This is a genomic window from Azoarcus sp. DN11, assembly GCF_003628555.1.
Classification (GTDB): Bacteria; Pseudomonadota; Gammaproteobacteria; order Burkholderiales; family Rhodocyclaceae; genus Aromatoleum.
On sequence record NZ_CP021731.1, the window covers coordinates 622,364 to 678,579 of the forward strand.

Annotated in this window: 46 protein-coding genes, 3 tRNA genes and 3 rRNA genes (2 of these 52 running past the window's edge); 34 read left to right on the top strand and 18 right to left on the bottom strand. The window is 65.9% G+C overall.

Translation table 11 applies throughout. The features are described 5' to 3' along the window. From CDA09_RS02770 to CDA09_RS02785, 4 genes are all read right to left on the bottom strand, one after another. Positions 1–28, bottom strand: partial view of an ABC transporter permease gene (locus CDA09_RS02770; protein ID WP_121427226.1) — the 5' end (the start) only. It extends 1,181 nt beyond the left edge of the window; only the first 28 of its 1,209 coding nucleotides appear in the window; its start codon is at positions 26–28; the stop codon falls past the left edge of the window. Between the two features lie 80 nt (positions 29–108). Continuing rightward, positions 109–804 (bottom strand): ABC transporter ATP-binding protein, encoded by a 696-nt coding sequence (locus tag CDA09_RS02775; RefSeq protein ID WP_121427227.1) that lies wholly within the window; start codon positions 802–804, stop codon positions 109–111. Between the two features lie 7 nt (positions 805–811). Then, positions 812–1,975 carry an efflux RND transporter periplasmic adaptor subunit gene (locus CDA09_RS02780; RefSeq protein ID WP_121427228.1) on the bottom strand — a complete coding sequence of 388 codons (1,164 nt, stop codon included), beginning with the start codon at positions 1,973–1,975 and terminating at the stop codon, positions 812–814. 91 nt (positions 1,976–2,066) lie between these two features. After that, positions 2,067–3,803 (bottom strand): glutamine--tRNA ligase/YqeY domain fusion protein, encoded by a 1,737-nt coding sequence (locus tag CDA09_RS02785; protein ID WP_121427229.1) that lies wholly within the window; start codon positions 3,801–3,803, stop codon positions 2,067–2,069. Positions 3,804–4,022: 219 nt separating this feature from the next. On the opposite strand from CDA09_RS02785, the gene crcB reads away from it, so the two are divergent. Continuing rightward, on the top strand, positions 4,023–4,421 hold the full coding sequence (gene crcB, locus CDA09_RS02790; RefSeq protein ID WP_121427230.1) for a fluoride efflux transporter CrcB: 399 nt from the start codon (positions 4,023–4,025) through the stop codon (positions 4,419–4,421). Between the two features lie 19 nt (positions 4,422–4,440). Here crcB and CDA09_RS02795 read toward each other — a convergent pair whose 3' ends face one another. Then, positions 4,441–5,718 (bottom strand): TIGR03862 family flavoprotein, encoded by a 1,278-nt coding sequence (locus CDA09_RS02795; RefSeq protein ID WP_121427231.1) that lies wholly within the window; start codon positions 5,716–5,718, stop codon positions 4,441–4,443. Then, positions 5,715–6,209, bottom strand: coding sequence for a DNA-deoxyinosine glycosylase (locus CDA09_RS02800; protein ID WP_121427232.1), 495 nt, complete (start codon positions 6,207–6,209; stop codon positions 5,715–5,717). Before CDA09_RS02800 ends, CDA09_RS02795 begins: the two co-directional genes overlap by 4 nt. Before the next feature lie 132 nt (positions 6,210–6,341). On the opposite strand from CDA09_RS02800, the gene CDA09_RS02805 reads away from it, so the two are divergent. The 14 genes from CDA09_RS02805 (at position 6,342) to CDA09_RS02870 (ending at position 22,608) form a co-directional block, all read left to right on the top strand. Beyond that, positions 6,342–6,938 (top strand): Yip1 family protein, encoded by a 597-nt coding sequence (locus tag CDA09_RS02805; RefSeq protein ID WP_121427233.1) that lies wholly within the window; start codon positions 6,342–6,344, stop codon positions 6,936–6,938. Positions 6,939–7,220: 282 nt separating this feature from the next. Continuing rightward, complete coding sequence (gene hrpA, locus CDA09_RS02810) at positions 7,221–11,309, top strand: ATP-dependent RNA helicase HrpA (protein ID WP_121427234.1); 4,089 nt, start codon at positions 7,221–7,223, stop codon at positions 11,307–11,309. 360 nt (positions 11,310–11,669) lie between these two features. Next, entirely contained in the window at positions 11,670–12,053 is a 384-nt protein-coding gene (gene rpsF / locus CDA09_RS02815) for a 30S ribosomal protein S6 (protein WP_121427235.1), read from the top strand. 1 nt (position 12,054) lies between these two features. Beyond that, a complete protein-coding gene (gene priB, locus CDA09_RS02820) occupies positions 12,055–12,408 on the top strand; it encodes a primosomal replication protein N (RefSeq protein ID WP_121427236.1) in 354 nt (117 codons plus the stop codon). Then, on the top strand, positions 12,371–12,643 hold the full coding sequence (rpsR, locus tag CDA09_RS02825; RefSeq protein WP_018991787.1) for a 30S ribosomal protein S18: 273 nt from the start codon (positions 12,371–12,373) through the stop codon (positions 12,641–12,643). Before priB ends, rpsR begins: the two co-directional genes overlap by 38 nt. A 16-nt stretch (positions 12,644–12,659) precedes the next feature. Further along, positions 12,660–13,109: a 50S ribosomal protein L9 gene (gene rplI / locus CDA09_RS02830; RefSeq protein WP_121427237.1), complete on the top strand. Its 450-nt coding sequence runs from the start codon at positions 12,660–12,662 to the stop codon at positions 13,107–13,109. 113 nt (positions 13,110–13,222) lie between these two features. Further along, entirely contained in the window at positions 13,223–14,629 is a 1,407-nt protein-coding gene (gene dnaB, locus CDA09_RS02835; protein WP_121427238.1) for a replicative DNA helicase, read from the top strand. 345 nt (positions 14,630–14,974) lie between these two features. Further along, positions 14,975–16,510: ribosomal RNA gene (locus CDA09_RS02840) — 16S ribosomal RNA — on the top strand. A gap of 74 nt (positions 16,511–16,584) precedes the next feature. Then, positions 16,585–16,661, top strand: a tRNA-Ile gene (locus CDA09_RS02845). 11 nt (positions 16,662–16,672) lie between these two features. Continuing rightward, positions 16,673–16,748: transfer RNA gene (locus CDA09_RS02850), tRNA-Ala, on the top strand. A 269-nt stretch (positions 16,749–17,017) separates the two neighbouring features. After that, positions 17,018–19,900 (top strand): 23S ribosomal RNA (locus tag CDA09_RS02855). Positions 19,901–19,985: 85 nt separating this feature from the next. Next, positions 19,986–20,099: ribosomal RNA gene (gene rrf, locus CDA09_RS02860) — 5S ribosomal RNA — on the top strand. Together the 16S, 23S and 5S rRNA genes with 2 tRNA genes alongside form the textbook arrangement of a ribosomal RNA operon. Before the next feature lie 137 nt (positions 20,100–20,236). After that, positions 20,237–21,196 (top strand): alpha/beta hydrolase, encoded by a 960-nt coding sequence (locus CDA09_RS02865; RefSeq protein WP_121427239.1) that lies wholly within the window; start codon positions 20,237–20,239, stop codon positions 21,194–21,196. Positions 21,197–21,327: 131 nt separating this feature from the next. Continuing rightward, the gene (locus CDA09_RS02870; protein ID WP_121427240.1) at positions 21,328–22,608 is read left to right on the top strand and encodes a nucleotide sugar dehydrogenase; all 1,281 of its coding nucleotides are present in this window, start codon (positions 21,328–21,330) and stop codon (positions 22,606–22,608) included. A 154-nt stretch (positions 22,609–22,762) separates the two neighbouring features. On the opposite strand, the gene CDA09_RS02875 is transcribed toward CDA09_RS02870, so the two are convergent. Together CDA09_RS02875 and CDA09_RS02880 are read right to left on the bottom strand one after the other, a co-directional pair. Next, positions 22,763–22,837: transfer RNA gene (locus CDA09_RS02875), tRNA-Arg, on the bottom strand. 64 nt (positions 22,838–22,901) lie between these two features. After that, complete coding sequence (locus CDA09_RS02880; RefSeq protein ID WP_121427241.1) at positions 22,902–24,947, bottom strand: site-specific recombinase; 2,046 nt, start codon at positions 24,945–24,947, stop codon at positions 22,902–22,904. A 116-nt stretch (positions 24,948–25,063) separates the two neighbouring features. On the opposite strand from CDA09_RS02880, the gene CDA09_RS02885 reads away from it, so the two are divergent. After that, entirely contained in the window at positions 25,064–26,971 is a 1,908-nt protein-coding gene (locus CDA09_RS02885; protein ID WP_121427242.1) for an ATP-binding cassette domain-containing protein, read from the top strand. A 9-nt stretch (positions 26,972–26,980) separates the two neighbouring features. Here CDA09_RS02885 and CDA09_RS02890 read toward each other — a convergent pair whose 3' ends face one another. From CDA09_RS02890 to CDA09_RS02900, 3 genes are all read right to left on the bottom strand, one after another. After that, positions 26,981–27,889: a hypothetical protein gene (locus CDA09_RS02890; protein ID WP_121427243.1), complete on the bottom strand. Its 909-nt coding sequence runs from the start codon at positions 27,887–27,889 to the stop codon at positions 26,981–26,983. 37 nt (positions 27,890–27,926) lie between these two features. Continuing rightward, complete coding sequence (locus CDA09_RS02895; protein ID WP_121427244.1) at positions 27,927–28,502, bottom strand: LemA family protein; 576 nt, start codon at positions 28,500–28,502, stop codon at positions 27,927–27,929. Between the two features lie 71 nt (positions 28,503–28,573). Beyond that, positions 28,574–29,428: an HDOD domain-containing protein gene (locus CDA09_RS02900; protein WP_121427245.1), complete on the bottom strand. Its 855-nt coding sequence runs from the start codon at positions 29,426–29,428 to the stop codon at positions 28,574–28,576. A gap of 155 nt (positions 29,429–29,583) precedes the next feature. On the opposite strand from CDA09_RS02900, the gene CDA09_RS02905 reads away from it, so the two are divergent. The 3 genes from CDA09_RS02905 (at position 29,584) to CDA09_RS02915 (ending at position 33,827) form a co-directional block, all read left to right on the top strand. Next, on the top strand, positions 29,584–30,582 hold the full coding sequence (locus CDA09_RS02905; RefSeq protein WP_121427246.1) for an oxidoreductase: 999 nt from the start codon (positions 29,584–29,586) through the stop codon (positions 30,580–30,582). A gap of 23 nt (positions 30,583–30,605) precedes the next feature. After that, entirely contained in the window at positions 30,606–31,790 is a 1,185-nt protein-coding gene (locus CDA09_RS02910) for a GGDEF domain-containing response regulator (RefSeq protein WP_121427247.1), read from the top strand. A gap of 144 nt (positions 31,791–31,934) precedes the next feature. Continuing rightward, positions 31,935–33,827, top strand: coding sequence for a propionate--CoA ligase (locus CDA09_RS02915; protein ID WP_121427248.1), 1,893 nt, complete (start codon positions 31,935–31,937; stop codon positions 33,825–33,827). Positions 33,828–33,906: 79 nt separating this feature from the next. Here the strand turns inward: CDA09_RS02915 and CDA09_RS02920 are convergent, their stop codons facing one another. Beyond that, positions 33,907–34,662, bottom strand: coding sequence for a PEP-CTERM/exosortase system-associated acyltransferase (locus CDA09_RS02920; protein WP_121427249.1), 756 nt, complete (start codon positions 34,660–34,662; stop codon positions 33,907–33,909). Between the two features lie 164 nt (positions 34,663–34,826). Next, positions 34,827–35,528: a lytic transglycosylase domain-containing protein gene (locus tag CDA09_RS02925; protein WP_121427250.1), complete on the bottom strand. Its 702-nt coding sequence runs from the start codon at positions 35,526–35,528 to the stop codon at positions 34,827–34,829. A gap of 245 nt (positions 35,529–35,773) precedes the next feature. Between CDA09_RS02925 and CDA09_RS02930 the strand changes: the two genes are divergently transcribed. Genes CDA09_RS02930 through CDA09_RS02970 form a run of 9 tightly spaced genes read left to right on the top strand, consistent with a single transcriptional unit; the run spans position 35,774 to position 44,809 of the window. After that, entirely contained in the window at positions 35,774–36,949 is a 1,176-nt protein-coding gene (locus CDA09_RS02930) for a type II secretion system F family protein (protein ID WP_121427251.1), read from the top strand. Then, on the top strand, positions 36,946–38,619 hold the full coding sequence (locus CDA09_RS02935) for a GspE/PulE family protein (protein WP_121427252.1): 1,674 nt from the start codon (positions 36,946–36,948) through the stop codon (positions 38,617–38,619). Before CDA09_RS02930 ends, CDA09_RS02935 begins: the two co-directional genes overlap by 4 nt. Then, positions 38,600–39,868, top strand: a complete 1,269-nt coding sequence (locus CDA09_RS02940; RefSeq protein ID WP_121427253.1) for a PilN family protein — start codon at positions 38,600–38,602, stop codon at positions 39,866–39,868. Before CDA09_RS02935 ends, CDA09_RS02940 begins: the two co-directional genes overlap by 20 nt. Further along, positions 39,865–40,527: a hypothetical protein gene (locus tag CDA09_RS02945; protein ID WP_121427254.1), complete on the top strand. Its 663-nt coding sequence runs from the start codon at positions 39,865–39,867 to the stop codon at positions 40,525–40,527. Before CDA09_RS02940 ends, CDA09_RS02945 begins: the two co-directional genes overlap by 4 nt. Continuing rightward, entirely contained in the window at positions 40,524–41,033 is a 510-nt protein-coding gene (locus tag CDA09_RS02950; RefSeq protein WP_121427255.1) for a hypothetical protein, read from the top strand. Before CDA09_RS02945 ends, CDA09_RS02950 begins: the two co-directional genes overlap by 4 nt. Further along, positions 41,030–43,339 (top strand): secretin GspD/PilQ domain-containing protein, encoded by a 2,310-nt coding sequence (locus CDA09_RS02955; RefSeq protein WP_121427256.1) that lies wholly within the window; start codon positions 41,030–41,032, stop codon positions 43,337–43,339. The genes CDA09_RS02950 and CDA09_RS02955 overlap by 4 nt, the downstream gene beginning before the upstream one ends. 7 nt (positions 43,340–43,346) lie before the next feature. After that, complete coding sequence (locus CDA09_RS02960; protein WP_286164363.1) at positions 43,347–43,814, top strand: type II secretion system protein; 468 nt, start codon at positions 43,347–43,349, stop codon at positions 43,812–43,814. Positions 43,815–43,821: 7 nt separating this feature from the next. Beyond that, positions 43,822–44,211, top strand: a complete 390-nt coding sequence (locus tag CDA09_RS02965; RefSeq protein WP_121427258.1) for a type II secretion system protein — start codon at positions 43,822–43,824, stop codon at positions 44,209–44,211. Then, complete coding sequence (locus tag CDA09_RS02970; RefSeq protein ID WP_286164364.1) at positions 44,198–44,809, top strand: type II secretion system protein; 612 nt, start codon at positions 44,198–44,200, stop codon at positions 44,807–44,809. Before CDA09_RS02965 ends, CDA09_RS02970 begins: the two co-directional genes overlap by 14 nt. 13 nt (positions 44,810–44,822) lie before the next feature. Here the strand turns inward: CDA09_RS02970 and proB are convergent, their stop codons facing one another. The 4 genes from proB to rplU all read right to left on the bottom strand — a co-directional run bounded on the left by proB (position 44,823) and on the right by rplU (position 47,862). After that, positions 44,823–45,938 (bottom strand): glutamate 5-kinase, encoded by a 1,116-nt coding sequence (gene proB, locus CDA09_RS02975; RefSeq protein WP_121427259.1) that lies wholly within the window; start codon positions 45,936–45,938, stop codon positions 44,823–44,825. Positions 45,939–45,997: 59 nt separating this feature from the next. Next, entirely contained in the window at positions 45,998–47,185 is a 1,188-nt protein-coding gene (gene cgtA, locus CDA09_RS02980) for an Obg family GTPase CgtA (RefSeq protein WP_121427260.1), read from the bottom strand. A 79-nt stretch (positions 47,186–47,264) separates the two neighbouring features. Then, on the bottom strand, positions 47,265–47,528 hold the full coding sequence (gene rpmA, locus CDA09_RS02985; RefSeq protein ID WP_121427261.1) for a 50S ribosomal protein L27: 264 nt from the start codon (positions 47,526–47,528) through the stop codon (positions 47,265–47,267). A gap of 22 nt (positions 47,529–47,550) precedes the next feature. Continuing rightward, positions 47,551–47,862 carry a 50S ribosomal protein L21 gene (gene rplU / locus CDA09_RS02990; protein WP_121427262.1) on the bottom strand — a complete coding sequence of 104 codons (312 nt, stop codon included), beginning with the start codon at positions 47,860–47,862 and terminating at the stop codon, positions 47,551–47,553. Between the two features lie 205 nt (positions 47,863–48,067). Here rplU and CDA09_RS02995 point away from each other — a divergent pair, with 205 nt between their 5' ends. From CDA09_RS02995 to CDA09_RS03015, 5 genes are all read left to right on the top strand, one after another. Continuing rightward, on the top strand, positions 48,068–48,883 hold the full coding sequence (locus CDA09_RS02995) for a FadR/GntR family transcriptional regulator (protein WP_121427263.1): 816 nt from the start codon (positions 48,068–48,070) through the stop codon (positions 48,881–48,883). Beyond that, entirely contained in the window at positions 48,880–50,391 is a 1,512-nt protein-coding gene (locus CDA09_RS03000) for an FAD-linked oxidase C-terminal domain-containing protein (RefSeq protein ID WP_121427264.1), read from the top strand. Before CDA09_RS02995 ends, CDA09_RS03000 begins: the two co-directional genes overlap by 4 nt. A gap of 154 nt (positions 50,392–50,545) precedes the next feature. Further along, on the top strand, positions 50,546–51,619 hold the full coding sequence (gene glcE, locus CDA09_RS03005; protein ID WP_121427265.1) for a glycolate oxidase subunit GlcE: 1,074 nt from the start codon (positions 50,546–50,548) through the stop codon (positions 51,617–51,619). A gap of 2 nt (positions 51,620–51,621) precedes the next feature. Then, a complete protein-coding gene (glcF, locus tag CDA09_RS03010) occupies positions 51,622–52,866 on the top strand; it encodes a glycolate oxidase subunit GlcF (RefSeq protein ID WP_121427266.1) in 1,245 nt (414 codons plus the stop codon). A 166-nt stretch (positions 52,867–53,032) separates the two neighbouring features. Further along, positions 53,033–53,800, top strand: a complete 768-nt coding sequence (locus CDA09_RS03015; protein ID WP_121427267.1) for a PP2C family protein-serine/threonine phosphatase — start codon at positions 53,033–53,035, stop codon at positions 53,798–53,800. On the opposite strand, the gene corA is transcribed toward CDA09_RS03015, so the two are convergent. Further along, positions 53,789–54,886: a magnesium/cobalt transporter CorA gene (gene corA / locus CDA09_RS03020; RefSeq protein ID WP_121427268.1), complete on the bottom strand. Its 1,098-nt coding sequence runs from the start codon at positions 54,884–54,886 to the stop codon at positions 53,789–53,791. The genes CDA09_RS03015 and corA overlap by 12 nt on opposite strands. A 269-nt stretch (positions 54,887–55,155) precedes the next feature. Between corA and CDA09_RS03025 the strand changes: the two genes are divergently transcribed. Beyond that, positions 55,156–56,216 carry the 5' portion of an NAD(P) transhydrogenase subunit alpha gene (locus tag CDA09_RS03025; RefSeq protein ID WP_121427269.1) on the top strand. It continues 64 nt past the right edge of the window, so 1,061 of the gene's 1,125 nt are visible here — the first part of the coding sequence; the start codon lies at positions 55,156–55,158; its stop codon lies beyond the right edge, outside the window.

Genomic DNA, 56,216 nt, shown 5'->3' on the forward strand with positions numbered 1-56,216 from the left:
CGAAGCGAAGCGTGTCGGCGGGGGTCATCAGGCCTCCCGCCGGGCCGCCCCAAGGGGGGCCTGCGCCCCCCCCGGGGGGCAGCGAGTAACGCGAGCGTGGGGGTGGTTTCATGGCACGGGGGCGGGCTCGCGGACGTCGTGCAGCAGGCGGCCGTCTTCCATCATCAGGCGCCGGCGCGCGCGGCCGCCCATGACGGGGTCGTGAGTGACGACGATCAGGGTCACGCCGGCGGCGTTGAGTTCTTCGAGCAGATGCGTGACGTCCTGCCCGGTCGAGCGGTCGAGGTTGCCGGTCGGTTCGTCGGCGAGGATCACCGCCGGACGCATGATCGTCGCCCGCGCGATCGCGACGCGCTGGCGCTGGCCGCCGGAAAGTTCGTCGGGCCGGTGGTGCGCGCGCGTTTCCAGACCGAAATCCTTCAGCGCCTGCGCGACGTGTGCATGGCGTTCGGCAGGCGGGATGCCGGCGAGCATCAGCGGCAGCGCGACGTTCTCGGCGGCCGTGAGGCGCGGCACGAGATGGAAGCTCTGGAACACGAAGCCGATGCGGGTGCGCCGCACCTCGGCCTGTTCGTCGGGCGAGAGCGTCGTCACGTCGCGTCCTTCGAGGCGGTAGGTGCCGGCATTGGGGCGGTCGAGCAGGCCGAGGAGGTTCAGCAGCGTCGACTTGCCCGAGCCCGACGGGCCCATCACAGCGACATATTCCCCGCTGTCGATCGACACGCTCAGTTCGTGCAGCGCATGGACTTCGCTGTCGCCCAGCATGAAGACGCGCTCGATGCCGGTGAGTTCGATCTGCGCCATGATCGCCTCAGCGCGCGGGGCCGGCCCCGTCTTCCGGCCGCACCCGCGCGCCGGCCTTCACGCCCTCGCGTTCGAGCGAGGCGACGATGCGATCGCCTTCCGCGAGGCCGTCGAGCACTTCGGTGAACTCCCAGTTCGCGACGCCGGTCTTGATCACGCGCTCTTCCAGCCGCCCGTCGTCTGCGCGATACACCAGCACGTGATTGCCTTCGCGCAGCGTCGAGGTCGGCACGCGCAGCGTATTCTCCCGCACGGCCAGCACGATCTCGGCGTCGGCGCTGTAGCCGACGAGCAGGCCCCTGGCCTCTTCGGGACGGGCGAAATCGATGTCGACTTCCACCGTGCGCGCCTGCTTCTCGACGGCCGTGATGTAGGGCGCGACGCGCTTCACCCGCGCCTCGAAGATCTTGCCGGGCAGCGCATCGAGGGTGACACGCGTGGGCTGGCCGGGATGGATCTTCGGCGCGTCGATCTCGTCCATCGGCGCCTTCACGTACAGGCAGCTGTCGTCGATGAGGTCGACCGCGGGCGGCGTCGGCACGCCCGGCGGCGAGGGCGTCGAGAATTCGCCCAGTTCGCCGGTGATCTTGGCGACGGTGCCGGCAAAGGGCGCGACCAGCACCGTGCGCTGGCGGTCGGTCGAGGTGGCGGCGATCTGCGCCTCGGCCGTGCGCGTGTCGGCGCGCGCAGTGTCACAGGCGGCGCGGCGCGCGCGCGCTTCCGTGCGGGCCTGCTCGACGCGCGAGGTCGACACGAACTTGCGCTCGAACAGCTCTTCCTGCCGCACTGCTTCGCGCTCGGCGTTCTCGGCCTGCGAACAGGCTTCCTGCACGCGCTTGCGCGCGGTCTCCAGCTGTGCGCGATTCACCGCGAGACGCGCCTCCTGGTCCTCGTTCCACAAGCGCAGCAGCACCTGCCCGGCCTGCACGCGGTCGCCTTCCTTGACGCCGAGGTAGTCGATGCGCCCGCCGATGATCGTCGACAGTTTGGTGCGCTGACAGGCTTCGATCTCGCCCGCGCGCGTGTTCGACAGCGTCGCCTCGACGGTGCCGCGCGCGACCTCGACGAGCCGTACCGGGATGGGCTTCGGCCGCGTGAACCACCAGATCGTCCCGCCGGCCAGGGCGAGGACGACAAGGACGATCAGGCTGCGTCGGACGAAAGGTTTCATGAGGCTCCTGCGCGGTTTCCAAACGGCATGTCGGGATCGATGATCCGCCGTTCGCACGGCGCGTGCAACCGCGCAGGAGGGCGGTCGTGCGTCAGCCCTTGGCCTTCGCCCACGAGTCCTTCAGCGTCACGGTGCGGTTGAACACTGGCGCTCCGGCCCGCGAATCGACGCGGTCGGCGACGAAGTAGCCGTGGCGCTCGAACTGGAAGCGCTCCTCGGGCGCCGCGTTGCGCAGCGCCGGTTCGAGCACCGCGCGGAGCGTGCGCTTGGAATCGTAGTTGAGGTCGTCGAGGAAGCTGCGCTCGAAGCCTTCCGGGTCCCCTTCACGGCGGTTGCCGGGGTAGGCATGGGCGAAGAGGCGGTCGTAGAGACGCACTTCGGCCGCGTAACCGTGCTCGACCGACACCCAGTGCAGGTTGCCCTTGACCTTGACGCTGTCCGCGCCCGGCGTGCCCGACTTGGTGTCCGGCAGGTACTCGCACAGCACCGCCGTCACGTTGCCGTCGGCGTCCTTATCGCAGCCCGTGCATTTCACGACGTAGCCGTAGCGCAGCCGCGCCATGTTGCCGGGATAGAGGCGGTGGAAACCCTTGACCGGGGTCTCCATGAAGTCCTCGCGCTCGATCCACAGCTCGCGCGAGAAAGGCATCTCGCGCTTGCCGAGCTCGGGCTTGAGCGGGTGGTTCGGCGCCTCGCACAGCTCGCTCTGCCCTTCCGGGTAGTTCGTGATCACGAGCTTCAACGGGTCGAGCACGGCGACGCGGCGCTCGGCGGCCTCGTTGAGGTCCTCGCGCATGCATTCCTCGAGCACGCTGAAGTCGATCCAGGTGTCCGACTTGGTCACGCCGATGCGTTCCGCGAACAGGCGGAAACCCCCCGCCGTGAAGCCGCGGCGGCGCGCACCCATCAGCGTCGGCAGGCGCGGGTCGTCCCAGCCGGCGACGTGGCCTTCCTCGACGAGCTGGATCAGCTTGCGCTTCGACAGCACGACGTAGGTCAGGTTGAGGCGCGCGAACTCGATCTGCTGCGGCAGCGGGCGGGGGAAAAAGCCGCCGGTGGCGAGCGCGTCGAGCAGCCAGTCGTAGAAGGGGCGCTGGTCCTCGAACTCCAGCGTGCAGATGGAGTGCGTGATGCCTTCGATCGCGTCCTCGATCGGGTGCGCGAAGGTGTACATCGGGTAGATGCACCACGCGTCGCCCGCGCGGTGATGGTGGGCCTTGCGGATGCGGTAGATCGCCGGGTCGCGCAGGTTGATGTTGGGCGAGGCCATGTCGATCTTCGCGCGCAGCACGTGCTGGCCGTCGGCGAATTCCCCGGCGCGCATGCGGCGGAAGAGGTCGAGGTTCTCCTCGACGCTGCGGCTGCGGTAGGGGCTCTCGCGCCCGGCTTCCGTCAGGGTGCCGCGGTAGGCGCGCATCTCCTCGGCGGACAGCGACTCGACGTAGGCCTTGCCCGCGACGATCAGGTATTCCGCGCACGCGTACATCCGGTCGAAGTAGTCGGACGCGAAGTACTGGTGCTTGCCCCAGTCGAAGCCGAGCCAGCTCACCGCCTCAATGATCGAGTCGACGTACTCCTGCTCCTCCTTCTCGGGGTTGGTGTCGTCGAAGCGCAGGTGGCAGACGCCACCGTAGCTCTGCGCGAGGCCGAAATTCAGGCAGATCGACTTGGCGTGGCCGTAGTGCAGGTAGCCGTTCGGCTCGGGCGGGAAGCGGGTCTCGACCCGGCCGCCCCATTTGCTGCTCCGGATGTCCTCGTCGATGATGTTGCGGATGAAGTTGCTCGCGGGCGCGGCAGCGGCGGCACCGGATTTCGGAGTGTCGGACACGGGGGAAAGCCTCGATTCAAAGGGCAAGATTGCATGAACGCGCAATTTTAGCGCGTCGGCGCGGCGATTGAGCCTTCCGGGCGCCGCCGCGGGCGCGCCGCTCGGCTACAATTCCGGCCGACTGCCAACTTGCGGACGCTCCATGCATTCCCGTTCAAACCCTTGCGGCCCCGGCCGGCCTGACATCCCGCGTGCCTCCGTGCCCGTACAGGGGGCGCAATGAGCTCGCCTCTCGCCCCGCTGCCGGCCTTTGCGGCGATCGGTTTCGGTGCCGCGGTCGGCGCGTGGCTGCGCTGGGGCCTCGGCCTGCTGCTCAACCCGCTCTTCCTGGCGATCCCGCTCGGCACGCTGGCGGCGAACCTGCTGGGCGGCCTGATGATGGGCGGGGCGCTGGCATGGATCCATGCCGTGCCGGAAATGCCGCCGGCCCTGCGCCTGCTGCTCACGACCGGCTTCCTCGGCGGCCTCACGACGTTTTCGACCTTCTCCGCCGAAAGCCTGCACCTCGCGCAGCGCGGCGAATGGGCATGGTTCGCGCTGCATACCGTGGTGCACGTTGCAGGCTCGCTGCTGATGGCCTGGGCGGGCTATGTGGCGTTCAGCGCCTGGCGTGGTTGAGCGGATTCCTCCGCGGACTTCATTTCGCGCAATCGAGCCAGTCGGCCGCACCCAGTCCCGCCGCACGCCCGGTCGCGCAGCAGGCCGTGAGCAGGTAGCCGCCGGTCGGCGCTTCCCAGTCGAGCATTTCGCCGCAGCAGAAGAGGCCGGGCAGGGCGCGCACCATCAGGCGCTCGTCGAGATCCTCGAAGCGCACCCCGCCGGCCGTGCTGATCGCCTCGTCGAGCGGACGCGGCGCGGCGAGGCGAACGGGCAGGCCCTTGATGGCGGCGGCGAGCCGCGCCGGGTCGGCGAATGTCTCCTTCGTCGTGCATTCGCGCAGCAGGCCCGCCTTCACGCCCTCGATGCCGGCCTTGCTCTGCAGGTGGCTCGCCATCGAACGCGCGCCGCGCGGACGCGACAGATCCTCGCTGAGCCGTTCGAGGCTGCGGCCGGGGGCGAGGTCGAGGTGCAGCGTGGCCGAACCCGTCGCCATGATCGTGTCGCGCAGCGGGGCCGACAGCGCGTAGATCAGGCCACCCTCGATGCCGCTCGCGGAGATCATGCACTCGCCTGCGCGCATGGACGTTTTGCAGTGGGCGTCGGTGAAGTGCGCCGCGACCGATTTCACCGGCTGGCCGACGAAGCGGCCGCGGAAGTGCTCGCTCCATCCCGGCGTGCCGTTGCCCGCGAGCTGGCCGACGTCGAAGCCGCAGTTGGCCGGCTGCAAGGGCGCGACCGCGACGCCGCGACCAGTGAGCCACGGCAACCACGCCCCGTCCGAGCCCAGCTTCGCCCAACTCGCACCGCCCAGCGCGAGGATCACGGCATCGGCTGCGACGAGCTGCTCGCCGTCGGGCGTCGCGAAGCGCAGCCCCTCGGTCGGCGGCCGGCTGTCGTCCTGCCAGCCGAGCCAGCGGTGCCGTACATGCAGACGCACGCCCGCGGCGCGCAGGCGATGCAGCCACGCGCGCAGCAGCGGGGCGGCTTTCATTTCCGTGGGGAAGACGCGGCCGGAGCTGCCGACGAAGGTCTCGACGCCGAGTGCGTGCGCCCAGGCGCGCAGTTCCGCGGCACCGAAGTGCGCGAGCATCGGCGCGAGGGCGCTCTCCCGCTCGCGGTAGCGCGAGAGGAAGGCTGCGCAGGGCTCGGAATGCGTCAGGTTGAGCCCGCCGATGCCGGCCAGCAGGAACTTGCGCCCCGGCGAGGGCATGGCGTCATACACGTCGACGCCCACCCCGCGCTCCGCGAGCATTTCGGCAGCCATCAGGCCGGCGGGCCCGCCGCCGATCACCGCGACCTTCGCGCTGCGCGTCATCGCACGATCTCCCGCCATGTCGCGAGTTTGTCGGCGAGCGAGTACGACGCGTTGGCCGGGCTGGTCGAAGGCAGCCGCTGCCACGCGATGTGCGCAGCGAGCCGTGGTGCGACGTGCCGCTTGAAGAGCGTCGCCGCCGTCGTGCCGTTGAGGAACACGCGTGCGATGTCCGGATGGGTGCCGAAGAAGGCGTCGAAATCGTTCACTTCCATCGACTCCGGCTCGATGTCCGCGTCCAGGCTGCCCTTGCGCCGGCATGCGCCGAGGACGTCCCACAGCGCGTAGCCCCGCTCCGCGAGCAGCCGCGCACGCTCCGCGTAGGGCAGCGCCGGGTCGATGTCGAGCACTTCGCACACGATGCGCCAGAAGCCGTTGCGCGGATGGGCGTAGTACTGGCCGGCCGCGAGCGAAGCCGCTCCCGGCATGCTGCCGAGGATCAGGGTGTGCGCGTGCGGCAGGGCGATCGGCGGGAAACCTTCGAGTCGGGACATCGGAACGGGCGGCGACAGGTGACGGCACGCACGGTAGCGGTCCGCGCCGACGCGGGCAAGCCCGATGGCAGGGATCGTTTCCGCGTGTAACCGGTCGAACGGGTGTCTCAATGAGGGGACAAGGAGGCCGTCATGGACACGCACAACTTACCCAAGATGCTGTACTCGTATTCGGAAGGCTGGCAGGACCTGATCCAGGTGCATCCGACCGTCGCGAAGATCTTCACGATGTACGTGATGCCGATGTCGCTGATCCCGCCGGCAATGCTCCTGTACTCGATGCTCGTCACACCGGGCGCGGTGTTCCCGGAGCTGGTGCCGGAGGTCCGCCTCGGTGAGGCGCTTGCCGCGGCAGTCGCGTTCTACGTTGCAGAACTCGCGATGGTTGCGCTGATGGCGTCGATCATCCAGCAGATGGGTGACGTCGTGGACGCCAAGCCGCCGTACTCCGAGTCCTTCATCCTCGCGGCGGTCGCGCCCACGCCCTTGTGGCTCTCCGCGCTCGCGCTGTTCATCCCGTCCGCGTGGGCGGCCGGGATCATCGGTGCGATTGCGTGGGTGGCCTCGGCGGCGCTGATCTATCACGGCGTCTACCCGCTCTTCAAGCTCGAGGACCGGAGCAAGTCGCGCCTGATGGGCTCCTTCGTGCTGACCGCGGGCGTCATCGCCTGGGGCGCGCTGCTGGTCGTGCTGGCGCTCGCAATGAGCATGATCATCGGTCTGCGCTGAGCGCGGCGGGTCGGGACCCTTCCCCGTGGCGGGGAAGGGTCTCTCCTTCCGGCCGCCCGTGCCGAAAGTCGTTACTCGGTCCCGGATCGGGGGAGCGGCGTCGGTGCACGCGACCGGGAGACCGGTGAATAGGGACAGGAGCGCGGGCTCTCTCATGCGCCCAGTCGTCGTTCTGGCATAATCGCCGCATTCTCCGCGCGGTGAGTGACCTTCGCGGGGGCCTCGCCGTTCAACCGCCCGCCCGCGTCGCCGGATGCTGGCGCCTTCCGACGACCACAAAGATTGACTGCAACCGACTCTCGCCACGCCGACGCGCGCCGGCGCGGTGACGATTTTTCCGATTGCCTCACCGCCGACCGTCCGCGCCTGCGGCGTCTCGTGCGTGACCTCGGCCGCAACCAGGGCGCAAGGCGCGAGCGTCTGCAAGCGGATCTCGATGCCCTGCACGCCCGCTCGCGTGCCGCGCTCGCCGAACGCCGGGCGCGCCTGCCGCAGCCCGACTTCCCCGCCGAACTCCCCGTCACGCAAAGGCGCGACGAAATCGCCGAAGCGATCGCCGCCCATCAGGTCGTCATCGTCTGCGGCGAAACCGGCTCCGGCAAGACCACCCAGCTCCCCAAGATCTGCCTCGCGCTGGGCCGTGGAGCCGCCGGCCTCATCGGCCACACCCAGCCGCGGCGGCTTGCCGCCCGCGCGACCGCGACCCGCATCGCCCAGGAGCTGAAATCCGAACTTGGCCGGGCCGTCGGCTACAAGATTCGCTTCACCGACCGTCTCAGCGAATCGAGCTGCATCAAGCTGATGACCGACGGCATCCTGCTCGCCGAGACGCAGGGCGATCCCTCGCTCGCCGCCTACGACACACTGATCATCGACGAGGCCCACGAGCGCAGCCTCAACATCGACTTCCTGCTCGGCTACCTCCGGACGTTGCTGCCGCGCCGCCCCGACCTCAAAGTCATCGTCACCTCCGCGACGCTCGACGCCGACCGCTTCGCGCGCCACTTCGCCGGCGCCGACGGCAAGCCCGCGCCGGTGATCGAAGTCTCCGGTCGCCTCTACCCGATCGAGTTGCGCTACCGCCCGGTCGAAAGCGACGACGCGCCCACGCAGGAGTCCCGCCGTCCCGGCGCCGACCGCCGCAAGGACCGCGACCTCTACGATGCCCTCGTGGACGCTGTCGACGAAGCCCACCGCAGCGGCCCCGGCGACACCCTGGTGTTCCTCCCCGGCGAGCGCGAAATACGCGAAGCCGCCGAAGCGCTGCGCAAGGCCCACCACGCCTCCGGCACCGAGATCCTGCCGCTCTACGCTCGCCAGTCCGCGCAGGAGCAGGCGAGGGTGTTCGCCCCCGGCCGCGGCCGCCGCGTCGTCCTCGCGACCAACGTCGCCGAAACCTCGCTCACCGTCCCCGGCATCCGCTACGTCGTCGACACCGGCCTTGCGCGTGTAAAACGCTACTCGCACCGCAACAAGGTCGAGCAACTGCAGGTCGAGAAGATCGCCCAGTCCGCCGCGAAGCAGCGCGCTGGCCGCTGCGGCCGCGTCATGGATGGCGTCTGCTTCCGCCTCTACGACGAGGACGACCTCGGCAAGCGTCCCGCGCACACCGACCCCGAGATCCTGCGCTCCTCGCTCGCCGGCGTGATCCTGCGCATGAAGTCGCTGCGCCTCGGTGCCGTCGAAGACTTCCCCTTCATCGATGCGCCGCTGCCGCGCATGATCGCCGACGGCTACCAACTCCTCACCGAGCTCGGTGCCGTCACGGACGACGATGCGCGCGAACTCACGCCCTCCGGCGTTGAACTCGCGAAGCTCCCGGTCGACCCCAAGATCGGCCGCATGATCCTCGCCGCCCGCGACCGCGCCTGCCTCACCGAAGTACTGGTCATCGCCGCCGCCCTGTCGACCCAGGATCCACGCGAACGCAACCCCGAAAGCCCCGGCGCCGCCGACCAGGCGCACGCCAGGTTCCGCGGCGGCGAGAGCGACCAGCGCTCCGAATTCCTCTGGTACTGGAACCTCTGGAAAGCCTGGGGCGAAGTCCTTCGCCACGAGACCGGCAGCAAGCAGAAGGCGTGGGCGAAGCAACACCACCTTTCCTATATGCGCCTGCGCGAATGGCGCGACGTGCACACCCAGCTCCACACCCTGTGCACCGAACACGGCTGGAAGGAAAACCAGCAGCCCGCCCACTACGACGCGATCCACAAGGCGCTGCTCGCCGGACTCCTCGGCCACGTCGGCTGCAAGATCGAAGATGCCAGCGGCCCGCAGGCCGGCAGCTACCTCGGCGCCCGCGGCATCAAGTTCTGGCCGCATCCCGGCTCCGCGATTGCCAAGAAAGCCGGCAAATGGATCGTCAGCGCCGAACTCGTTGACACCTCGCGCCTCTTCGGCCGCTGTCTCGCGAAGATCGAGCCCGAATGGCTCGAAGAAGTCGGCGCCCACCTCGTCAAGCGCCAGGTCTTCGAGCCCCACTGGTCCAAAGCCTCCGGCGCCGTGCGCGCCTGGGAGCGCGGCACGCTGCACGGCCTCGTCCTCTACCCGAAGCGCGGCATCGGCTATCGCGATACCGACCCCGAGCTGTGCCGCGAACTCCTCATTCGCGAAGGCCTCGTCCAGGGTGAGATCGCCGAAGGCCCCGCGCGCGGCATGCCCTTCCTGCAACACAACCGCCGCCTCGTCGCCGAGATCGAACGCCTCGAACACAAATCGCGCCGCCCCGACGTGCTCGTCGACGAAGAACTGATCCACGCCTTCTACGACGCCAAGCTCCCCGCCGACATCGTCGATCTCGCGAGCTTCGACGCGTGGCGCAAACAAGCCGAAAAGGCCGAGCCCAAGCTGCTGTATCTGAGCCGCGACCAGCTCATGCGCCACGAGGCCGAAGGCATCACCACCGACCGCTTCCCCGCGAACTTCGAAGTCCTCGGCCAGAAGCTCAAACTCACCTACCTGCACCAACCCGGCGAAGCCGACGACGGCGTCACGCTCACCGTCCCGCTCGCGATGCTCAACCAGATCCCCGCGAACCGCTGCGAATGGCTCGTGCCCGGCCTGCTGGAAGAAAAGGTGGCGGCGCTGCTGCGCACCGTCCCCCAAAAGCACCGCCACCGCCTGCAACCCGTCGCCGAAAGCGCCACCGCCTTCATGGAACACCATGAGGCCGGCGAATGGGATGCCGACGAACCGCTCCTGCGCGCCCTGCAACGCTTCGTCGAGGATCGCGTCTCGCTCAAGCTCCCGATGGAGTCCTTCCGCGCGGAAAACCTCCATCCGCACTGCTACATGAACTTCCGCGTGATCGACGAGCACGGCCGCGTGCTCGGCCAGTCGCGCAACCTCGCCGAGCTGCGCACGCGACTCCGCGATCAGGTCGCCGAGCGATTCAGGGGCGCACGGATCACGATGCCGGAAACGGCCGCGCCGAAGACCGCAACGCCAACGCCGCCACCCGTGGCTACGAAAGGGCAGGGCGCTCCAGCGAAAACCGCTGTCGAACCTGCCTCCGCCCAACTTGCCGGCTTCACCGCCTGGACCTTCGGCCCTCTGCCCGAACTCCTCGAAGTCAAAGTCGCCGGCCGCGAAGTCATCGGTTTCCCCGCACTGCACGACGACGGCGACAGCGTCTCGCTGCGCCCCCACGACACCCCCGAAGAAGCCGCCAAGGTCCACCGCAAAGGCCTCACGCGCCTCTTCGTCCTGACCCTGAAGGACCAGGTCCGCGCCATCGAACGTCTGCCCGGCCTGCGTGACCTCGCGCTCGCCTTCATCCCCTTCGGCACCGAAGCCGAACTCAAGGCCCAACTCGTCGCCGCAACCCTCGAACGCACCTGCCTGCTCGACCCGCTGCCGACCGACGCCCCAAGCTTCGAGCAACGCTGCACCGAAGCCAAATCCCGCATCACCCTCATCGCGCAGGAATTCATGCGCCTCGCGACCACGCTGATCGCCGAGCACGCCGCGCTGCAGAAACGCCTCACTGGCATGAAGGGCTTCCCCGAAGCGGCCGCCGACCTCCAGAGCCAGGTCCGCGAACTCATGCCCAAGGACTTCCTCGTCGCCTACCCCTGGGAACGCCTCGCCCACTTCCCGCGCTACCTCAAGGCCGCCGGCGTACGCCTCGACAAGCTGCGCAACAATCCCGCACGCGACGCCCAGCTGCAGGCCGACTGGCGCAGCCTCGCCCAGCCCTTCGAGCGCGAACATCTCGCCAAGTGCAAGGCCGGCGTCAGCGACCCGAGTCTCGACGAGTTCCGCTGGCTCCTCGAAGAACTGCGCGTCGGCCTCTTCGCCCAGGAACTCAGGACTCCCATGCCGATGTCGGTCAAGCGCCTGCAAAAAATCTGGGACGCCCGCCCCCGCTAAACGCCAGTCGACATTCACCCACGCGAGGGTGTCCGGGCGGGGCTGGCCAGGGGCTGTCGAGAGCGCCGGATCGGAGTACGTCGCGGAGGAAAGAACGGCGCGGCATGTCTGAGCCGGCGCAGCCGGCGAGTTTGCCGCGACGCCTCCGCGACGTACTCCGATCCGGGAAGCCGCAGGCCGCGAACGCCTGCCCCTGGCCAGCCCCGCCCGGACGCCCGGATCAGCAGCACGGCGCCCGACAACCGCACGCCCTAAACATCGCACTTTGATCCGTCAAGCTTTTCCTGCTATCCTTCCCGGCTTTCCCTTGCTCCACCGGACCGCATGCCGGGGAGCTGCCATCAACCGCAAGGAGTCTCCATGCGACATTACGAAGTTGTATTCATCGTCCACCCGGACCAGTCGGAACAGGTCCCGGCGATGATCGAGCGCTACAAGTCGCTCGTCACCGCCCGCAATGGCCAGATCCATCGCCTCGAAGACTGGGGCCGCCGCCAGATGGCCTATCCGATCCAGAAGGTGCACAAGGCCCACTACGTCCTCATGAACATCGAGTGCGACGGCGAAGCGCTGAGCGAACTCGAGCACGCCTTCAAGTTCAACGACGCCGTCCTGCGTCACCTCGTCGTCAAGATGAAGGGCGCCGTGACCACCCCGTCGCCGATGATGAAGGAAGAAAAGTCCCGCTCGCTGACCGCCGCGCCCGCCGCGGAAGAAGCGAAGACCGAGACCGAATCCGCTTGAGGTGGCCGACTCGGGGAGCAACCAGCTGCACCTCGACGCCCGGATCGCTGAACTCCAGCCCCTGCGTCGAACCCCGGCAGGAGTGCCGATCGCCGCATGCGGCCTCGCGCACGAATCGAAACAGATCGAAGCGGGCCTCGTCCGCGACGTTTCGGTGGAACTGCAGGCGGTGGCAGTCGGTGATCTGGCCGGCGTTCTGGCCAGCGCATCCCCCGGCATGAGGATAAGGGTCGCCGGATTTCTCGCTGCGAAGAGTCTTCGCAGCCGGAGCCCGGTACTGCACCTGAGCAAGATCGAATTTCTGGAAGGAAACGAAAATGGCGTTCAACAAGAAGTTTGCAAAGAAAAAGGATGACCGCGGCAACCGCGGCCTGTTCAAGCGTCGCAAGTTCTGCCGCTTCACCGCGGAGAAGATCGAGGAAGTCGACTACAAGGACGTCGACATCCTGAAGGACTTTGTCACCGAAAACAGCAAGATCATGCCGGCCCGCATCACCGGCACCAAGGCCCACTACCAGCGTCAGCTGTCGACGGCGATCAAGCGTGCCCGCTTCCTCGCCCTGCTGCCCTACACCGATCTGCACAAGTAATCAGGAGAGATCGGACATGCAAATCATTCTGCTCGAAAAAGTCGCCAACCTCGGCACCCTCGGCGACGTGGTCAAGGTCAAGGATGGCTACGCCCGCAACTTCCTGATCCCGCAAGGCAAGGCCAAGCGCGCGACCCAGTCCAACATGGCCGAGTTCGAAGCCAAGCGCGCCGAACTCGAAAAGGCCCAGGCCGAGAAGCTCACCGCGGCCCAGGAAATCGCCACCAAGCTCGAAGGCCTGATGCTCCAGATCGCCCGCAAGGCTGGCATGGACGGCCGCCTGTTCGGCTCGGTCACCAACATCGACATCGCCGAAGCGCTGGAAGGCCAGGGCTTCAAGGTCGAGCGCAGCGCGATCCGCATGCCGGAAGGCCCGATCAAGGCCATCGGCGACGTGCAGATCGACGTCGCCCTGCACCACGACGTCGTCGTCCCGGTCACCGTTTCCGTGCTCGGCGAACAGTAATTCGCCCGCGATAACGCGACCCAAAGGGGCTGCCTCGGCAGCCCCTTTCCTTTTTCAGCGCCCCTGCCGCTTCGGTAGAATTCCGCACTCGCCTTCCACGAAGACTGCCCCCGATGGCCACTCAAAAGCGCCGCTTCGAAAACTCCGGTGATCCTGCGATCTCGGCAATCAAGCTCCCGCCGCACTCGCTCGAAGCCGAGCAATCCCTGATTGGCGGCATTCTGCTCGACAACCAGGCCTGGGAGCGCGTCGCCGATCTCGCCAGCGAAACCGATTTCTATCGCGACGACCATCGACGCATCTTCCGGCATATCAGCAAGCTGCTTGACCTCGGCAAGCCTGCCGACGTCGTCACCGTCTTCGAATCCCTCGAGAAAAACGGCGAATCCGAGCAGGCCGGCGGGCTCGCCTATCTTGCGGAGATCGCCAACGGCACGCCATCGGCCGCCAACATCCGCCGCTACGCCGAAATCGTCCGCGAGCGCGCGATCTTGCGCAAACTCGTGAGCGTCGGCGACGAGATCGCCGCGTCCGCGCTCAGCGCGACCGGCCGCGACGCCAAGACCCTGCTCGACGAAGCGGAAGCCAAGGTCTTCGAGATCGCCGAATCGAGTGCCCGCAGCACCACCGGCTTTGTCTCGATCCAGCCCATTCTCAAGCAGGTCGTCGACCGCGTGCAGGAGCTCTACGACCGCGACAACCCCTCGGAGGTCACGGGCGTGCCGACCGGTCTGGTTGACCTCGACGACAAGACGTCCGGCCTCCAGCCCTCGGACATGATCATCGTCGCCGGCCGTCCTGCGATGGGCAAGACCACCTTTGCGCTCAACATCGCCGAGCACGTTGCCATCGACTGCAAACTGCCCGTCGCGATCTTCTCGATGGAAATGCCCGGCACCCAGCTCGCGACCCGCTTCATCTCCTCGGTTGGCCGCATCGACCAGGGAAAGATCCGCACCGGCCGGCTCGGTGACGAGGACTGGCAGCGCCTCACGATGGCGATGGGCAAACTCTACGACGCCCCGCTCTTCATCGACGAGACGCCCGGCCTCAACCCCATCGACCTGCGTGCCCGAGCGCGGCGCCTTTCGCGCCAATGCGGCAAGCTCGGCCTCATCGTCATCGACTACCTGCAACTCATGGTCGGCACCAAGGAGAGCGACAACCGCGCCGCCGAGCTGTCCGAGATCTCGCGCTCGATCAAGTCGCTCGCCAAGGAACTGCACGTCCCCATCGTCGCCCTGTCCCAGCTCAACCGGAGCCTCGAGCAGCGCCCCAACAAGCGCCCGGTGATGTCGGACCTGCGCGAATCGGGCGCCATTGAGCAGGACGCGGACATCATCATGTTCATCTACCGGGACGAGGTCTATAACCCGGACTCGCCCGACAAGGGCACGGCCGAACTCATCATCGGCAAGCATCGTAACGGCCCGACTGGAACTGTGCGCATGACCTTTATCGGCGAATGCACGCGTTTCGAGAATTACGCGGGCGGGTCGGGTTTTTATCAGAGCGAATGAATTGCGGTTTTATTTCCGGGGGCGCTTGACGGTTTTTCTGAGGTGTATATAATTCGCGCCTCTTCAGCGCTGCGGCGGATTTCGGCGGCGGCGGTGGGGCAGGAAAGAGGTGGTCAGGGCGGCGGCGGGTTTAAAAAAGTTTGCTGCGATGCTTGACGAAGTTGAGGTAGTTTGTCAGAATCTCTTTCTCGCTGCTTCTGCAGCGGTTCTTTAAAAAATTGGACAACCGATAAGTGTGGGTGCTTGGTTGGCGCGGCTGAGAACTGCTTCGGCGGTTTTAATGTTGCAAAGATTGAGTGCTCAGATGTAAGTCAGTAATGATTTCTTTGAGTGCTTTGTTGGATTGAACTTAAGAGTTTGATCCTGGCTCAGATTGAACGCTGGCGGCATGCTTTACACATGCAAGTCGAACGGCAGCGGGGGCTTCGGCCTGCCGGCGAGTGGCGAACGGGTGAGTAATGCATCGGAACGTGCCCAGTCATGGGGGATAACTACGCGAAAGCGTAGCTAATACCGCATACGCCCTGAGGGGGAAAGCGGGGGATCGCAAGACCTCGCGTGATTGGAGCGGCCGATGTCGGATTAGCTAGTTGGTGGGGTAAAGGCCTACCAAGGCGACGATCCGTAGCGGGTCTGAGAGGATGATCCGCCACACTGGGACTGAGACACGGCCCAGACTCCTACGGGAGGCAGCAGTGGGGAATTTTGGACAATGGGGGCAACCCTGATCCAGCCATGCCGCGTGAGTGAAGAAGGCCTTCGGGTTGTAAAGCTCTTTCAGACGGAAAGAAAACGCTTCCCCTAATACGGGAGGTGGATGACGGTACTGTCAGAAGAAGCACCGGCTAACTACGTGCCAGCAGCCGCGGTAATACGTAGGGTGCGAGCGTTAATCGGAATTACTGGGCGTAAAGCGTGCGCAGGCGGTTGTGTAAGACAGGTGTGAAATCCCCGGGCTTAACCTGGGAACTGCGCTTGTGACTGCACGGCTAGAGTACGGCAGAGGGGGGTGGAATTCCACGTGTAGCAGTGAAATGCGTAGATATGTGGAGGAACACCGATGGCGAAGGCAGCCCCCTGGGCCGATACTGACGCTCATGCACGAAAGCGTGGGGAGCAAACAGGATTAGATACCCTGGTAGTCCACGCCCTAAACGATGTCGACTAGTCGTTCGGAGAGGTAACTCACTGAGTGACGCAGCTAACGCGTGAAGTCGACCGCCTGGGGAGTACGGCCGCAAGGTTAAAACTCAAAGGAATTGACGGGGACCCGCACAAGCGGTGGATGATGTGGATTAATTCGATGCAACGCGAAAAACCTTACCTACCCTTGACATGCCTGGAATCCTGCAGAGATGCGGGAGTGCCTTCGGGAGCCAGGACACAGGTGCTGCATGGCTGTCGTCAGCTCGTGTCGTGAGATGTTGGGTTAAGTCCCGCAACGAGCGCAACCCTTGTCGCTAATTGCCATCATTAAGTTGGGCACTTTAGCGAGACTGCCGGTGACAAACCGGAGGAAGGTGGGGATGACGTCAAGTCCTCATGGCCCTTATGGGTAGGGCTTCACACGTCATACAATGGTCGGTACAGAGGGCTGCCAAAGCGCGAGCTGGAGCCAATCCCTTAAAGCCGATCGTAGTCCGGATCGTAGTCTGCAACTCGACTACGTGAAGTCGGAATCGCTAGTAATCGCAGATCAGCATGCTGCGGTGAATACGTTCCCGGGTCTTGTACACACCGCCCGTCACACCATGGGAGTGGGTTTCACCAGAAGTAGGTAGCTTAACCTTCGGGAGGGCGCTTACCACGGTGAGATTCATGACTGGGGTGAAGTCGTAACAAGGTAGCCGTATCGGAAGGTGCGGCTGGATCACCTCCTTTCAAGAGACAGGCCGTGTTGGCCGAGTATCCACAACTTATCGGTTGTTCAGGCAAGAGCCTCGAGTTTGACGAGAGGGTCTGTAGCTCAGCTGGTTAGAGCACCGTCTTGATAAGGCGGGGGTCGTTGGTTCGAACCCAACCAGACCCACCACCGAGACGAGAGGGGGATTAGCTCAGCTGGGAGAGCACCTGCTTTGCAAGCAGGGGGTCGTCGGTTCGATCCCGTCATCCTCCACCACCCGTTGGATGGGCTCGGCTAGGTGGCTCGACGAAGGGTTAAGCCGTGTGCACGGGATGTGTGCAGGGCTTAGGCCTTGGTGCCAGTGTTCTTTAACAAAGTGGAAGAAGTAAAGTGTGCGGCAGCCGGTCGAAAGGCGGGTTGCTGCATGGGTTGGTGTGATTGCATTTTTGCGTTCATCGGCGCTTTGAACCAGCGGCCGGTGGATGCGCACAAGCGTGAGTTCGTCTGTAGCGGTTGAACCCTGGCGACAGGGTCCAGCGTTATAGGATCAAGCGACTAAGTGCATGTGGTGGATGCCTTGGCGATCACAGGCGATGAAGGACGTGCAAGCCTGCGAAAAGCGGGGGGGAGCTGGCAATGGAGCTTTGATCCCCCGATGTCCGAATGGGGAAACCCACTCCTTCGGGAGTATCCCGCGCTGAATACATAGGCGTGTGGAAGCGAACGCGGCGAACTGAAACATCTAAGTAGCCGCAGGAACAGAAATCAACCGAGATTCCCCAAGTAGTGGCGAGCGAACGGGGAAGAGCCTGCACGACTAAACCATCGATTTAGCAGAACGGTCTGGAAAGTCCGACAATACAGGGTGATAGTCCCGTATGCGAAAAATGGGTGGCGGGTCTGAGCGTGCGACAAGTAGGGCGGGACACGTGTAATCCTGTCTGAAGATGGGGGGACCATCCTCCAAGGCTAAATACTCGTGATCGACCGATAGTGAACCAGTACCGTGAGGGAAAGGCGAAAAGAACCCCGGGAGGGGAGTGAAATAGATCCTGAAACCGCATGCATACAAACAGTGGGAGCCTCGCAAGGGGTGACTGCGTACCTTTTGTATAATGGGTCAGCGACTTACGTTCAGTAGCGAGCTTAACCGAATAGGGGAGGCGTAGGGAAACCGAGTCTGATAAGGGCGACATAGTTGCTGGGCGTAGACCCGAAACCGGATGATCTATCCATGGCCAGGATGAAGGTGCCGTAACAGGTACTGGAGGTCCGAACCCACTAATGTTGAAAAATTAGGGGATGAGCTGTGGATAGGGGTGAAAGGCTAAACAAATCCGGAAATAGCTGGTTCTCCCCGAAAACTATTTAGGTAGTGCGTCGTACGGACACTTGCGGGGGTAGAGCACTGTAATCGTTGGGGGGGTCACTGCGATCTACCCCGCGATAGCAAACTCCGAATACCGCAAAGTGATATACGGCAGACAGTCCTGGGGTGCTAACGTCCTGGGACAAGAGGGAAACAACCCAGACCGCCAGCTAAGGTCCCAAATACATGGCTAAGTGGGAAACGAAGTGGGAAGGCATAGACAGCTAGGAGGTTGGCTTAGAAGCAGCCACCCTTTAAAGAAAGCGTAATAGCTCACTAGTCGAGTCGTCCTGCGCGGAAGATGTAACGGGGCTCAAGCCATGAACCGAAGCTGCGGATCTCGCAAGAGATGGTAGGGGAGCGTTCCGTAAGCCTGCGAAGGTGTCTCGAGAGGGATGCTGGAGGTATCGGAAGTGCGAATGCTGACATGAGTAGCGATAAAGGGTGTGAAAAGCACCCTCGCCGAAAGCCCAAGGTTTCCTGCGCAACGTTCATCGACGCAGGGTGAGTCGGCCCCTAAGGCGAGGCAGAAATGCGTAGTCGATGGGAAACAGGTCAATATTCCTGTACCGATTTTAGATGCGATGGGGGGACGGAGAAGGTTAGGTCAGCCGGGTGTTGGACGTCCCGGTTTAAGCGTGTAGGCGTGCCCCGTAGGCAAATCCGCGGGGCTGAGCCAAGGCGTGATGACGAGGTCTCTTTGAGACCGAAGTGATTGATACCATGCTTCCAGGAAAAGCCTCTAAGCTTCAGTCTAAGATCGACCGTACCGCAAACCGACACAGGTGGGCAGGATGAAAATTCTAAGGCGCTTGAGAGAACTCAGGAGAAGGAACTCGGCAAATTGATACCGTAACTTCGGGAGAAGGTATGCCCCAGTAGCTTGTAGGAGTACATCCGAAGGGCGAAGGGGCCGCAGAGAATCGGTGGCTGCGACTGTTTATTAAAAACACAGCACTCTGCAAACACGAAAGTGGACGTATAGGGTGTGACGCCTGCCCGGTGCCGGAAGGTTAAGTGATGGGGTGCAAGCTCTTGATCGAAGCCCCGGTAAACGGCGGCCGTAACTATAACGGTCCTAAGGTAGCGAAATTCCTTGTCGGGTAAGTTCCGACCTGCACGAATGGCGTAACGATGGCCACACTGTCTCCTCCTGAGACTCAGCGAAGTTGAAATGTTTGTGAAGATGCAATCTCCCCGCGGCTAGACGGAAAGACCCCATGAACCTTTACTGTAGCTTTGCATTGGACTTTGACGGGACTTGTGTAGGATAGGTGGGAGGCTTTGAAGCGGTGACGCCAGTCGCCGTGGAGCCAACCTTGAAATACCACCCTGGTGTCGTTGAGGTTCTAACCTGGGCCCGTGAATCCGGGTCGGGGACCGTGCATGGCAGGCAGTTTGACTGGGGCGGTCTCCTCCCAAAAGGTAACGGAGGAGTACGAAGGTCGCCTAGGTACGGTCGGACATCGTACTGATAGTGCAATGGCAAAAGGCGGCTTGACTGCGAGACCAACATGTCGAGCAGGTGCGAAAGCAGGTCATAGTGATCCGGTGGTTCTGTATGGAAGGGCCATCGCTCAACGGATAAAAGGTACTCTGGGGATAACAGGCTGATTCCGCCCAAGAGTTCACATCGACGGCGGAGTTTGGCACCTCGATGTCGGCTCATCACATCCTGGGGCTGTAGCCGGTCCCAAGGGTATGGCTGTTCGCCATTTAAAGTGGTACGTGAGCTGGGTTTAAAACGTCGTGAGACAGTTTGGTCCCTATCTGCCGTGGGCGCTGGAAGTTTGAGAGGACCTGCTCCTAGTACGAGAGGACCGGAGTGGACGTACCCCTGGTGTACCGGTTGTGACGCCAGTCGCATCGCCGGGTAGCTAAGTACGGAAGAGATAACCGCTGAAAGCATCTAAGCGGGAAACTCGCCTCAAGATGAGACTTCCCCGGGGCCTCGAGCCCCCTGAAGGGTCGTTGAAGACCACAACGTTGATAGGTCGGGTGTGGAAGCGCAGTAATGCGTTAAGCTAACCGATACTAATTGCCCGTGAGGCTTGATCCTATAACCCTGGATCGCTCAACAAACTCACACAACGCATCACACCAACCAACAACACTTTACTTCCCCCCTTTGTTACCCCTTACAGTCTGACGACCATAGCGTCCCGGAACCACTCCTTCCCATCCCGAACAGGACAGTGAAACAGGATCGCGCCGATGATAGTGCTCTACGTGAGTGCGAAAGTAGGTCATCGTCAGACTACCCCACTCAAAAAAGCCGCTCTCCTGCCTACAGGATGGGCGGCTTTTTTACGTCAACGCGCCGGTTTTCCCCTCTGATACGATGCTGCAGTCGGCGTGCAGCCGAATAACAACTCTGTGGGCGGATACAAGTTCAATGGCTCTTACTGCTCAAGCTCAGGCTTTGCTGGAAATGGTTTATCGCGTCGGGGCGCCGCGCTTTCATGAACTCAGCGTGGCTCAGGCGAGGCATTCGTTCGACAAATTGCAGTTTGTATTCGGCGGCGAACCAGAGGCGGTTGCGTCCACAATGGAGGTGCCTATGGCGCGACCTGACGGGACCGCACTTTTGGCACGGTTGTATCGGCCGATAGCGGCCGACCCGAGCCAGGTCCTACCGGTGGTGATTTACTTTCACGGTGGCGGATGGTGCGTGGGGAGCGTGCAGAGCCATGATGTGCTTTGCCGGCAACTCGCCAACCGCTCGGGTTGCGCTGTGCTATCGGTGGATTATAGATTGGCTCCCGAACATCCCTTTCCTGCGGCTGTCGAGGACGCCGTGTTTGCCGTCGAATGGGCGCGGGAAAACGCGTCACGGCTGAGGGTGGATCCTCTCCGTATGGCTTTGGCTGGGGATAGCGCAGGAGGGACTCTTTCGATTGTTGCGGCACTGATGCAGCGTGATCGCGGCGCGGACCCGCTGCGTTTCCTGTGCCTGATCTACCCGTGCACGGAAATCGTGAGTAGCCGCCTCTCGCGCGAGATTTACGGGTCGGGTTATTTTCTCGATCGCGAGAGTTTGGTTTGGTTTTTCGAGCGCTATCTGCCTGGTGGGAACACGGATGACTGGCAGGCCTCCCCCCTGAAGGCGGAATCTTTCAGGAATCTCCCGCCGATGCTGGTGGTTACCGCGGAGTGCGATCCGCTTCATGATGATGGTGTGGCGCTGGTTGAGCGTGTGCGCTCCGATGGGGGCAGGGTCGAACATCTCGAGGTTGAGGGGATGGTGCATGGTTTCCTTGCCTTGGGAACGTGGTTCCCCGAAGCACATGACGCGGTCGAACGTATTTCCGGGCGGCTGCGTCAGGGACTGGGTGAGGGGACGGATGCGGTATAAGGAGACCGCTCGCAGTTGAAGGTGATGCTGCAGAACATGGCTTCCGGCGGGGCGAGGTGACTGCGTTGAGTGAAGGGTGGTGATCTCGCTGATTGGCCGGTTTATGTAAGTGTTTTTCAAGGGTGATATTCATGACGACGGTCGCCGTTATTGGCCTGGGCTATGTCGGCCTGCCGCTTGCCGTGGAGTTCGGCAGAAAATTCAAGACCTTGGGCTTTGATCTTTCGGCCTCCAAGATCGCAGCATATCGCGAGCACAACGATCCAACCGGAGAGGTATCCCGCGAGGATTTACGCACGGCGACCATGCTTTCGTGCCATACGGATCCGCGCGTGATCGCGCAGGCGGATTTTGTTGTTGTCGCGGTTCCGACGCCGGTGGATCAGGCGCATCAGCCCGATTTTTCACCCCTGGTCGGCGCGTCGCGGACGGTTGGGCAGAATCTGAAGCGCGGGGCAATCGTCGTGTTCGAATCGACGGTGTACCCCGGTGCGACCGAGGATGTCTGCATTCCGATCATCGAACGCGAATCCGGCCTGAAATGGAAGGAGGGCTTTTTCGTCGGGTACTCCCCCGAACGCATCAACCCGGGCGACAAGGAGCGTACGGTCACGAAGATCACCAAGGTGGTTTCGGGCGATACCCCCGCCACGCTGGCAAAGGTCAGCGAAATGTACGGGGCCATTATCACTGCGGGGGTCTATCCGGCGAGTTCGATCAAGGTCGCGGAGGCGGCGAAGGTCATCGAAAACACGCAGCGGGACCTCAACATCGCATTGATGAATGAGTTGGCAGTGATTTTCCACAAGATGGATATCGACACGCTCGAGGTGCTTCAGGCCGCCGGGACGAAATGGAACTTCCTGCCGTTCCGCCCGGGCCTCGTCGGTGGGCACTGCATCGGCGTCGACCCCTATTATCTGACGCACAAGGCGGAAATGCTCGGGTACCACCCGGACGTGATCCTGGCGGGGCGGCGCATCAATGACGGGATGGGAAAATATATCGCCGAGCAGACGGTCAAGCAACTGATTCAGGCGGGGCACTCGGTGCGTGGTTGCGACGTCATTGTCATGGGGCTGACATTCAAGGAGAACTGCCCGGATCTTCGCAACAGCAAGGTCATCGACGTCATTCGCGAACTGCGCAGCTTCGGCTGCAGGGTGCATGTCCATGACGCGGTTGCAGTATCGACAGAGGCCGAGCACGAGTATGGCGAGGCGCTCGTGCCGTGGGAGCAACTGCCACGCGCGACGGCAATAGTCGCAGCCGTTTCCCACAAGGCTTATCTGGAAATGCCGCTCACGAAGATTTCCGAGAAATTGCTGCCGGACGGCATCTTCGTGGATGTGAAGTCGGCGTACGACCGGGATGCAATGGCGATGGCTGGTGTAACCGTGTGGCGACTCTAGCGGGATTTGCCGCGTTCCATCTGCACTCCCGTGCAGAAGTCCGTGATGGGGTGCGGAGTGCTGTGCCCGCCGCCTCCATTTGCAGGAAGGCGCACTGTCCGCGGTCACGGTCGTGTGCCCGTGTCGCATCCGCTATTGATGGGTGTCCGCCGATTGGTCCCCCCGACAGGAATCGAACCTGTATCTAGCGCTTAGGAGGCGCTCGTTCTATCCATTGAACTACAGGGAGAAGCGTGCAATTCTATCCGGTTGCGCGCCGAGCACCAAGCCTGCCGATTGGGCGGGACGACGATTCAGGAGCCGAGTGTGCCGATCTCCTTTGCGGTGTCGCGTTGCTCCGGGGTGAGTTGGTTGCGGGGCGGGAAGAAGAAATCCTGCGGGCGGGCAAGAAAGCGTCGGAGGGTCATCCACACGAGCGTTCGGCCCTGTGCAAAGGTGATGCGGCGCGCGCGCATCGCCACATAGAGCGTCAGGGAGAAGCTTACGGCAAGGTTTGTCAGGCCGATGAGCGCGATGCCGCCGGCGGCGAGGGCTGCCGCTTTCCACCCGAGGGCGAAGTCCAGGCCGACGCTGGCGTAGCCGACATAGGCCGAGGAGAAGGCGATGTGGCGGATGTCGAGGGGAAGGCCCAGGAGTACGCCGAGGGCGGTGACGCCGCCGAGGAGGAAGCCGAAGAAGAAGTTGCCCGCGAGGACTCCGAGGTTGTTCTCCACATAGGCAGCGATGCGCTCCATGCGCCTGGCGCCGAGGAGGAGACGAGGCCAGCGCAGCTGCAGGAGGCGATCCGGAATCCGCCCGTAGGCGCAAAGATTGTCGTAGTAGCCAGAGATGAGTCCGGACAGGAAGAGGCACACCCCGGCAAGTGCCGCAAAGAAGACGGCTCCGCCGACGGGATCGATCTCGTCGAGCAGCACGCGGGCCTTCTCCGGGGAGACGAAATGCGCCCCGGTGGTGGCATGAACGATCACGCCGAGCACGGTCGCCACGGGAATCGCGATGCCGATGTTGCCGACGATGGCGGCCAGTTGGCTGCGAATCGTGCGCGCAATCAGTTCGACCAGATTGTCGAGATCGCGCGTCTTGCCACGGGTTTCGCCGATCGAGGCGGCGATCGCGTTGGCCGTCATCGCCGGCTGCTTGGTGGCGACGGTGCCGCCGATGACGTGGATGATGACGAATCCGATGCCGTAGTTCAGGCAGAAGGTCAGCGCAGCGGTGAGCGGCGCATTGCCCTGTTTGGCGAGCACCAGCTTGAATGCGGCCATCAGTGCGATGATGAATCCGCCGAGTGCGGCCGAACCCAGGATGCCGAAATATTCGCGGCGCGTCGCGGTGATGTAGTGCTCGCCGGTCTTGCTGGCGCTTTCGGTCATGCGCCGCGACAGCAGTTCGACGTTCTTGCCGAGATAGTCGGAAAGCCGGTGCTTGCGGCATTCTGCGCGCACCAGTTCCTTGAACAGGGCGACGATCTGCGGGGCGACATCCGCGAGCATGCGGCGTTTGCGCAGGCCGGCCAGCAGATGTACCAGGCGGCCCATGCGGCGCAGGTGCTGTTGAAGGCGTTCGAGTTTGAATGTCAGGGTGAGGCTGGTGCCGAGCTTGGCGGCGCGGCGCCGGATGCGCTGCAGGACCTCGTCGCACTGGTCGAGCATGACCTGGACGTGTTTCTCGTCTTCCACGAGCGTCGACGAGGTTGCCCACCACTGCGCGTAGTGCCTGATGTAAGCGACCAGTTCGGCGTTCTGCGCAAGGAAGACGGACTCGTGTTCTTCGAGGTCGGGATCGATGCGGATGAACTCGGGGTCGAGGCCGATCGCGCTGGCGTGGTAGGACAGTACGCGCAGCGCCTCCAGGATTTCGGCGATGGCGCCGGGCAGTTCACGGCCATCGATTTCCGATACGGGCGTTTCGTTGCCGAGGACCGTGCAGATGAGTTCGCACCACAGTTCGTCGGAAACGGCATTGACCCACACTTCGTCGTCGGGCCGCCAGAACAGGACGGCGAGCACGTCCTTCATGTAGGCGGTGTCGATGTAGTCGGGCAGGAGCCGGCCGGAGATGCGCCGCGCCGTTTCGGAGAAAAATCCCGTCGATGGCAGCAGGCCGGACGACGCGTACAGCGAGACCTGTTTGCGCTCGCGGAACATCCGGCGGAACGCGTCCGACAGGCGTTGCCGCAGCGCCGGACGCGATTTGAGCATATCGATCAGCCGCAGCAGCCGGGTTTCCGCGCCCGCCGTGTCGTTCGCCCGGGGCGGGCGCAAGTGTCCGATGAGGGCTTTCCACTGCGCGAGTTCGTCGTATTCCGGGTTCCCCAGCTGTTCTAGCAGTCGATCCATGCAGTTTCGTTTTCCTGTCGCCTTCGTCATGTCATGCTGCGCTGCGCAAAAATCAGCGCGCCCGCCATCTTATCAGCCCGCTAAAATGCGGATCCCGCTTCGCGAGTAACAATCCAATGCCGCTTCTGTCTGTCGAAAATGCCTGCCTTGCGTTCGGCCACGTCGATCTGCTCGATCACGCCGAATTCCAGCTCGATGGCGGGGAGCGGGTCGCCTTGATCGGACGCAACGGCTCGGGCAAGTCCAGCCTGCTGAAGGCGCTGGCCGGGCAGGCTGCGCTCGATGACGGGTCGGTGTGGCGCCAGTCCGGCCTCAAGGTGGCGTATGTGCCGCAGGAGGCGGATTTTCCGCTCGATCGCGACGTCTTCGCGACGATTGCCGATGGTCTGGGAGACGCTGCACGCCTGCTCGTCGAGTATCACGACGCGATGCATGCGGTGGCCGAGTCCGCGAGCGCGGAGGCGCTGGCACGGCTGGACGCCTTGCAGCATGCGGTGGATGCGGCCGACGCGTGGCGGCTCAATCAGCGCGTGGACGAGGTCATCGTCCGCCTCGCGCTGCCGGGCGAGGCGCTGGTTTCGAGCCTGTCGGGCGGCGGGGTGAAGCGCGTGGCGCTCGCGCGGGCGCTCGTCTCGGAACCCGATCTGCTGCTGGTCGACGAACCGACGAACCATCTCGACCTCGATGGCATCCTCTGGCTCGAATCGCTGATCCGCGACTTTCGCGGTGCGGTGATCGTGATCACGCACGACCGGGTGTTTCTCGACAACGTCGCGACGCGCATCGTCGAGCTCGACCGCGGCCGCCTGAGCAGCTACCCCGGTCGATTCAGCGATTACCAGCGCCGCAAGGCGGAGGAGCTCGATGCCGAGGCCAAGGCCAACGCACGCTTCGACAAGGTTCTCGCGCAGGAGGAGGTGTGGATCCGCAAGGGCGTCGAGGCGCGCCGGACCCGCAACGAGGGGCGCGTCCGGCGACTCGAGGCGTTGCGGCGCGATCGTGCCGCCCGGCGCGATCGCCTGGGCAACGTGAAGCTCGCGGTGGACAAGGGCGAGCAGAGCGGCCAGATGGTTGCCGAGCTGACCGACGTCACCAAGCGTTTCGGCGACCGCGCGGTGGTGCGCGATTTTTCCACCCGCATCATGCGCGGCGACCGCGTCGGCCTGATCGGGCCGAACGGTGCGGGCAAGACCACGCTGCTCAAGCTCATCCTCGGCGAGATCGCGCCCGACGGCGGCACCGTGCGCCGCGGCACACGCCAGACCGTCGCCTATTTCGACCAGTTGCGTGCCCAACTCGACCCCGAACTGCCGCTGACCGAAGTCATCAGCCCGGGCTCGGATTTCGTCGAGATCGGCGGCGAACGCAAGCATGTCATCGGCTACCTGGGCGATTTCCTGTTCGCGCCGCAGCGCGCCCGCTCGCCGGTGAAGTCCCTGTCGGGCGGCGAGCGCAACCGACTCCTGCTCGCGCGCCTGTTTGCACGGCCGGCGAACGTCATGGTGCTCGACGAGCCGACCAACGACCTCGATATCGAAACGCTCGACCTGCTCGAAGAGCTGCTTGCGGGTTACGACGGCACGCTTTTCCTCGTCAGCCACGATCGCGCCTTCCTCGACAACGTCGTGACCCAGGTGATCGCGGCCGAGGGCGACGGACGCTGGGGCGAGTATGCCGGTGGCTATGCGGACTGGCAGCGGGTGAGGCATGCCGCCGCCGAGCGCGAGGCCGAGGAAGCAAAGGCCGCTACGCCGAAGCCTGCCGCTCCGGCCGCGGCCAAACCCGCGGCAGCGAAAAGCGGGAAACTCACGTTCAACGAGAAGCGCGAACTCGATGCCCTGCCCGATCGCATTGCCGCGCTCGAGGCCGAGCAGACCGCATTGCATGTACGCATGGCGGATCCCGCGTTGTATCAGCAGGCGCCGCAGGAAGTTGCCCGCATCAAGGCGCGGCTCGATGAGCTCGACGGCGAGATCGAAGCAGCGCTCGCCCGCTGGGAGGCACTGGAAAGTCGCGCCGGCTGACGCGACCGTTCAGCGTGTGACGCCGACGATGCCGCTGAGCCAGGACGCCGCGGCGGCGCAGGCGAAGAATACGGCGACGTGATAGGCCGACCACCAGCGGTAGCGCGCCGCGAGGCGGTCGGGATCGAGGTCGGAGATCAGGAACAGCGACTTCGACGCGGGTTTGCGCACGACATGCGCCTCGGGGGCGGACAGGATCTCGTCCCGCAGCTTCGTGACTTCCCGCCGGGCCTGGCTGCGCGCGAGTTCCCATTCGCGCAGGTCGATTTCGCCGTCGCCGTCGAGGTCGAAGCGTTCCAGCAGGGCCTTGCGGTCCGATTTCCAGTGGTCGAGCAGTTCGCGCGTCTGTCGCCCGATGTCGAACTCGGGTGCGACGCTGCCGAGCGTCGCAAAGTCGCCCAGCACATAGATGCGGTCCCGGTCGATCAGGCACCACTGGGTGTGGCGCGTGTCGCCCCGGGTGCAGGTTTCCTGCCGGCGCACCATCATGTCCGCGCCTTCGGGATCCACCGCGCACGCGCCGCTGCCGTCGTCGAGGAGGAAGGAGGCGTCGCTCTCGTCCGTCGACACGTGGCGCCACTTGCCGTCGCTCTCGCGACGTTCGGTGCGCACGCGGTACCACAGCACGGGCAGGCCATTGACCGGTGACAGCAGCGGGGTGCCGTCGAGCGGACGACCGCGTCCGCGCAGCTCGACGTAGCCCTGCGCGGCGGACGCAATGCGCGATGTCGGCGTATCGGCGATCACGCGTGCCGTCCGGATCGAGCGCAACCAGCCGTAGAGGCTGCTGGCGGCCAGAAGACCGATGCCAAACCCCCATCCCTTGCCGGGGGCAGTCTTGGCGATGAGGGCAACGGTCAGGAGCTGCAGCGTCGGCAGCGTGACGTTCGCGACGTCCCGGCGCAGGCGGGTCAGCATGCGGCGGTCGGGGGCGCGCCGTGGGACGACGGTGCGATCACGTGCCGAACAGGGCCTTCAGGTCGACGTCGGATTTTTCCGCGTTCGCGAAGACGAGGAGCGGCTTCGATTCGAACTGGAACATCTGTGCGACGAAGGCATCGGGGAACTGCTCGATGCGGACGTTGTGCAGATTGACCGATTCGTTGTACCACTCGCGGCGATCCGCGATGCCGTTTTCCAGCGCCGTGATGCGCGTTTGCAACTGCATGAAGTGCTCGTTGGCACGCAGCTCCGGATACGCCTCGGCAACGGCGAAAATCTGTCCGAGCCCGGTCCGCAGCATGCCTTCCGCCTTGCCCAGCGCGGCGACGTCCTGCTGCGCGCGCGCACTGGCAATCCGTGCGCGTGCTTCCGTCACCCGCTGCAGGGTTTCCTGTTCGAACTGCTTGTATTGCCGGCACACTTCGACCAGCTTGGGCAATTCGTCGTGGCGCTGCTTGAGCAGAACGTCGATGTTCGCCCACGCCTTGGCGATGTTGTGCTTGAGCCGGACCAGACCGTTATAGACGACGATCGCATACAGCAGGGCGAGGACCAGTGCCCCGAGCGCGATGGCTGCGGACATGCTCATTGTGATTTCTCCCCTTGTTGCGACGGCATGATATACGCAATCCGGGTCCGTCGAGGACGGACCCTCGGGACTCAGGTTGCGGGCGGGAAGAAGCGGTGGAGGTCTTCGGCCGGGGCGCCGAGCCGTGCGAGCAGCAGTTCCGGGCTCAGGTGCACCAGTTCGCTCAGTTCGGCGATGTCGTCGGGAAGGGCGTCGTTGTCCCAGCCCGATTGCAGGTGACGTGCAACGGCGTTTGCGAGCAGCACGTTGCGCACGCGCGGATTGCCCGCCTGGCCTGCATCCATCAGCGTGACGAGCAATTCCGGCAGTTTCCACGCGCGTACCAGCCCTTCCTGGATCTGGTGGGCCGTGACGCCGAAGACCGACCGCTGCGCGTCGGAACGGCGCAGCCAGCGGTTCGCGCGCTGCATTTCGAACACCCGCTGCGTCATCGCCGGTGCAAACGTCCAGCACATGATCTCGACGGCGTCCATCAACAGGGCCGCGACGGTGATCTCGTCCACGTCGAGGTCATGGCGCAGGATCGCCCAGTCGCGCGCAAGATGGGCGGCGCGTCGCGCACGGCCTATCGTTCTCAACACCCCGACCAGCGCCTGGGGGTGAGCGGCCAGGCGCTCTTCCACCGTGCCCAGTCTGGAAAAGGCCTCGAAGAACGGGGTGACGCCCATCATCATGATGGCCCGTTCTATCGTCGTGATGTCGTGATTCTGCTTCGGCCCGCGTCGGGCCTGGAGGGTGGTCAGCACCTTCAGGGTCATCAGCGGGTCCGCAATCACGACGGCCGCGACCTGCCTGCCGCCGGTCGAGTCGTGGGCCGCAAGCGCCCCGAATTCCTGCACGGTCCGGTGCAGCACGGGCACATCCTGTGCCGACAGGAAATCCACATACGCGTCGGCCGATGCGAACGGGGTATCGATGAAGGTCATGGGTGTCCCCGGGGGGCAGGTATGTCCATTATCGGCAGGAGAAAGGGGGAAATGAAGGGCAGGCAGCGATTGCCGCGGGCGCCTTCGGCTAATTGGCTATAATCGGCGCGAAAAACGCGGCATCGTGCTGCGGACCGGAGAGGAGTAGAGCGCAAGTGAATACACCCTTCAAGGCTTTCCTGATCGACCAGGACGAGAACAGGAAGATCGTCAGCCGCCTGACCACCCTCGATGCGGCACAACTGGATGCAGGCGAGGTCCTCATCCGCGTTCATTACTCCAGCATCAACTACAAGGACGCTCTCGCGGCGACCGGTGCCGGCAAGATCATCCGCCGCTTCCCGTGTGTCGGCGGCATCGACATGAGCGGCGAGGTCGTCGAGAGCGCCGATGCGCGCTTCAAGCCCGGCGACCAGGTCATCGCGACCAGTTTCGACATCGGCGTGGCGCATCACGGCGGTTATGCCGAGTATGCGCGCGTGCCCGCGGGCTGGGTCGTGCCCTTGCCGCAGGGGCTGGACCTGTTCGAAGCGATGGCCCTGGGCACCGCCGGCTTCACCGCGGCGCTGGGCATCGTGCGCATGGAAGACAACGGCCTCGCGCCCGCGAACGGGCCGGTCGTCGTGACCGGCGCCACCGGCGGCGTCGGCGGCCTGGCGATCGACATGCTCGCGCGCCTCGGTTATCACGTGGTGGCCCTGACCGGCAAGGAGGCGGAAGGCGACTACCTCAGGATGCTCGGGGCGGCGGAAATCAAGCTGCGCAGCACGATCGACCTCGACAAGGTGCGCCCGCTCGAGGCCGCGCAGTGGGCCGGCGCGGTCGATAACGTCGGCGGGCCGATCCTCCACTGGGTCCTCGCCACGATGAAGCAGGCCGGCACTGTCGCCAGCATCGGCAATGCCGCGAGCTTCAAGCTCGACACCACGGTGTTCCCGTTCATCCTGCGTGGCGTCAGCCTGCTGGGCATCGATTCCGGCTACATGGAGTTCCCCACCCGCCAGCGGGTGTGGGACCGCCTCGCCTCCGACCTCAAGCCGCGCCACCTCGCTGCCGTTACCCGGACCATTGCGTTCGATGACCTGCCTGCAGCGTTCGACGCCTACATCAAGGGCGCGGTCAAGGGGCGAACGGTCGTTCGGATCGCTGGCTGAGGCGGGAACGAAAGGACTTCATTATGAGCGAGCAGGGTAATCAGCCGCTGCCCAAGGTATTGATCGTCGACGATTCGCGCATGGTGCGTGCCTCCATCGTCAAGCTGATCCGGGGACGCTTCGAGTTTCGCGAGGAGGTCGACGGCGAGGCCGGGTGGCAGGCCCTGCTCGTCGATCCGTCGATCCATCTGGTGCTGACCGACATCGGCATGCCCCAGCTCGACGGTTACGGCTTGCTGGAGCGCATTCGCGCCTCGAAGCTGTCGCGCGTCCAGGAGCTCCCCGTCATCGTCATCTCCGGCGAGGAGGACGACGCGGTGCGCGAGCGCGCCCGCCAGCTCGGGGCCAACGATTTCATCACCAAGGGTATCGGCGCGGCCGAACTGCTGGCGCGCCTCGACTCGCTGACGCGGCTGGCCCAGACGCGTCGCGAGCTCGAGGAGAGCCGGGCCGCGCTCGCGAAGCAGAGCCCCGTCGATCCCGTCTCGGGTCTCGCGACCGAGTCCTACATGACCTGGCGCGGCGAGCAGGAGTTGGCGCTGGCCCGTCGCCATCAGGCCGACTTCAGCACGATGGTCGTCGAGATCGATCGCTACGACCAGCTCATCACCGCCTACGGCGCGCACGTCGCGCAGCTCGTCACCCGCAAGCTGTCCGGCATCCTGGCGACCAAGGTGCGCAAGGAAGACACCGTCACGCAGATCGCGCCGTCGCAATTCGTGGTCCTGGCGCCCGGCACCGATCTCGGCGGCGTAAGTGCGTTCGCGCTGCGCATGCAGCAGGCGCTGGAAAAGCTCGTGATGACCTATCGCGAGGACCGCATCCGCATCAGCGTGACCATCGGTGTCGCAAGCTCGTCCGTCGATGGTGCGCAAAGCGTCAGCGAACTGATCGGTGTGGCGATGAAGCGCATCCAGGCAGGCCGGCAGGCCGGCGGGAACCGCGTCGTGGGCGATCAGGGTGAAATCACGCAGGAGCTGGTTGATCGCCTGGTCAAACGGACCGTCAGCATCGACCAGGTGCTCGGCCAGATCCGGGACGGAGCGGGTGCCGCCGAACTCGAGGCCCGCCTCCCGGCCGTGGTTGCCGCGCTGATGCCGCTGCTCCAGTTGATGGAAGCGCGGCTCGGCTGCGGGATTCCGCTGGACCGTCTTAATAACTACAATTTCGGCCCTGGGGCTGGCGCGGAAGGCACGAAGAAGGCCTGAATCGCTACCCCGGCAAACAATAACAACAAATAACAACAAAGCAGTGCAAGGTGGTGCCGCCGTTCCCGTGAGGAAGGGGCGGCGGTGCCGGAACGCTTATTAAAAAGCCGGAAGTACAGGGATCCTAGAAGGGAGAGGAAGCTTATGACGACGTACAAGGAGTTTCACCGCCGTTCCATCGAAAAGCGCGACGAGTTCTGGGCCGAGCAGGCCGGGCTCATCGACTGGAACAAGCCCGCGGAGCAGATCTGCGACTTTTCCAATCCGCCTTTCGTGAAGTGGTTCAAGGGCGGCGAAACCAACCTTTGCTTCAACGCGGTGGACCGTCACGCCGCGCAGCGGCCGAACGACCGCGCGCTGGTCTACATCTCGACCGAAACCGACGAAGAGAAGGTCTATACGTTCGCCGAACTGCAGCGCGAAGTGGAGCGCATGGCGGCGATTTACCAGGACCTCGGCGTCAGGAAGGGCGACCGCGTCCTGATCTACATGCCGATGATCGCCGAGGCGGCGTTCGCGATGCTCGCCTGCGCGCGCATCGGCGCCATCCACTCGGTGGTGTTCGGCGGTTTTGCCGCCGGCTCGCTGGCCACCCGTATCGACGACGCCAAGCCCGTCCTGATGGTGAGCTCCGACGCCGGCATGCGCAACGGCAAGCCGGTGCCCTACAAGCACCTCGTCGACGAAGCCTGCAAGCTGGCGGAATTCCCGCCGCAGAAGGTGCTGATCGTCGATCGCGGCCTCGACCAGGGTTTCCCGAAGGTCGCAGGCCGTGACATCGACTACGCCGAGCTGCGCGCGAAGCACATGGACGCCAAGGTGCCGGTGACCTGGCTCGAGTCGTCCGAACCCAGCTACATCCTGTACACGTCGGGCACCACCGGCAAGCCGAAGGGCGTGCAGCGCGACACCGGCGGCTACGCCGTCGCGCTCGCCTCGTCGATGAAGCACATCTTCACCGGCGACGCGGGCGAGACGATGTTCTCGACTTCCGACATCGGCTGGGTGGTCGGCCACAGCTACATCATCTACGGCCCGCTGCTCGCCGGCATGGCGACGGTGATGTACGAAGGCACGCCGCTGCGCCCGGATGCCGGCATCTGGTGGCAGATCGTCGAGAAGTACAAGGTCACGGTGATGTTCTCGGCGCCGACTGCGGTGCGCGTGCTGAAGAAGCAGGATCCGGCCTTCCTCAAGAAGTACGACCTGTCCTCGCTCAAGCACCTGTTCCTCGCCGGCGAGCCGCTCGACGAGACCACGCACAAGTGGATCATGGACGAACTGGGCATCCCGGTCATCGACAACTACTGGCAGACCGAAACGGGCTGGCCGATGCTCTCCGCGATCCGCGGCATCGAGAAGACGCCGATCAAGTACGGTTCGCCGAGCTTCCCGGTGTATGGCTACGACCTGCGCATCTTCCGCGAGGACGGCACCGAGTGCGGCCCCGACGAGAAGGGCATTGTCGGCGTCGTGCCGCCGCTGCCGCCGGGCTGCCTGTCCACGGTGTGGGGCCAGGACGACCGCTTCGTCAGCACGTATTTCACGCTGTTCAAGGATCCGGTGATCTTCTCGTCGTCCGACTGGGGCATCAAGGATGCGGACGGGTTCCACACGATCCTCGGGCGCATGGACGACGTCATCAACGTCGCCGGCCACCGCCTCGGCACGCGTGAAATCGAGGAAGCAATCCAGGCGCACGCGGCGATCGCCGAAGTCGCCGTCGTCGGCGTCGCCGACCAGCTCAAGGGCCAGATGCCGATGGCTTTCGCGGTGGTCAAGGACGCCTCGCGCGTCGACAGCGCCGAGAAGCGCAGCGAACTCGAGAAGGAAGTCATGAAGACCGTCGACAACCTCCTCGGCGCGATCGCCCGCCCGGCGCGCGTGCATTTCATCTCGGGCCTGCCGAAGACGCGTTCGGGCAAGATGCTGCGCCGCTCGATCCAGGCGCTGGCGGAAGGCCGCGATGCAGGCGACCTGACGACGATCGACGATCCGAGCACGCTGGAGCAGATCCGCAGCGCGCTTGCGAGCTGACGAGACGACTCAGGGAAGAAAAACCGCGCCACGGCGCGGTTTTTTTTGGGGCGCGGCGAGGGGCTCTCCCTGGGGGGCCTCAGGCGCCGGCCACGCACTCGCAGGCGGCCTCCATGTCTTCCTGGATCGCCCGCCACATCGGCCTCAGCAGAAAGCGCATGTTCTTGATGATGCCCTGCACGTCCATCATCGACGGAATACGGGTTCCGCGGTGTTCGACAGGACCGCCGATCTGCCTCACATCGACCCCCAGTTTTGCGAAATGCGAGGCGAGGCGGGGTTCGGTCAGCACGAAGAGCGTTTCGATGCCGGCGCGTTCGGCAAGGGCGATCGCCCCCAGATACAGTCCTATGGGAATGTACGGAAAGCGCGGCTGGATCGTCGTGCCGAAATCCTCGTCGCGGATCGGCGCACTGGCAAGCGACTCGCCACGGCGACGCCTGTAGGCGGCGCGCACGGCCAGTCGGGACACCTCGGCGATCCGGTCGCGCGGCAGGCGCGACGGGTCGACGATCGAGCGGTCGAGGGTGGTGGCGCAGGTCCGCTCGAAGGGAAGTGGGGCGTGGGGCTCGTCCGCTCTCGTGAGCACGACGCGTGTGCATCCGACCGGTCCTGGAGGAGCGGAATTCGTGCGCAGCAGGCAATGCAGGCTGTGCGCGTCGTATTCGTCGGTTTCCCGTCGATCCGGACGCACCGGCTCGAACCCCAGGTCCTCGCAATACACCTCGTGCCGGATACGGAAAACGGCCTCCCGCAGCGGGTCGTCGATCGCCGGATGGATCTGGAAATACTTCCTGAAACCGTGGCCGAGATTGAACCGGTCAAACAGAAGCATCTTGCCTCCTGGAGTTCGTTGTCCTTGAAACAAGTAGCTTCGGCATTCTATGCAAGCGTCGCCGTTCGTGAAGTGAAGAACTTCCTGTCTGCGTGGTCGAGCGTTTGCGAGGGGAGACGGGGCGAGCGGGCGGTGCGTGTTGCCGCGGCGCCCCCGGCGGGGCGTCAGGGGGTGCCCTGGCGGCGAAATGCGGTGTAATGATCGAGCACCTTCGGCACGTAGGTGACGGTCTCGGTGAATGGCGGAATGGCGTTGCCGTAGCGTTCGACGGCGCCCTCGCCCGCGTTGTAGGCAGCGAGTGCGAGCGGTAGCGAGTCGAAGCGATCCAGGAGTTCGCGCAGGTAGCGGGCGCCGCCGAACAGGTTCTGGCGTGGATCGAGCGGGTTGTCGACGCCGAATCGTGCGGCGGTTGCGGGCATCAGCTGCATCAGGCCCACGGCGCCCTTGGGCGAGCGGGCGTGTTCGACGAATCCGCTTTCGACGTAGGCGACGGCCTCGATCAGTGATGGGTCGAGGCGGCTGTGGCGTGCCGCGTCAAGGACGTGAGGCGTAAGGGAGGGAGGCAGTCGCCGCGCACGGGTGGCGACGAGGCCCGGGCGCTTGCCGGGGACCGCCGGGCGTGCCGCGCGGGTTTCCAGGATCAGCCGATGGCGCGGGTCGCTCGGCGCATCGCTGAAGTTGAACACGCCGCGCTCGTCCGCGTAGCCATAGAGCCGGTCGGCGCGGCATTCGGCGCCGAGTCCCGTGACGACGAGCGTCGCTGCCAGCAGGACCGCGGCAGGCAGGCGCGCGGTCGGGGGCGGGAGGCCGTCTTGCTCGTGCGGTGCGTCACCTGGGTGCCGTGGTGATGCCGTTGGTCTTTGCATCGGGTCTTCCTCCGATTGGCCGGCTCGCGTCGAGCATGGGCGCCGCGAGAGCAAAGGTTCCACAGGTGCATACGGGATGTCGAATTTCGCCCGCACTGACTATGCTAATGTTAGTTCGGGTCTTCAACGACGGAGTTCCCATGCGGACACGAAGCATGCGGCGGGTTCGGTCGGGGGTTTCCGGGGTTTGGCGCCACGGTAGTCCTTGCACGGTTTCCGTGCGGTCCACGGGCGGACGGTGAGTCATGCGCTATCGCGTCAGGGCAGTGGGCTCCGCCGGATCGGTTGTCGAAACCGAGCTCGAGGGGGGATGCGAGGCGGACGTGCGGGCGCTGGCCGAGGCGCGGGGCCTGTCCGTTCTCTCGCTGAAGGCGCTGGAGCGCAGCGGGGGGCGCAGCCGTTTTCCGCTGCTTCTCTTCAATCAGCAGTTGCTGGCGCTGCTGCATGCCGGTATTCCCCTGGCCGAGGCGATTTCCGCGCTGGTCGAGAAGGAGCGCTGGCCGGCGATCCGGTCCGTGCTGCAGGGTTTGCGCGACGCATTGCGCGAGGGGCGCAGCCTGTCGAGCGCGCTGGAGGCGGCGCCGCAGGTGTTTCCGAACCTTTATGTCGCGCTGATCCGTGCAGCCGAGCGCACCAGCGACCTGGAGCGTGCGGTTGCGCGCTACATCGCCTACCAGGAGGACGGCGAGCGCCTGCGCGACAAGCTGCTGAGCGCAGCCATCTACCCCTTGCTGCTGGTCTGCGTCGGCGGCCTGGTGGTGCTGTTCCTGCTCGGCTACGTCGTGCCGCGCTTTTCGCACATCTACCAGAACGTGGGCAGCAATCTGCCCTGGATGTCCCTGCTCCTGCTCGAGTGGGGGCAGTTCGTGGAGCGGCACGCCTTGCTGCTGGGCGTGATCATGCTGGCAGTCCTGGGGGGAGGGGCGCTGGTGGTGCGCAGTCCGGCCTTGTGGGCGACGGTGGGACGCTACATGTGGATGATGCCTTTCGTCGGCGAGCGCATGCGGGTGTTCCAGCTCGCGCGTTTCTACCGGACCGTGGGGATGCTGCTGTCGGGAGGCATCCCGGTGGTGACGGCGCTCGGGATGGTGTCGGGGCTGCTTTCACCGTCGCTGCAGGTGAGTCTGGGGGCGGCGATCGCGGCGATCCGCGAGGGACGCAGCTTCTCGTCCACGCTGGCGGCGCGCGGGCTGACGACGCCGGTGGCGCTGCGCATGCTGGAAGTCGGCGAACATGCGGGAAATCTGGGAGAAATGCTGACGCGTGCGGCGGAATTTCACGAAGAGGACACGGCGCGGCAGGTAGAGTGGCTCACACGCCTGTTCGGGCCCTTGCTGATGCTGGTGATCGGTTGTGCGATCGGCCTGATCGTGGTGCTCATGTACATTCCAATCTTCCTGCTGGCAGAGAGCATTCGATGAGCGAATCGCTGACGGCCAAGCTTGCGCCCGCTCCCTTTACCGCGACGGAACTGGCAGCCGCGTCGGCGGGGGGCGAGCGTGTGATCGACGGGTTGGTGAAGCTCGAACCCGATCCCGCGTTGCGCGCCGTGCGGCTGGCGTGCGCACTCGGGCTGACGTCGATCGGGCATGGGCGCCTGATGGCGCTCGAGCCGGATTTTTCGGCGATTCCGTTCGAGATGGCGCTGAGTCGCGAGTGCGTCGCGCTGCGTGGCGAGGACGGCGGCTTGCTCGTCGCGATCGCGGATCCCTTCAACTCCGACCTGCTCGATGGCCTGGGTGCCCGCCTCGGCGAGCCCTACGAGCTGGTTCTGGCGGATCGCGACGATCTCGCGGCCTGCCTCGCGCGGCACGAGGACGAGGTTCGCCGCGCGGCCGGCGTGATCGAAGCGCAGGACGAGGGGCGCGAGGGCGACGGCGTCGAGGACCTTTCGCTCAAGCGCATCAGCGCCGACGCGAGTCCGGTCGTCAAGCTCGTCAATTCGACGCTTTACGATGCGCTGAAGCAGCTCGCGAGCGACATCCATCTCGAATCGGTGCCGGGCGGATTGGTGATCAAGTACCGCCTCGACGGCGTGTTGGTGCGGGTCGGCGGTGCGCAGGGCGCCGAGCTTGCGGAGCAGGTGGTTTCCCGCATCAAGGTCATGGCGGAACTCGACATCGCCGAGCGCCGGGTGCCGCAGGACGGGCGCTTCAAGGTGCGTTCGGGGGGGCGTGAGGTCGATTTCCGTGTGTCGATCATGCCGAGCATCCACGGCGAGGATGCGGTGCTGCGGATTCTCGACAAGGAGCATCTGAGCCGCGAGATGAGCGGATTGACGCTCGAGACACTCGGTTTCGACGACGAGGCGCGGGCGGCGCTGCGCCACCTCGCGAGCGAACCCTACGGGATGCTGCTGGTCACGGGGCCGACCGGATCGGGCAAGACCACGACGCTGTACGCCACGCTTGCGGAGACCAACCAGGGGCTGGACAAGATCGTGACCATCGAGGATCCGGTCGAGTACCAGTTGAACGGCGTGCTGCAGATCCCGGTGAACGAGAAGAAGGGGCTGACGTTTGCGCGCGGGTTGAGGTCGATCCTGCGCCACGACCCGGACAAGATCATGGTGGGCGAGATCCGCGACGGCGAAACGGCCGAAATCGCAGTGCAGGCCGCACTCACCGGGCACCTGGTGTTCACCACCGTCCATGCGAACAACGTCTTCGATGTCATGGGGCGCTTCACGCACATGGGCATCGATCCGTTCAACCTCGTCGCCGCGCTGAACGGCATCGTGGCCCAGCGCCTGCTGCGCATCAACTGCCCGTACTGCACGGAGGACGTGCGGCCGGATGCGCAGTCGATCGCCCGGTCGCGCATCGGCGACGTGAGCGGATACCGGTTCCGTGCGGGGCATGGCTGCGGTCAGTGTCGCGGATCGGGGTTCCGCGGACGGCGGGCGGTGGCCGAAGTGCTGCTCCTCGATGACGAAATCCGCGAGCTGATCGTCGCGCGGGCGTCGATCCGCATGGTCAAGGAGGCGGCCCGCCAGAGCGGTTTCCGGGGGCTGCGGGAGGCGGCGCTCGCGCTGGTGGCCGCCGGGGAGACGACGCTGCAGGAGGTGAACCGTGTCACGCTTCTCGGCTGAGCCGCCCCGGGTGTTGATCGAGAAGGACGAGATCCGCGTCGGGCACGGCGCGGCGCAGAAACGCTTCGCCTACGAGTGGTCGCCGGATGTCGCGCTGGCGGCTCTGGCGTCGGACCCGCACGGGGGCGTGCAGCGCGGATCGCGCTGGGACGTGGTGTTCGCCGACGCGCTGGTGCGTTACCTGGTCGTCCAGTGGCCGGCGGGCCTGCGCGGCGGGGCGGAGCGCGAGGCTTACCTCGCTCACCGCTTCCGCGAAGTGCATGGGGTGGCGGCGCCTGAGTGGCGCATCGCCGCCGAGCGCAGCGTGACCGCGGTCCCGGCGATTGCGTGTGCCGTCCCGGCCGCACACGTCGAGGCCGTCGCGGCGTGGGGGCGGGAGCGCGGTCTGCGGCTCGGCAGCGTTACCGGCGAGTTTCCCGCCGTCTATAACCGCGTCCGTCAGGCGCTGGAGCATCCCTTCGGCGCACTCGCGGCGCAGCGCAATGGGCGCATCACGCTGGGGCTGTGGGGGGATGCGCGGTGGCGGGCCTTGCGCAGTCAGCCACTCGGCCCGGCGGGGGATGCGTCGCTTGCCCTGTATCTCGAATCGTTGGCCCCGAGCGCAGAGCGGCAGGGCCAGCCGGGGGTGCTCTACTGCGTGGGCGAGGGGCCGGCGGTGCCGGGCGGATGGCGGAAAGTGGTTCTGGATGCCGAGGGGGGGGGCGTGATGAAGCGGGTTCCCCTTCCGGTCGATCTCGACCTGCTGCGGACGCGCCGTCGCGTGAGCGCGGCGGGCTGGGGTTTGCTCGCGGCCGGGCTCGTGGCATGTGCGGTCGGGATTACGGATTTCCGTCGGACGAGTGCCGAAATCGAGGAACGCGAGGCTGCGATGGCGCATGCCCGCGATGCGGCCCGACGTGCCGCTCCCGCGGCGGCGGGCGCGAAGGACCAGGTCGGGGATGACGAGATCAAGTCCGCCCTGGGTGTCGCGGCACGCCTGAATGCCGATTGGGGGGGGATGATCGGGGGAGTTGCGGCGGCGCAGGGCGACGGCGTAACGTGGGTGAGCCTGCAGGCCGATCAGGCGCGCGGCGGACTCAATGTCAGCGGAGTGGCGCGTTCGCTGGCGGAAGTGTTCGAGTTCCTTGCCCGGCTCGGCGAGGTGCCGGGTGTTCGCGATGCGCGACTCGCGAACTACGAATGGGTACAGGTCGGCAGCCGGAATGCCGTGCAGTTCACCGCGAACGCGAAATGGAGTGCTCGTCCATGATCGGCGTGACAGGGCTGTTTGCGCGCTTTCGTCTTGCGGGGCCGTCTGCCGTCGTGCCGACAGCGGGCGGGATGTTTGCCACTGACGAGGCTTCGCGTGCCGGAGGCCGGGACCGATCGGCCGTCGTGCTCGTGAAGGAGCTCCTGGGGCGCTTCGCGATGAATGCGGGCGTCCCCGGCGCGCTGGGCGTATTCCTGCTGGTGGTCGCGGTGCTCGGGGCCTACGCCGGGCGGGTGGTGAACGATGGCCGTGCGGCGGCGCTTCGCGAGGAGCAGCTTCGACTGGCCCGCAGCGCGAGCACCCCCGTCGTCGGGCCGGACGAGCGGGTGCAACTGAGCGCGTTCCTCGAGCGGTTCCCGCCTGCGACCGCGCTGCCCGAGAGCCTGCGTCGCCTGAACGAGCACGCCGCTGCGCGCGGGATCAACGTGCAGCGCACCGATTACAGCAGTAGCGCCGTTGCCGGTACGTCGCTGACGCTGGTCAGTCTCGCCATTCCGGTGCAGGCCGACGCGGACGCCATTTACGCGTGGCTGGGGGCACTGCTGCGCGAGATGCCGGAGATTGCGCTGGATTCGGTGAGCCTCAAGCGCGGATCGACCGAGACCGCGCGCGTCGAGGCCGATATCCGCCTGCAGCTCTACCTGCGGGGGCGTTCATGAACATGCGCCAGGCGCTGCTCGCCGTCACGCTCGTGGCAACGCTGGCCGCCAGCTGGTGGGCGCTCGACGAGGATGGGGGGGGCGTGGCCGTCGTGCAGCCTGTCGCACGCACCCGACCGCCGGGCGGGACGGCGCAGGGAGAGGGCCCCGATGCGCAGTCCGCAGCCACGGGAAATCGGCTGGCGCCCCTCGAGCGCGGGCGGGCGCCGTGGCCGGAACTGGCCGATCGGCTTGCGCGCATCGTCAGCTTTGCGCCACCGCCTTCGCCGGTGGCGACGGCGCGGGCCGAACCGCAGGCCCCGCCCTTGCCGTTCCGCTATGTCGGGATCATCGAGGACGCGCAGGGCACGGCCGTGTTTCTTCTCGACGGCACGCAAGTCCGCATGGCGCGCCCCGGGGAGGAGGTCGCCAGTCGTTACAGGCTCGAGCGCATCACCCCCGCTGCCGTCGAATTCACGTATCTACCGCTCAAGAAGCGGCAGACCCTCAACCGCCTGAGCCCATGATCCCCATGACCTCGACCTTATCGCGATCCCTGCTGCCCGCGTTCGTGGCGGTGCTGCTGGCCGGTTGTGCGACGAACGCCGCGCTCGACGAGAGCCGCCGCGATTTTGCGGCGGGCGATCGCGTGGGCGCCCTGCTGCGGCTTGAGCAGGCGGTGAAGAAGGACCCCGAGAACCTCGAATTGCGCAGCTACTTCGTGCGTCAGCGCGAACTGGTTGTGATGGAAAGGCTGGGCGCGGCGGAGAAGGCGCATGGCGCGGGGAAACTGGACGAAGCGGCCGCGCTGTACCGCGACGTGGAGAAGCTGGATCCGGAGAACGCCCGCGCCAGGCTCGGGCTCGAGGCCATCGAACGTGCGCGCCGCCGTGCGGAGCGCCTGGGGCAGGCGAGGGCCGCGCTGGCAGCCGGTGACGCGGCGGCGGCCGGGCGCATCGCGCGTGGCGTGTATGCCGAGGCGCCCGAGGATCGGGCGGCACGCCAGCTGGTGATGGACCTGGAGGAGCGCGCCGCGCGCTCCTCCAAACCGCGCGCCGACTCCCTGCAGGGGCCGATGGCCAAGCCGGTGACGCTGGAATTCCGCGACTCGCAGTTGCGCGTGGTGTTCGAGGCGCTGTCGCGCGCGAGCGGACTGAATTTTGTCTTCGACCGGGACGTGCGCGCGGATAGCCGCGTGACGCTGTTCGTGCGCGAGAACTCCGTCGACGAGGTGCTGCGCCTGCTGTCGGCGACACAGGGCATCGAGCGCAAGCTCCTCAACGCCAACACCGTCCTCATCTATCCGGCGACGGCCGCCAAGCAGCGCGAGCACCTGGAGCTCGTGACACGCAGCTTCTATCTCGCGAATGCCGACGCCAAGGCCGCGCAGACGCTGATCAAGCAGCTGGTGAAGAGCCGCGACGTGTTCATCGACGAGAAGCTCAACCTGCTCGTGATGAAGGACACCCCCGAGGCGGTGCGCATGGCCGAACGGCTGGTGGCGACGCTCGACGTGCCCGAGCCGGAGGTGATGCTCGAGCTCGAGGTGCTGGAGGTGAGCCGCAACAAGCTGCTGGACCTGGGTATCGACTTCCCGGACCAGATCGGCTACGGGCTGCTGACGCCCACCCTTCAGGGGGCGAGCCAGATTGTGAACGGGGTGACCATCACCGCACCGCAGCAACTCGGCGGCAAACTGCTCGACGGCAACATCGACCTGCGCCACAACCGCGGCGCTCTCGTGCCCTTCATCAGCAACCCGGGTGCGGTATTGCGTTTGAAGAGCGAGGACGGCGATTCGCGCATCCTGGCGAATCCGCGCATCCGCGTGCGCAACCGCGACAAGGCGCGCGTCCACATCGGCGACAAGCTGCCGGTGTTCACGACGACGTCGACGGCGAACGTCGGCGTGTCGGCGTCCGTCTCGTATCTCGACGTCGGCCTCAAGCTCGAGGTCGAGCCCGCCGTGTATCGCGACGACGAGGTCGGCATCAAGCTCAACCTCGAAGTCAGCAGCATCGTCAAGGAAGTGCCGGGGCCGTCCAGCTCCCTTGCCTACCAGATCGGTTCGCGCAGCACCTCGACCTCGCTGCGCCTCAAGAACGGCGAAACGCAGGTGCTCGCAGGGTTGATCAACGACGAGGACCGGTCGGCCGCGCAGCGCCTGCCGGGGCTCGGCAACTTGCCGGTGCTCGGCAGGCTGTTCTCGGCCCAGCGGGACAGCAACAACAAGACCGAGATCGCGCTGCTGATCACGCCGCACATCGTCCGCAACATACTGCCGCCCGTGTCGCTGCTCGCCGAAACGCCGGCGGGCACGGAGTCGAACGTCGGTGCGGAGCCCCTGCGCATTGGCGCCACGGCGCCGCGGAGCCTCGGACTGAGGGGGGAGGAGCGTGGTGCGGTTGCTGCCCCCGCGGCAGAGAGAGCCGCGCCGGAGGAACGCCCCGAAGCGGTGGGCGCGGCGGAGCCCAAGGAAGTGCCGGTGCAGGAGTCGCCCGATGCGGCCATGATCCTTCCGGAGGCGATCCGCCGTGGCGAACCGCTGAATGCCGTCGTGCGTCTGAGTGGCGCCACGGGGGCCAACTCGGCCGATGTCACGATTGCCTACGATTCCAGCCGGCTCGAGGCGGACGGCGCAGTAACGCCCGGCACGCTCGTGCTGCCGGTGACCGTGAACGACGGCGCCGCCGATCTGGCCGTGCGCCTGCGCACCAAGGGCGATGCGTCCGGCGTCGCGACCCTGGCCGTCACGGGCATGCGGCTGCATCGCGAGACGGGTGACCAGGATGTGGCCCTGTCGGCCGGGGGCTCGGTGCGCATCGGCGAATGAGATTTTCGTGGCGCGCGGGTTCACGCTGATCGAGCTGGTCGTGACGGTGGCCATCATCGGGATCCTGGCTGCCGGGGCGATGCCGCTCGCCGAAGTGGCGGCCCAGCGCGAGCGGGAATCCGAGCTGCGCACCGCGGTGTGGCAGATCCGTGCCGCCATCGACGCCTACAAGGCCGCCTACGTCGACCAGCGCATCGAGCAGCGCGTCGGCGCATCGGGTTACCCGCCGGATCTGGAAAGCCTCGTGAAGGGCGTTCCCGATGTGCGCAACCCCGAGGGCAAACGCATGTATTTCCTGCGACGCCTGCCGCGCGACCCCTTCAGTACCGATCCGCGGGTTCCCGCCGAAAAAACCTGGGGCAAGCGCAGTTATGCGAGCCCCCCGGACGAGCCGGCCGAAGGCAAGGACGTGTTCGACATCTACTCGAAGTCGCCCGCCACGGGGCTCAATGGCGTGCCATATCGTGAATGGTGACGGGGGCATGAGCGCGGGCAGATCCGCAGGGGGGCGCGGCTTCACCCTGGTCGAGCTGTTGGTGGTGCTCGCCATCATTGCCACCTTGATGTCGATCGCCGCCCCGCGTTATTTCGAACATCTCGATCGCAGCCGCGAGGCCTCCCTGCGGCAGACGCTCGTCGTCGTGCGCGACGCAATCGACAAGTATCACGCGGATATCGGCGAGTGGCCGCCGGACCTCGATGCCCTCGTGGCGAAGCATTATCTGCGCAAGCTGCCGTTTGACCCGATCACCGAGCGCAATGACTCGTGGCTGTACGTGCCGCCGCCGGGCGCGGACGGCAGCGGGGTGTGGGACCTGCACAGCGGCGCCGAAGGAACCGCGAAAGACGGTACGCGCTATGCGGACTGGTGAAATCCGGCGCGGGCGCCGGAGACGCTCGACCCCGGGCGCTCCGGGCACGAAACAGGCTGGCTACACCTACCTGCTGGTGCTGTTCATCGTTGCAGGACTCGGGCTGCTGGCAGCGCAGACCGGCGTGGTCTGGTATCAGGCCGCACAGCGCGACCGCGAGGCGGACCTGCTGGCGATCGGCGGGGAATTCGCGCGGGCACTGGAAAGCTACGCCAAGGCGTCGCCCGACCATGCCTTGCCCCAGAACCTGCAGCAACTGGTCGAGGACAGGCGCGGGCCGGTCATGATCAGGCATCTGCGGCGGATTTACCGCGATCCGTTCACCGGCAAACCCGAATGGGGCCTGGAGAAGGCCGGCGGGCGCATTGCCGGTGTCTATAGCCTGGGGAAGGGGGTGCCGATCCGGCAGCACGGCTTGCCCAAGGAGTTGGGAGGCGTCACCGGCGAGGTCAAGAGTTACGCCGAGTGGGTCTTCCGCCCCCTGGTGGCGAAAGGCGAGGCCGCCGTGAACTCCGCGCCAGCGGGGGCCGTTCCCGCCGCGGGGCTCCCGGCCGGGAACCGCGCGGCCGCCGAGGCCGCACCGCTCCCGGAGCGATAAGCGTCCGCGTTGCCTAGCGTAGCACCATGTTGTCGCGGTGGATCAGCTCCGGCTCGTCGATGTAGCCCAGCAGCGGTTCGATCTCGCTGCTGGGCTTGCGCGCCACGCGGCGGCATTCGGTGCTGCTGTAATTGACCAGGCCGCGGCCCACTTCTTCCCCCGATTGCGTGCGGCAGGCGACGGCGGAGCCGCGCTCGAAGTCGCCGCGCACTTCGGTCACCCCCACCGGGAGCAGGCTGCGGCCGCCGCGCAACGCCGCGGCCGCACCTTCGTCGATGATGAGGTCGCCCGCGAGCTGGAGATGGTCGGCGAGCCATTGCTTGCGTGCCTGCAGGGGCGAACTGGTGGCGTAGAGCAGGGTGCCCAGCGCTTCGCCCTTGCCGAGGCGCACGAGCGCGTCGTGATCTTGTCCGCTGGCGATGCAGGTGTGGGCGCCGCTGCGCGCGGCGCGCTGGGCGGCGCGGATCTTGGTGATCATGCCGCCCTTGCTGATGCCGGTGCCGGCGCCGCCCGCCATCGCCTCGTAGGCGCGATCCTCGGCTCGTCCTTCGGACACCAGCGTCGCGGTCGGGTCCTGGCGGGGGTCGGCAGTGAAGAGGCCCTTCTGGTCGGTGAGGATGATCAGGGCGTCCGCTTCGATCAGGTTCGCGACGAGGGCCCCGAGGGTGTCGTTGTCGCCGAACTTGATCTCGTCGGTGACGATGGTGTCGTTCTCGTTGATGATCGGCACCACCCCGAGTTCGAGCAGCGTCGTCAGGGTCGAGCGCGCGTTGAGGTAGCGCTTGCGGTCGGCGAGGTCGTCGTGCGTGAGCAGGATCTGCGCGGTGCGGATGCCGTGGCTCGAGAAAGCCTCCTCGTAGGCCTCCACGAGCCCCATCTGTCCGACCGCGGCTGCGGCCTGCAGCTTGTGCATCTCTTGCGGGCGCCGGGTCCAGCCGAGCCGCTGGATGCCGGCGGCGATGGCGCCCGACGACACGAGCACGACCTGCTTGCCGGCTTCGCGCAGGGCCGCGAACTGCCGGGCCCAGTCTGCCATCGCGGCCTTGTCGAGGCCGGCGCCGTTGTTGGTGACGAGGGCGCTGCCGACCTTGACCACCAGGCGGCGCGCGTTGCGGATCTTGTTTCTCATGATCGGTGACGGCAAGCGTGGGCTAAACGGGGAGTTCCGGCGCCTGGCCGGAGCGTGCTTCAGCGTCCGGTATGTTCCGGGTTCTCGTCCTCGTCGAGGTCGTCGTCGGCATCGTCCTCTTCGGCGAGGATGGCCTGCAGGCGCACCTGGTAGGCCGCTTCCGCGCGGGCTTCGGCCTCTGCGGCGAGGCGTGCTTCCTCGGCGGCACGGGCGGTACGCTCGGCTTCGGCCTGCGCACGGTCCGCGTCGAGGAAATCCTGGATCGCGAAGATCAGCGGACGGCAGCCGTCGCCGGTCAGTGCGGAAATCTCGAAATGGCGATCCACCGGGCCATAGGCGTCGAGGAAGGCGGCGACGCGCTCCGCGCGCTCCTCTTCGGGGATTAGGTCCAGCTTGTTCAGCGCGAGCCAGCGCGGCTTGTTGTAGAGCGGCTCGTCGTACTTGCGCAGCTCTTCGACGATCGCCTTCGCGTCATGCACGGGGTCCGCCTCGGGGTCGAACGGGGCGAGGTCGACGAGGTGCAGCAGCACGCGCGTGCGCTGCAGGTGGCGCAGGAACTGGTGGCCGAGGCCGGCGCCTTCGGCCGCCCCTTCGATCAGGCCGGGGATGTCGGCGATGACGAAGCTGCGGTTCTCGTCGGTGCGCACGACGCCGAGGTTGGGCGCGAGCGTCGTGAACGGGTAGTCGGCGACTTTCGGCTTCGCCGCGGAAACAGAGCGGATGAAGGTCGATTTGCCGGCGTTGGGCATGCCGAGCAGGCCGACGTCGGCCAGCACCTTGAGTTCGAGGCGCAGCATGCGGCGTTCGCCTTCCTCGCCGAGCGTGCGCTTGCGCGGGGCGCGGTTCACGCTGGACTTGAAGTGCAGGTTGCCGAGGCCGCCCTTGCCACCGCGGGCGACCAGCGCGCGCTTGCCATCGACGTCGAGGTCGGCGACGAGTTCACCCGTCTCGTAGTCGGTGATGATGGTGCCGACCGGCATGCGCAGCGTAATGTCTTCGCCGCTCTTGCCGTAGCAGTCCTTGTTGCCGCCGTTCTCGCCGCGCTGGGCACGGTGCATGCGCGTGTAGCGGAAGTCGATGAGCGTGTTGAGGTTGCGGTCGGCGACCGCGAAGATGCTACCGCCGCGTCCCCCGTCGCCGCCGTCGGGACCGCCGCGCGGGATGAATTTTTCGCGGCGGAAGGAGGCCGACCCGCTGCCGCCGTCGCCGGCCATGACCTCGATGCGCGCTTCGTCAATGAACTTCATGGGTGCTGTGCTGTGCCTGTGGCTGAAACAAAAAAGCCCTACCGCAAGGATAGGGCTTTTCGAACCTTGACGCCGAAAATCAGGCGGCTTCGGGCACGATCACGACCGTGCGGCGACGCAAGGCGCCCTTCACGGTGAACTGCACGGTGCCGTCCTTCAGCGCGAACAGGGTGTGGTCCTTGCCGATGCCGACGTTTTCGCCCGGGTGGTATTCGGTGCCGCGCTGGCGAACGATGATGTTGCCGGCGAGCACGAACTGGCCACCGTAGCGCTTCACGCCAAGTCGTTTCGATTCCGAGTCGCGGCCGTTACGGGAACTACCGCCAGCTTTTTTGTGTGCCATGACGAATTACCTCCTTGGCTAATCAGGCCGAGATCGCTTCGATGCGAAGCTCGGTGTAGTTCTGGCGATGGCCCTGGTGCTTCTGGTAGTGCTTGCGGCGGCGCATCTTGAAAATCTTGACCTTCTCGTGGCGGCCGTGGGAAACCACGGTCGCCTTCACTGCGGCGCCGGAAACCACCGGGGTGCCGATCTTGACCGACTCGCCCTCGCCGACCATGAGAACCTGGTCGATGGTGATTTCGGAGCCCACGTCTGCCGGTATCTGTTCTACCTTGATCTTTTCGCCGGCTGCGACGCGATACTGCTTGCCGCCGGTTTTTATCACCGCGTACATGGTGTTGCTCCAGTGTTGATGGGTTTGCAAAGGAATCGCGCACTATATACGAAGCGCGCCGGAATAGTCAAGAAAATCAGCGCTTAGGCGGAAGCGCGATTCCCCCGCCGCGGGCCGGTGCGGGTATTCCCCAATGCTGACAGCGCGTGCAACTGAGCCTATGATTGGAATGTTGTCAGACAAATTGCGGGGCAGGCTGAGTCATATGGTAAACGAAAGGTCGCGCCGTGGGCCGCGCCTGAGCGACGTGGTCGCGCGTCAGCTCGAAGCGTGGATCAGCGAGCAGGGGTTGAAAGCCGGTGCCCAGTTGCCGACGGAGAAGGTGTTGTGCGAGCGCTTCGGCGTGAGTCGGGCGGTGATCCGCGAGGCGATTTCGCGCCTGAAGGCCGACGGTTGCGTGATGACGCGGCAGGGCTCGGGCGCCTACGTGGCGGCGCGGCCGGGCCAGGGCAGCTTCCGCCTGCTGAGGGCAGCGGCCGGTGAGGTGCCGACCGATGGCGCGGTCTCGGATCGCGAGGTGTCGGATATTTTCGAGCTGCGCTACCTCGTCGAGGTCGGTGCGGCGGAGCTTGCGGCCATGCGGCGGTCGCCGGCCGAACTGGAGCGCATGCGGGCGGCGCTGGACCGGATGGCTGCGGCGCTCGCGACCGGCGCCGATGCGCATACCGACGACGACGCGTTTCACGTCGCCGTCGCGGCCGCGACGCACAACCCGCAGATCGAGCGCTTCCAGGCCTTCATGGGGCAGCAGTTTTCGGATTCGCGCGCGCCGACCTGGAACGCCGAGGGGCACCATTCCGGCCGCGCGCGCGATTCACAGGCCGAGCACGTGCGCATCTTCGAGGCCATTGTCGCGGGCGACGCGGCGGCGGCCCGCGCGGCGGCGACCGCGCACCTCGTGGGAGCGGTACAGCGCCTGGGGCTGCGCGAGCGGCGCTGGGCCGGCGTGGTGACGAAGGTGGAAGCGCGTGCGGCGGGCGCGCGCAACGAGGAGCGGCACGAAGTGGAGAACGAACAATGAACATTGCGGCGGACCCGGTGGTCCTGGGCGAGCAGGAGGCGGACTTTTCGTCGATCGACAAGGTCCGCGTGGTCGAGGCGTTGGCGCGGGTGCTGCCCGCGGGGGCGCTGATGTACGACGTGGAGGACTTGCGCCCGTATGAGTGTGACGGGCTGTCGGCCTACCGGCAGCTGCCGATGGTCGTGGCGCTGCCAACGACCGAGGCGCAGGTCGTGGCGGTGCTGAAGGTGTGCAGCGAGATGGGGGTGCCCGTCGTCGCGCGCGGTGCCGGCACCGGCCTGTCGGGCGGCGCGCTGCCGCACGAGTTCGGCGTCGTGCTGTCGCTGGCGCGCTTCAACCGCATCCTGCACCTCGATCCCCACGCGCGTACCGCGGTCGTGCAGCCGGGGGTGCGCAACCTCGCGATCTCCGAGGCCGCCTCGCCGCATGGCCTGTATTACGCCCCGGATCCGTCCTCGCAGATCGCGTGCACGATCGGCGGCAACGTCGCCGAGAACTCGGGCGGCGTGCATTGCCTGAAATACGGCCTCACCGTGCATAACGTGCTGCGCGTGCGCGGCGTGACCATCGACGGCGAGGTCGTCGAGATCGGCAACCACGGCCTGGATGCGCCGGGCTACGACCTGCTGGCGCTGGTGATCGGCTCGGAAGGCATGCTCGCGGTGGTCACCGAAGTGACGGTCAGGCTCACGCCCAAGCCGCAGCTCGCGCAGTGCGTGCTCGCGGCCTTCGACGATGTCATCAAGGCGGGCGAGGCAGTGGCGGAGATCATCGCCGCCGGCATCATTCCGGCCGGTCTCGAAATGATGGACCAGCCCGCCACGGCGGCGGTCGAGCAGTTCGTCCATGCGGGCTACCCGCTGGACGCGAAGGCGATTCTGCTGTGCGAATCCGACGGCACGCCCGAGGAAGTCGCCGAGGAGATCGAGCGCGTGCGGGCGGTGCTCGAGGCGAGCGGCGCGACGGAGATCCGCGTCTCGCGCGACGAGGCCGAGCGCATGAAGTTCTGGGCCGGCCGCAAGGCCGCCTTCCCGGCGGCGGGGCGCATCTCGCCCGACTACTACTGCATGGACGGCACGATCCCGCGGAAGCGCCTGGGCGAGATGCTCGAGGCCATCCAGCAGATGGAAGGCAAGCACGGGCTGCGCTGCATCAACGTGTTCCACGCCGGCGACGGCAACCTGCATCCGCTGATCCTGTTCGATGCCAACCAGGCGGGCGAACTCGAACGGGCGGAAGCCTTCGGCGCGGACATCCTGGAACTGTCGGTGGCACTGGGCGGCACGATCACCGGCGAGCACGGCGTCGGCATCGAGAAGATCAACCAGATGTGCAGCCAGTTCACGCGGCCGGAGCTGGCGATGTTCTTCCGCGTCAAGGGTGCCTTCGATCCGCGCGGGCTGCTGAACCCGGGCAAGGCGATCCCGACGCTCAACCGCTGCGCCGAATACGGCCGCATGCGCGTGAGCAACGGGCATATCCCGTATCCGGACATCCCCCGCTTCTGATGGACCGGGGCTGGATCCAGTTTCTACTCGTGGTCGTGCCGGTGATGTCGCTGATCGGCTCGTGGCTAGCGCTGCGGGCGATCGCCGAGCGACGTGACGGCAAGCCGGACGCTCATCGGGCGCCGGACAAGGCAAGGAATAAGGCGGAGAGCGAATGAGCGATTTGACTGAACAGTGGCGCGAGCGGGTGCACGCCGCGGCGGCGTCGGGCACGGCGCTGCAGGTGCGGGGCGGCGGGACGAAGGCGTTCTACGGCCGCGAGCCCGTCGGCGAGGTGTTCGACACGCGCGGCCATGCGGGCGTCGTCAGCTACGAGCCGACCGAGCTGGTCGTGACCGCTCGGGCGGGCACGCCGCTGGCGGAACTCGAGGCGCTGGTCGCCGAGCGCGGGCAGATGCTGGCCTTCGAGCCGCCGCATTTCGGCGCGGACGCGACCGTCGGCGGCTGCGTCGCGGCCGGACTGTCGGGGCCGCGGCGGGCGGCGGCCGGGGCGCTGCGCGACTTCGTGCTCGGCGTGCGCATCCTGGATGGCCGCGGCGAGGCGCTGTCCTTCGGCGGCCAGGTGATGAAGAACGTCGCCGGCTACGACCTGTCGCGCGCGATCGCCGGCAGCCTCGGCACGCTGGGGCTGATCCTCGACGTGTCCTTGAAAGTCCTGCCGCGCCCGGTCGCGGAGACCACGCTGCGCTTTGCGATCGACGAGAAGGAAGCGATCGGCCGCGTCAACGACTGGGGGGGCCAGCCGCTGCCGATCTCCGCGTCGGCGTGGTGTGACGGTGCGCTGTACCTGCGCCTTTCCGGCGCGGAGGCCGCGGTGCGCGCGGCGGAACGCAGGCTCGGCGGCGACCTCGTGGAGGCCGCGGGGGCGTCCGCGTTCTGGGCGGGCGTGCGCGAGCAGACGGACGCGTATTTCGCCGACCCGCGGGCGGGCGAGGTCCTGTGGCGCCTGTCGCTGCCGAGCTCGGCGGCGCCGGTGAAGCTGCCCGGGACGCAGTTCATCGAGTGGGGCGGCGCCTTGCGCTGGCTGCGCTCCGATGTGCCGGCCGCGACGGTCCGCGAGCGCGTCGCTGCGCTGGGCGGCCATGCGACGGCCTTCCGCGGGTTCGACCGCAGCGGCGACGTCTTCCATCCGCTCGCCGCGCCGGTCATGGCGATCCAGCGCCGGCTCAAGCAGGCCTTCGATCCCGCAGGAATCTTCAACCCCGGTCGTTTCTACGACGGATTCTGAACATGCAGACCCAACTTGCCGATTTCATCAAGAACACGCCCGAAGGGCGCGAGGCCGAAGCGATCCTGCGCAACTGCGTGCACTGCGGTTTCTGCACCGCGACCTGCCCGACCTACCAGCTGCTCGGCGACGAGCTGGACGGGCCGCGCGGCCGCATCTACCTGATCAAGCAGCTGCTCGAAGGCCACGACGTCACCGAAAAGACGCGCCTGCACCTCGACCGCTGCCTGACTTGCCGCTCGTGCGAGTCGACCTGTCCTTCCGGCGTGCATTACAGCCGCCTGGCCGACATCGGCCGCAATATCGTCGAACAGCGCGTGCCGCGGCGCGGCGCCGAGGCGGCGAAGCGCTGGGCGCTGCGCGAATTCGTGCCGCGCACGGACGTGTTCGGCGTCGCGATGAAGGCGGGTCGTGCCGTGCGCGGGCTGTTGCCCGAGGCGCTGAAGGAAAAGGTGCCCAGCCTGCGTCCCGCCGGCCCGTGGCCCAAGCCGCACCACGCGCGGCGCATGATCGCGCTGGCCGGTTGCGCGCAACCCGCGATGGCGCCGTCGATCAACGCGGCGACCGCGCGCGTGCTCGACGCCGTCGGCATTTCGCTGGTCGAGCAGCCGGGGGCGGGATGCTGCGGCGCAGTGCGCTTCCACCTGAACGACCAGGAAGGCGGCCGCGACGATGCCCGGCGCAACATCGACGCCTGGTGGCCGGCGGTCGAACGCGGTGAGATCGAGGCCATCGTCATGACGGCCTCGGGCTGCGGCGTGCAGGTGAAGGACTACGGCCACCTGCTCGCGCAGGATCCTGCCTATGCGGAAAAGGCCGCGCGCATTGCGGAGATGACCCGTGACGTCAGCGAAATCGTCGCTGCGGAGGGCTGGAAGCTGCAGGAGCTGCTGAAGACCCGTCGCGGCGACGCCGTCAAGGTGGCGTTCCAGTCCCCCTGCACCTTGCAGCACGGCCAGAAGATCCGCGGCGTCGTCGAGAACCTCCTCACGACCGCGGGCTTCGAGCTCACGCCGGTGCGTGACGGCCATCTGTGCTGTGGCTCGGCCGGCACTTACTCGATCCTGCAGCCGGAGCTCTCGAAGCAGTTGCGTACCAACAAGCTCGCGGCGCTGGGCGAGGGCGGGGCGGCGATCATCGCGTCGGCCAACATCGGGTGCATGACGCACCTGCAGGGCGGCACGGAGACGCCCGTGCGCCACTGGGTGGAGCTGGTCGACAGCCGCCTCAACGGCCTTCCCCTGTGAGGAATGGGGCGCGGCGCACGTCCGGCCACGGATGCGCGCCGCGCCCTGAAAGCGCCCCGTCGACGAGCGTGAATGACATCACGACGGGTAAGCGGCTGCCCGCCTCCTCTCTATCCCAAACTGGGTAGCCGCGGTAATATCGGCGGAAAAATACATTCCACCGCCAATGCCCATTACCGTCGAAACCTGCGTTGCAAGCCACATCGGCGACCGGCACGAGCAGCAGGACCGCGTGGGCGTCTTCGCGCATCCGCGCCAGCCCGGAACGCTCATGGCCGTTCTTGCCGATGGCATGGGCGGGCACACCGGCGGCGCCATGGCAGCCGAGCAGGTGCTGCTGAAGGCGCGGCAGAACTTCGAAGACTACTCTCCGCGCAGGGAAGAGGTCGCCGACCTGCTGCACGGCATCGTCGACGAGGCGCACCTGATCATCCGCCTGACGCGGCTGACCAGCGAAAAGGAGCCTCACAGCACGGCCGTGGTATTCGTGCTGCAGCCCGGGCAGATACGCTGGGCGCATTGCGGCGATTCGCGTCTCTATCACTTTAGAAATAACCGCCTGATCAGCCGCAGCGAAGATCATTCGCTCGTCGGCGACCTGCAGCGCAAGGGGCAACTCAACGATGCCGGCGCGCGCGTGCATCCCCAGCGCAACGTCCTGCTGTCCTGCCTCGGCGCCGCGCAGGCACCCGAGGTGAGCGTCGGCGAGGCAGTTCGTCCCCAGGCGGGGGACAGCTTCCTGCTGTGTTCGGACGGCCTCTGGGGGCTGCTGTCGGATGCGGAGATCGCGGCCGAGGTTTCCGGCCGCCGCGCCCGCGATGCGGCCGAAGCGCTGGTCGACCGGGCGCGCAAGCGTGGCGCCGGGAGCGGCGACAACATCTCGCTGGCGCTGATCAAGCTCGTCGACGTTCCCGCCCCCGAGTCAGAGTCTTAGCCAGTTCCGCCGCCAGAACGCGGCCGCCATGGCTCCCGCGACCCCTGCCATCATCGCCAGCGAGATATAGAAGCCCTGGGCGTCACCCAGCAGCGGCATGTGGCTGAAATTCATGCCGAATATGCCGGTGATCAGCGTAGCGGGCAGGAACAGCGTGGTGAGCACCGTGAGGATGCGCACTTCGACGTTCAGCCGGTTGCTGACCGACGAGAGATACATGTCCATCAGGTCGCCCAGCAGCTCGCGCACGGCGTCGAGCGTCTCGATCACGTGGATGGTGTGATCGTAGACGTCGCGAAGATATAACCGGGTCTCGGGCTGGAAGAAGCGGTTCTCGTCGCGGATCAGGCCGTTGAGCACTTCGCGCAGCGGCCAGATCGCGCGGCGCAGCAGCTGGGTGTCGTGCTTGACGAGGTTGATCGTGCGCAGCAATTGGGGCGTCGGGCTTGCCAGGGCTTCGTCCTCGAGCTGCTCGGCGGTGTCGCTCAGCTGGTCGACGACGACGAAATACTGGTCGATGACCGTATCGAGCAGCGTGTAGGCGAGATAGTCGGTGCCGTGTTTGAGCAGCGGCGCCCCGGCAGCGCGCATGCGCTCGCGGATGGGCTCGAAGAGGCCGGTGCGGCGTTCCTGGAAGGTCAGGACGAAATTTTCCCCGAGGACGACGCTGAGCTGATCCGAGTTCAGGGTCCGCGATTCCGTGTCATACCCGAACACGCGCAGGACGCAAAAAAGATAGTCGCCGTAGTCCTCGATCTTCGCCCGCTGGTGCGTGTTGAGGATGTCCTCGAGGACCAGCGGATGCAGGCCGAAGCGCAGTCCGATCTCGCCGAGGATTGCCGCATCCTGCAGGCCATGCACATTGAGCCAGCGGCGAGTGCGCGTCGGCACGTATTCGCGCGAGGCGGCGATGTTCTCGAAGTGTTTTTCCTCGATGCCGTCGTCGTCATAGGCGATGAGCGTGATCTGCGGGCGATCGGTCTTGACCGCGCCGACATGGACCAGTGACCCCGGCGGAAGGCCGGCTTTTGCCGCTGAGAGGGCCTTGGTCTTGCGTCGTTTGGTGCCGTTGCGTGCTGTCTTCATCGGAAATTTCTTGCAGGAACAGGTTGCGCTGTCATTGGCAATCGGTATTATCCGTCAAGCGCCCCCTGCAAATTGCAAGCATTTGCAGGCTGCATGAACACATTAGAACAGGTGGGGGCGTATCCACCTGCAGATTCAGTCGCGGATCATCGGAGAGTCGAAAACGGAATAGGCGCTGCGGAGCGTTCGGCCGCGGCTTTGCCCTGTCCGCCGTCGGAGTTGGCCCGCACAAGCGTTCCCGTTACCAACCCAGTCTGGGAGGACAGCCAATGGCTCTGTTGATCGGAGTGCCAGCGGAAGCAATTGCGGGCGAGCGACGTCTGTCGGTCGTGCCTGACGTGGTGAAGAAGTACCTGGGCCTGGGCGCCAAGGTGGTGATGCAGTCCGGCGCGGGGCAACTCGCGCACCTGCGCGACGACATGTTTGCCGACATCGAGGTGGCGGCGAACGGGATGGAGGTGTGCGCCGCGGCCGACCTCGTGCTGTGCGTGCAGCCGCCGTCCGCTGAACTGATCGCGGCGATGAAGCCGGGCGCGGTGCTGCTCGGGATGCTGCAGCCGTGGTCGAGCGCCGAGCGCGCGCAGCAGTTGATGGAAAAGCAGATCACCAGCTTCGCGCTGGAGCTCCTGCCGCGCATCACGCGCTCGCAGAGCATGGACGCGCTGTCGTCCCAGGCGGCCGTCGCCGGCTACGAGTGCGCGCTGATCGCCGCCGACCACAGCCCGAAGTTCTTTCCGATGCTCACTTACGCCGCCGGCACGATCCGTCCGGCCAAGGTGCTGGTGATCGGCGCCGGCGTCGCGGGCCTGCAGGCGATCGCGACCGCACGCCGCATCGGCGCGATGGTCGAGGCCTACGACGTGCGTCCCGAGACGCGCGAGCAGATCGAATCGCTGGGCGCGAAGTTCGTCGACACCGGGGTGTCGGCAGCCGGCACCGGCGGCTATGCGCGCGAGCTCACCGACGAGGAGAAGGCGAGGCAGGCCGAACGCCTCGCGAAGGCCGTCGCGCAGGCCGACGCGCTGATCACCACGGCGGCGATCCCCGGCAAGAAGGCGCCGAAGATCATCAGTGCGGACATGGTCGCGCGCATGAAGCCGGGTGCGGTCGTCGTCGACATGGCGGCCGATTCCGGCGGCAACGTCGAGGGCACGGTCGCCGGCGAGAAGACCTGGATCAAGGACGTGCTCGTGATCGGTCCCACCCACATCGCCAGCCGCATGCCCGTGCATGCGTCCGAGATGTATGCCAAGAACCTCTTCAACTTCATCTCGCCCTTCATCAAGGACGGCGCGCTCGCGCTCGACTGGGAAGACGAAGTGGTGGCCGG

What these genes read in the sequence shown, in the direction of transcription:
- CDA09_RS02775 (WP_121427227.1), bottom strand. Translation starts at nt 804, where the DNA reads ATGGCGCAGATCGAACTCACCGGCATCGAGCGCGTCTTCATGCTGGGC.
- CDA09_RS02780 (WP_121427228.1), bottom strand. Translation starts at nt 1,975, where the DNA reads ATGAAACCTTTCGTCCGACGCAGCCTGATCGTCCTTGTCGTCCTCGCC.
- crcB (WP_121427230.1), top strand. Translation starts at nt 4,023, where the DNA reads ATGAGCTCGCCTCTCGCCCCGCTGCCGGCCTTTGCGGCGATCGGTTTC.
- CDA09_RS02795 (WP_121427231.1), bottom strand. Translation starts at nt 5,718, where the DNA reads ATGACGCGCAGCGCGAAGGTCGCGGTGATCGGCGGCGGGCCCGCCGGC.
- CDA09_RS02800 (WP_121427232.1), bottom strand. Translation starts at nt 6,209, where the DNA reads ATGTCCCGACTCGAAGGTTTCCCGCCGATCGCCCTGCCGCACGCGCAC.
- CDA09_RS02805 (WP_121427233.1), top strand. Translation starts at nt 6,342, where the DNA reads ATGGACACGCACAACTTACCCAAGATGCTGTACTCGTATTCGGAAGGC.
- rpsF (WP_121427235.1), top strand. Translation starts at nt 11,670, where the DNA reads ATGCGACATTACGAAGTTGTATTCATCGTCCACCCGGACCAGTCGGAA.
- rpsR (WP_018991787.1), top strand. Translation starts at nt 12,371, where the DNA reads ATGGCGTTCAACAAGAAGTTTGCAAAGAAAAAGGATGACCGCGGCAAC.
- rplI (WP_121427237.1), top strand. Translation starts at nt 12,660, where the DNA reads ATGCAAATCATTCTGCTCGAAAAAGTCGCCAACCTCGGCACCCTCGGC.
- dnaB (WP_121427238.1), top strand. Translation starts at nt 13,223, where the DNA reads ATGGCCACTCAAAAGCGCCGCTTCGAAAACTCCGGTGATCCTGCGATC.
- CDA09_RS02865 (WP_121427239.1), top strand. Translation starts at nt 20,237, where the DNA reads ATGGCTCTTACTGCTCAAGCTCAGGCTTTGCTGGAAATGGTTTATCGC.
- CDA09_RS02870 (WP_121427240.1), top strand. Translation starts at nt 21,328, where the DNA reads ATGACGACGGTCGCCGTTATTGGCCTGGGCTATGTCGGCCTGCCGCTT.
- CDA09_RS02880 (WP_121427241.1), bottom strand. Translation starts at nt 24,947, where the DNA reads ATGGATCGACTGCTAGAACAGCTGGGGAACCCGGAATACGACGAACTC.
- CDA09_RS02885 (WP_121427242.1), top strand. Translation starts at nt 25,064, where the DNA reads ATGCCGCTTCTGTCTGTCGAAAATGCCTGCCTTGCGTTCGGCCACGTC.
- CDA09_RS02890 (WP_121427243.1), bottom strand. Translation starts at nt 27,889, where the DNA reads ATGCTGACCCGCCTGCGCCGGGACGTCGCGAACGTCACGCTGCCGACG.
- CDA09_RS02895 (WP_121427244.1), bottom strand. Translation starts at nt 28,502, where the DNA reads ATGAGCATGTCCGCAGCCATCGCGCTCGGGGCACTGGTCCTCGCCCTG.
- CDA09_RS02900 (WP_121427245.1), bottom strand. Translation starts at nt 29,428, where the DNA reads ATGACCTTCATCGATACCCCGTTCGCATCGGCCGACGCGTATGTGGAT.
- CDA09_RS02910 (WP_121427247.1), top strand. Translation starts at nt 30,606, where the DNA reads ATGAGCGAGCAGGGTAATCAGCCGCTGCCCAAGGTATTGATCGTCGAC.
- CDA09_RS02915 (WP_121427248.1), top strand. Translation starts at nt 31,935, where the DNA reads ATGACGACGTACAAGGAGTTTCACCGCCGTTCCATCGAAAAGCGCGAC.
- CDA09_RS02920 (WP_121427249.1), bottom strand. Translation starts at nt 34,662, where the DNA reads ATGCTTCTGTTTGACCGGTTCAATCTCGGCCACGGTTTCAGGAAGTAT.
- CDA09_RS02925 (WP_121427250.1), bottom strand. Translation starts at nt 35,528, where the DNA reads ATGCAAAGACCAACGGCATCACCACGGCACCCAGGTGACGCACCGCAC.
- CDA09_RS02930 (WP_121427251.1), top strand. Translation starts at nt 35,774, where the DNA reads ATGCGCTATCGCGTCAGGGCAGTGGGCTCCGCCGGATCGGTTGTCGAA.
- CDA09_RS02935 (WP_121427252.1), top strand. Translation starts at nt 36,946, where the DNA reads ATGAGCGAATCGCTGACGGCCAAGCTTGCGCCCGCTCCCTTTACCGCG.
- CDA09_RS02945 (WP_121427254.1), top strand. Translation starts at nt 39,865, where the DNA reads ATGATCGGCGTGACAGGGCTGTTTGCGCGCTTTCGTCTTGCGGGGCCG.
- CDA09_RS02950 (WP_121427255.1), top strand. Translation starts at nt 40,524, where the DNA reads ATGAACATGCGCCAGGCGCTGCTCGCCGTCACGCTCGTGGCAACGCTG.
- CDA09_RS02955 (WP_121427256.1), top strand. Translation starts at nt 41,030, where the DNA reads ATGATCCCCATGACCTCGACCTTATCGCGATCCCTGCTGCCCGCGTTC.
- CDA09_RS02965 (WP_121427258.1), top strand. Translation starts at nt 43,822, where the DNA reads ATGAGCGCGGGCAGATCCGCAGGGGGGCGCGGCTTCACCCTGGTCGAG.
- CDA09_RS02970 (WP_286164364.1), top strand. Translation starts at nt 44,198, where the DNA reads ATGCGGACTGGTGAAATCCGGCGCGGGCGCCGGAGACGCTCGACCCCG.
- proB (WP_121427259.1), bottom strand. Translation starts at nt 45,938, where the DNA reads ATGAGAAACAAGATCCGCAACGCGCGCCGCCTGGTGGTCAAGGTCGGC.
- cgtA (WP_121427260.1), bottom strand. Translation starts at nt 47,185, where the DNA reads ATGAAGTTCATTGACGAAGCGCGCATCGAGGTCATGGCCGGCGACGGC.
- rpmA (WP_121427261.1), bottom strand. Translation starts at nt 47,528, where the DNA reads ATGGCACACAAAAAAGCTGGCGGTAGTTCCCGTAACGGCCGCGACTCG.
- rplU (WP_121427262.1), bottom strand. Translation starts at nt 47,862, where the DNA reads ATGTACGCGGTGATAAAAACCGGCGGCAAGCAGTATCGCGTCGCAGCC.
- CDA09_RS02995 (WP_121427263.1), top strand. Translation starts at nt 48,068, where the DNA reads ATGGTAAACGAAAGGTCGCGCCGTGGGCCGCGCCTGAGCGACGTGGTC.
- CDA09_RS03000 (WP_121427264.1), top strand. Translation starts at nt 48,880, where the DNA reads ATGAACATTGCGGCGGACCCGGTGGTCCTGGGCGAGCAGGAGGCGGAC.
- glcE (WP_121427265.1), top strand. Translation starts at nt 50,546, where the DNA reads ATGAGCGATTTGACTGAACAGTGGCGCGAGCGGGTGCACGCCGCGGCG.
- glcF (WP_121427266.1), top strand. Translation starts at nt 51,622, where the DNA reads ATGCAGACCCAACTTGCCGATTTCATCAAGAACACGCCCGAAGGGCGC.
- CDA09_RS03015 (WP_121427267.1), top strand. Translation starts at nt 53,033, where the DNA reads ATGCCCATTACCGTCGAAACCTGCGTTGCAAGCCACATCGGCGACCGG.
- corA (WP_121427268.1), bottom strand. Translation starts at nt 54,886, where the DNA reads ATGAAGACAGCACGCAACGGCACCAAACGACGCAAGACCAAGGCCCTC.